This window comes from Frateuria sp. (genome assembly GCF_035944355.1).
Taxonomy (GTDB): Bacteria; Pseudomonadota; Gammaproteobacteria; order Xanthomonadales; family Rhodanobacteraceae; genus Frateuria_A.
The window spans coordinates 283200-339510 of the sequence record NZ_DASZBH010000004.1 but is presented as its reverse complement, the minus strand read 5'-3'; the positions used below and the strand labels follow the sequence as shown (position 1 = coordinate 339510).

Annotated in this window: 51 protein-coding genes and 1 riboswitch (2 of these 52 only partly in view); of the genes, 14 read left to right on the top strand and 37 right to left on the bottom strand. The window is 69.8% G+C overall.

Annotation, left to right across the window (positions count from 1 at the left end):
• From dnaE to VGU03_RS02615, 7 genes are all read left to right on the top strand, one after another.
• On the top strand, positions 1 to 739 hold the end of the coding sequence (gene dnaE, locus VGU03_RS02645) for a DNA polymerase III subunit alpha (RefSeq protein WP_327478384.1). 2804 nt of this gene lie to the left of the window's left edge; the window shows 739 of its 3543 coding nt (coding positions 2805–3543); its start codon lies beyond the left edge, outside the window; it ends in the stop codon at positions 737 to 739.
• 158 nt (positions 740 to 897) lie between these two features.
• Positions 898 to 1854, top strand: a complete 957-nt coding sequence (locus VGU03_RS02640) for an acetyl-CoA carboxylase carboxyltransferase subunit alpha (protein WP_327478383.1) — start codon at positions 898 to 900, stop codon at positions 1852 to 1854.
• A 7-nt stretch (positions 1855 to 1861) separates the two neighbouring features.
• Entirely contained in the window at positions 1862 to 2248 is a 387-nt protein-coding gene (locus tag VGU03_RS02635; protein WP_327478382.1) for a VOC family protein, read from the top strand.
• 96 nt (positions 2249 to 2344) lie between these two features.
• Positions 2345 to 3097, top strand: a complete 753-nt coding sequence (locus tag VGU03_RS02630) for an NYN domain-containing protein (protein ID WP_327478381.1) — start codon at positions 2345 to 2347, stop codon at positions 3095 to 3097.
• Positions 3090 to 4436, top strand: coding sequence for a tRNA lysidine(34) synthetase TilS (gene tilS, locus VGU03_RS02625; RefSeq protein WP_327478380.1), 1347 nt, complete (start codon positions 3090 to 3092; stop codon positions 4434 to 4436). Before VGU03_RS02630 ends, tilS begins: the two co-directional genes overlap by 8 nt.
• Positions 4437 to 4532: 96 nt before the next feature.
• Complete coding sequence (locus tag VGU03_RS02620) at positions 4533 to 4790, top strand: exodeoxyribonuclease VII small subunit (RefSeq protein ID WP_327478379.1); 258 nt, start codon at positions 4533 to 4535, stop codon at positions 4788 to 4790.
• Positions 4750 to 5685 carry a farnesyl diphosphate synthase gene (locus tag VGU03_RS02615; protein ID WP_327478378.1) on the top strand — a complete coding sequence of 312 codons (936 nt, stop codon included), beginning with the start codon at positions 4750 to 4752 and terminating at the stop codon, positions 5683 to 5685. The genes VGU03_RS02620 and VGU03_RS02615 overlap by 41 nt, the downstream gene beginning before the upstream one ends.
• A 57-nt stretch (positions 5686 to 5742) precedes the next feature.
• On the opposite strand, the gene VGU03_RS02610 is transcribed toward VGU03_RS02615, so the two are convergent.
• A complete protein-coding gene (locus tag VGU03_RS02610; protein ID WP_414655924.1) occupies positions 5743 to 6183 on the bottom strand; it encodes a DUF4870 domain-containing protein in 441 nt (146 codons plus the stop codon).
• A 91-nt stretch (positions 6184 to 6274) separates the two neighbouring features.
• Positions 6275 to 7627, bottom strand: a complete 1353-nt coding sequence (gene pmbA, locus VGU03_RS02605) for a metalloprotease PmbA (protein WP_327478377.1) — start codon at positions 7625 to 7627, stop codon at positions 6275 to 6277.
• 80 nt (positions 7628 to 7707) lie between these two features.
• Here pmbA and VGU03_RS02600 point away from each other — a divergent pair, with 80 nt between their 5' ends.
• On the top strand, positions 7708 to 7950 hold the full coding sequence (locus tag VGU03_RS02600) for a DUF1653 domain-containing protein (RefSeq protein ID WP_327478376.1): 243 nt from the start codon (positions 7708 to 7710) through the stop codon (positions 7948 to 7950).
• The gene (gene yjgA, locus VGU03_RS02595) at positions 7947 to 8507 is read left to right on the top strand and encodes a ribosome biogenesis factor YjgA (RefSeq protein ID WP_327478375.1); all 561 of its coding nucleotides are present in this window, start codon (positions 7947 to 7949) and stop codon (positions 8505 to 8507) included. Before VGU03_RS02600 ends, yjgA begins: the two co-directional genes overlap by 4 nt.
• Positions 8508 to 8534: 27 nt before the next feature.
• Here the strand turns inward: yjgA and VGU03_RS02590 are convergent, their stop codons facing one another.
• The 23 genes from VGU03_RS02590 to VGU03_RS02480 form a co-directional block, all read right to left on the bottom strand.
• A complete protein-coding gene (locus tag VGU03_RS02590; protein WP_327478374.1) occupies positions 8535 to 9800 on the bottom strand; it encodes a threonine/serine ThrE exporter family protein in 1266 nt (421 codons plus the stop codon).
• Positions 9797 to 10243: an NfeD family protein gene (locus VGU03_RS02585; RefSeq protein WP_327478373.1), complete on the bottom strand. Its 447-nt coding sequence runs from the start codon at positions 10241 to 10243 to the stop codon at positions 9797 to 9799. The genes VGU03_RS02590 and VGU03_RS02585 overlap by 4 nt, the downstream gene beginning before the upstream one ends.
• Positions 10244 to 10454: 211 nt before the next feature.
• Entirely contained in the window at positions 10455 to 11399 is a 945-nt protein-coding gene (locus VGU03_RS02580) for an SPFH domain-containing protein (RefSeq protein WP_327478372.1), read from the bottom strand.
• 63 nt (positions 11400 to 11462) lie between these two features.
• On the bottom strand, positions 11463 to 12842 hold the full coding sequence (locus VGU03_RS02575) for a sensor histidine kinase (RefSeq protein ID WP_327478371.1): 1380 nt from the start codon (positions 12840 to 12842) through the stop codon (positions 11463 to 11465).
• A gap of 28 nt (positions 12843 to 12870) precedes the next feature.
• Positions 12871 to 13197: a hypothetical protein gene (locus VGU03_RS02570; protein WP_327478370.1), complete on the bottom strand. Its 327-nt coding sequence runs from the start codon at positions 13195 to 13197 to the stop codon at positions 12871 to 12873.
• Between the two features lie 128 nt (positions 13198 to 13325).
• On the bottom strand, positions 13326 to 14663 hold the full coding sequence (locus VGU03_RS02565; RefSeq protein ID WP_327478369.1) for a sigma-54 dependent transcriptional regulator: 1338 nt from the start codon (positions 14661 to 14663) through the stop codon (positions 13326 to 13328).
• 250 nt (positions 14664 to 14913) lie between these two features.
• Complete coding sequence (locus VGU03_RS02560) at positions 14914 to 16713, bottom strand: DUF885 domain-containing protein (RefSeq protein WP_327478368.1); 1800 nt, start codon at positions 16711 to 16713, stop codon at positions 14914 to 14916.
• An 86-nt stretch (positions 16714 to 16799) separates the two neighbouring features.
• Positions 16800 to 18014 carry an ABC transporter permease gene (locus tag VGU03_RS02555; RefSeq protein ID WP_327478367.1) on the bottom strand — a complete coding sequence of 405 codons (1215 nt, stop codon included), beginning with the start codon at positions 18012 to 18014 and terminating at the stop codon, positions 16800 to 16802.
• 47 nt (positions 18015 to 18061) lie between these two features.
• A complete protein-coding gene (locus VGU03_RS02550) occupies positions 18062 to 19384 on the bottom strand; it encodes an ABC transporter permease (RefSeq protein ID WP_327478365.1) in 1323 nt (440 codons plus the stop codon).
• Between the two features lie 40 nt (positions 19385 to 19424).
• A complete protein-coding gene (locus VGU03_RS02545; RefSeq protein WP_327478363.1) occupies positions 19425 to 20612 on the bottom strand; it encodes an ABC transporter permease in 1188 nt (395 codons plus the stop codon).
• 11 nt (positions 20613 to 20623) lie between these two features.
• A complete protein-coding gene (locus tag VGU03_RS02540; RefSeq protein WP_327478361.1) occupies positions 20624 to 21931 on the bottom strand; it encodes an ABC transporter permease in 1308 nt (435 codons plus the stop codon).
• A gap of 145 nt (positions 21932 to 22076) precedes the next feature.
• Positions 22077 to 23309 (bottom strand): ABC transporter permease, encoded by a 1233-nt coding sequence (locus VGU03_RS02535; RefSeq protein WP_327478359.1) that lies wholly within the window; start codon positions 23307 to 23309, stop codon positions 22077 to 22079.
• Positions 23310 to 23319: 10 nt separating this feature from the next.
• Positions 23320 to 24627, bottom strand: a complete 1308-nt coding sequence (locus VGU03_RS02530; protein WP_327478357.1) for an ABC transporter permease — start codon at positions 24625 to 24627, stop codon at positions 23320 to 23322.
• 53 nt (positions 24628 to 24680) lie between these two features.
• The gene (locus VGU03_RS02525; RefSeq protein ID WP_327478355.1) at positions 24681 to 25931 is read right to left on the bottom strand and encodes an ABC transporter permease; all 1251 of its coding nucleotides are present in this window, start codon (positions 25929 to 25931) and stop codon (positions 24681 to 24683) included.
• 91 nt (positions 25932 to 26022) lie between these two features.
• Positions 26023 to 27339 (bottom strand): ABC transporter permease, encoded by a 1317-nt coding sequence (locus VGU03_RS02520; protein ID WP_327478353.1) that lies wholly within the window; start codon positions 27337 to 27339, stop codon positions 26023 to 26025.
• A gap of 30 nt (positions 27340 to 27369) precedes the next feature.
• A complete protein-coding gene (locus tag VGU03_RS02515) occupies positions 27370 to 28602 on the bottom strand; it encodes an ABC transporter permease (protein ID WP_327478351.1) in 1233 nt (410 codons plus the stop codon).
• Between the two features lie 10 nt (positions 28603 to 28612).
• Positions 28613 to 29926 carry an ABC transporter permease gene (locus VGU03_RS02510; RefSeq protein ID WP_327478349.1) on the bottom strand — a complete coding sequence of 438 codons (1314 nt, stop codon included), beginning with the start codon at positions 29924 to 29926 and terminating at the stop codon, positions 28613 to 28615.
• Between the two features lie 189 nt (positions 29927 to 30115).
• The gene (locus VGU03_RS02505; protein ID WP_327478347.1) at positions 30116 to 31351 is read right to left on the bottom strand and encodes an ABC transporter permease; all 1236 of its coding nucleotides are present in this window, start codon (positions 31349 to 31351) and stop codon (positions 30116 to 30118) included.
• Positions 31352 to 31361: 10 nt separating this feature from the next.
• The gene (locus VGU03_RS02500; protein ID WP_327478345.1) at positions 31362 to 32669 is read right to left on the bottom strand and encodes an ABC transporter permease; all 1308 of its coding nucleotides are present in this window, start codon (positions 32667 to 32669) and stop codon (positions 31362 to 31364) included.
• A 185-nt stretch (positions 32670 to 32854) separates the two neighbouring features.
• On the bottom strand, positions 32855 to 33568 hold the full coding sequence (locus VGU03_RS02495; protein ID WP_327475897.1) for an ABC transporter ATP-binding protein: 714 nt from the start codon (positions 33566 to 33568) through the stop codon (positions 32855 to 32857).
• A gap of 158 nt (positions 33569 to 33726) precedes the next feature.
• The gene (locus tag VGU03_RS02490; protein ID WP_327478344.1) at positions 33727 to 34998 is read right to left on the bottom strand and encodes an efflux RND transporter periplasmic adaptor subunit; all 1272 of its coding nucleotides are present in this window, start codon (positions 34996 to 34998) and stop codon (positions 33727 to 33729) included.
• A 256-nt stretch (positions 34999 to 35254) separates the two neighbouring features.
• A complete protein-coding gene (locus VGU03_RS02485; RefSeq protein ID WP_327478343.1) occupies positions 35255 to 37780 on the bottom strand; it encodes a TonB-dependent receptor in 2526 nt (841 codons plus the stop codon).
• A gap of 36 nt (positions 37781 to 37816) precedes the next feature.
• Positions 37817 to 39859, bottom strand: coding sequence for a tetratricopeptide repeat-containing sulfotransferase family protein (locus tag VGU03_RS02480; protein ID WP_327478342.1), 2043 nt, complete (start codon positions 39857 to 39859; stop codon positions 37817 to 37819).
• A gap of 266 nt (positions 39860 to 40125) precedes the next feature.
• Here VGU03_RS02480 and VGU03_RS02475 point away from each other — a divergent pair, with 266 nt between their 5' ends.
• From VGU03_RS02475 to VGU03_RS02460, 4 genes are all read left to right on the top strand, one after another.
• Positions 40126 to 41196 carry an aromatic ring-hydroxylating dioxygenase subunit alpha gene (locus VGU03_RS02475; RefSeq protein ID WP_327478341.1) on the top strand — a complete coding sequence of 357 codons (1071 nt, stop codon included), beginning with the start codon at positions 40126 to 40128 and terminating at the stop codon, positions 41194 to 41196.
• Positions 41193 to 42557 (top strand): APC family permease, encoded by a 1365-nt coding sequence (locus VGU03_RS02470; RefSeq protein WP_327478339.1) that lies wholly within the window; start codon positions 41193 to 41195, stop codon positions 42555 to 42557. The genes VGU03_RS02475 and VGU03_RS02470 overlap by 4 nt, the downstream gene beginning before the upstream one ends.
• Positions 42554 to 44638: an FAD-dependent oxidoreductase gene (locus VGU03_RS02465; protein WP_327478337.1), complete on the top strand. Its 2085-nt coding sequence runs from the start codon at positions 42554 to 42556 to the stop codon at positions 44636 to 44638. The genes VGU03_RS02470 and VGU03_RS02465 overlap by 4 nt, the downstream gene beginning before the upstream one ends.
• A gap of 262 nt (positions 44639 to 44900) precedes the next feature.
• Positions 44901 to 46397, top strand: a complete 1497-nt coding sequence (locus tag VGU03_RS02460) for an alpha-L-fucosidase (protein ID WP_327478335.1) — start codon at positions 44901 to 44903, stop codon at positions 46395 to 46397.
• A 7-nt stretch (positions 46398 to 46404) separates the two neighbouring features.
• Here the strand turns inward: VGU03_RS02460 and VGU03_RS02455 are convergent, their stop codons facing one another.
• The 4 genes from VGU03_RS02455 to thiL all read right to left on the bottom strand — a co-directional run bounded on the left by VGU03_RS02455 (position 46405) and on the right by thiL (position 49329).
• Complete coding sequence (locus tag VGU03_RS02455) at positions 46405 to 46638, bottom strand: hypothetical protein (RefSeq protein WP_327478333.1); 234 nt, start codon at positions 46636 to 46638, stop codon at positions 46405 to 46407.
• Positions 46639 to 46729: 91 nt separating this feature from the next.
• The gene (locus VGU03_RS02450; protein WP_327478331.1) at positions 46730 to 47704 is read right to left on the bottom strand and encodes an aldo/keto reductase; all 975 of its coding nucleotides are present in this window, start codon (positions 47702 to 47704) and stop codon (positions 46730 to 46732) included.
• A gap of 78 nt (positions 47705 to 47782) precedes the next feature.
• The gene (locus VGU03_RS02445; protein ID WP_327478329.1) at positions 47783 to 48286 is read right to left on the bottom strand and encodes a phosphatidylglycerophosphatase A; all 504 of its coding nucleotides are present in this window, start codon (positions 48284 to 48286) and stop codon (positions 47783 to 47785) included.
• An 83-nt stretch (positions 48287 to 48369) separates the two neighbouring features.
• Complete coding sequence (gene thiL / locus VGU03_RS02440; RefSeq protein ID WP_327478327.1) at positions 48370 to 49329, bottom strand: thiamine-phosphate kinase; 960 nt, start codon at positions 49327 to 49329, stop codon at positions 48370 to 48372.
• Between the two features lie 133 nt (positions 49330 to 49462).
• Between thiL and VGU03_RS02435 the strand changes: the two genes are divergently transcribed.
• Complete coding sequence (locus tag VGU03_RS02435; RefSeq protein WP_327478326.1) at positions 49463 to 49954, top strand: nuclear transport factor 2 family protein; 492 nt, start codon at positions 49463 to 49465, stop codon at positions 49952 to 49954.
• Between the two features lie 51 nt (positions 49955 to 50005).
• Here VGU03_RS02435 and nusB read toward each other — a convergent pair whose 3' ends face one another.
• The 8 genes from nusB to VGU03_RS02395 all read right to left on the bottom strand — a co-directional run.
• Positions 50006 to 50455 carry a transcription antitermination factor NusB gene (gene nusB, locus VGU03_RS02430; RefSeq protein WP_327478324.1) on the bottom strand — a complete coding sequence of 150 codons (450 nt, stop codon included), beginning with the start codon at positions 50453 to 50455 and terminating at the stop codon, positions 50006 to 50008.
• Complete coding sequence (gene ribE / locus VGU03_RS02425; protein WP_327478322.1) at positions 50455 to 50916, bottom strand: 6,7-dimethyl-8-ribityllumazine synthase; 462 nt, start codon at positions 50914 to 50916, stop codon at positions 50455 to 50457. The genes nusB and ribE overlap by 1 nt, the downstream gene beginning before the upstream one ends.
• Positions 50917 to 50996: 80 nt before the next feature.
• Complete coding sequence (gene ldcA / locus VGU03_RS02420) at positions 50997 to 51929, bottom strand: muramoyltetrapeptide carboxypeptidase (protein WP_327478321.1); 933 nt, start codon at positions 51927 to 51929, stop codon at positions 50997 to 50999.
• Between the two features lie 157 nt (positions 51930 to 52086).
• The gene (gene ribBA / locus VGU03_RS02415) at positions 52087 to 53178 is read right to left on the bottom strand and encodes a bifunctional 3,4-dihydroxy-2-butanone-4-phosphate synthase/GTP cyclohydrolase II (protein WP_327478320.1); all 1092 of its coding nucleotides are present in this window, start codon (positions 53176 to 53178) and stop codon (positions 52087 to 52089) included.
• Positions 53179 to 53319: 141 nt separating this feature from the next.
• A complete protein-coding gene (locus VGU03_RS02410; RefSeq protein ID WP_327478319.1) occupies positions 53320 to 53961 on the bottom strand; it encodes a riboflavin synthase in 642 nt (213 codons plus the stop codon).
• 129 nt (positions 53962 to 54090) lie between these two features.
• A riboswitch (FMN riboswitch) is annotated at positions 54091 to 54259 on the bottom strand.
• An 84-nt stretch (positions 54260 to 54343) separates the two neighbouring features.
• Entirely contained in the window at positions 54344 to 55447 is a 1104-nt protein-coding gene (gene ribD, locus VGU03_RS02405) for a bifunctional diaminohydroxyphosphoribosylaminopyrimidine deaminase/5-amino-6-(5-phosphoribosylamino)uracil reductase RibD (RefSeq protein WP_327478318.1), read from the bottom strand.
• A 264-nt stretch (positions 55448 to 55711) separates the two neighbouring features.
• A complete protein-coding gene (nrdR, locus tag VGU03_RS02400; RefSeq protein WP_327478317.1) occupies positions 55712 to 56239 on the bottom strand; it encodes a transcriptional regulator NrdR in 528 nt (175 codons plus the stop codon).
• Positions 56239 to 56311, bottom strand: the end of a protein-coding gene (locus VGU03_RS02395; protein WP_327478316.1) for a four helix bundle protein. The gene runs 350 nt beyond the window's last position; 73 of the gene's 423 nt are visible here — the last part of the coding sequence; its start codon lies off the right edge, out of view; its stop codon occupies positions 56239 to 56241. Before VGU03_RS02395 ends, nrdR begins: the two co-directional genes overlap by 1 nt.

Here is a 56311-nt window from a genome sequence, read left to right as displayed (position 1 = left end):
GGTGGTGCAGATCGAGCTGCCCACCGCGCCGGAATGGCCGCTGGAGCAGAAGCTGCAGGGCGAGCGCGACACGCTGGGCCATTACCTTTCCGGCCATCCCACCGATCCCTGGCGCGAGGAGCTCGCGCAGCTGTCCACCTGCCCGCTGGGCGAGATCGCCGAGCGCTACCAGCCGCCGCGTCCGCGCAGGAGCGATGGCGAGGAGAACCGTTTCCGCCGCGGTCCCGACACGCCCTGGACCGTCGCCGGCATGGTCACCGCCGTGCGCAAGCGCGGCGACAGCGACGCCTTCGTGCGGCTGGAGGACGGCACCGGCACCATCGAGGTGAGCTTCTTCGGCGAGATCTACCAGCAGGTGGCGCCGCTGCTCACCCGCGACGAGATGCTGATCGTCGAGGGCGGCCTGCGCATCGACGATTTCTCCGGCGGCGGCTTCCAGCTGCGCGCGCGCGGCGCGATGACCCTGGCCGACGCCTGCCGCCGCCATGCACGCGCGCTCAGGGTCAAGTTGAACGGCATCGGCCCCGGCTTCGAACAGGAACTCAAGCAGACCCTGGCCGGCTATCGCGGCGGCCGCGCCACCGTGCTCCTGCACGGCTACCACAATCGCACCGCCCAGGCCGACCTGGAACTGGGCGAGGACTGGCGGGTCAACGCCATTCCCGACCTGCTGCGCGCGCTGCGCGGGCTGTCATGGGTGGAGGCGGCCAAGCTGCGGATCGTCAAGTCCGACGCCTGAGCTTGTTTCCGACGGGCCTTGATGAGAGCTCGTCCCTGTTTGGGCAAAAACGGTGGCCCGGGGCACACGGGACCGATCCGCCGCCCATACGCCCGCGTTCCCGCCTTTCCACCCGCCCCGGCTATACTGCCCCGCTCCGCGTCACGAACCGCCCGCGAATGAACCCCAACTTCCTCGATTTCGAACAGCCGATCGCCGAACTGGAAGCGAAGGTCGAAGAACTGCGGCACGCCAGCCACGGCCAGGCTTTCAACATCGACGACGAAGTCGCGCGCCTGCGCGAGAAGCTCAAGGTCAAGACCGCGGAGATTTTCCGCAACCTCAATTCCTGGCAGGTCACCCAGCTCTCGCGCCATCCGGCGCGGCCCTACACGCTGGACTACATCGGCGTGATCTGCGAGGAGTTCCAGGAGCTCGCCGGTGATCGCGCCTATGCGGACGACGCCGCCATCGTCGGCGGCCTGGGCCGCATCAACGGCCGGCCGGTCATGATCATCGGCCACCAGAAGGGCCGCGACACCAAGACCAAGGTGCGCCGCAACTTCGGCATGCCGCGCCCGGAGGGCTACCGCAAGGCGTTGCGCCTGATGAAGATGGCCGAGCGCTTCGGCCTGCCACTGCTCACCTTCATCGACACCCCCGGCGCCTACCCGGGCGTGGGGGCCGAGGAGCGCGGCCAGAGCGAGGCGATCGCGCGCAACCTGCTGGAAATGGCCGACCTCAAGACCCCGATCATCTGCACGGTGATCGGCGAGGGCGGCTCCGGCGGCGCGCTCGCCATCGGCGTGGGCGACCGCGTCAACATGCTGCAGTACTCCACTTATTCGGTGATCTCGCCCGAAGGCTGCGCCTCGATCCTGTGGAAGAGCCAGGACAAGGCGCGCGACGCCGCCGAGGCGCTGGGTATGACCGCCCCGCGCCTGCTCGAGCTCGGCCTGGTCGACAAGGTCATCCGCGAGCCGCTGGGCGGCGCCCACCGCAACCCGCGCTCGATGGCGATCCGCCTCAAGGCCGTGTTGCTGAACCAGCTGGACCAGCTGGAATCCGTCCCCGAACGCGACCTGCTCGAGCAGCGCTACAAGCGCCTGCGCAGCTACGGCGCCTACCAGGGATAACACCTGCATGAGCGGCGTGCGCGGCCTCGCCCATGCGAACCTGCGCGCACCGGCGGCAATGATCGAGCGCCTGCGCCGCTTCTACATCGACGTCATCGGCCTGCGCGAAGGCCCGCGCCCGGCGTTCCGCTCCGGCTCCCGCGGCTACTGGCTCTACGCCGGCGACGCCGACGTGCTGCACCTGACCGTCGCCGGCCCGGGCGACGCGCTGCCTGCACCGACCGGCCACTTCAACCACCTGGCCTTCGCCTGCACCGACCTCGTGGCCATCCGCGACCGCCTGGACGCGGCGGGCCTGCCCTACGAGATCGACGAGGTGGACGCGCTGGGCCAGGTGCAGCTCTTCCTCACCGATCCCTGCGGCCTGGACGTCGAACTCAACTTCCAGCGCTAGCAGGCGCGCGAGTCGCACCGCTCCGCCCTTGCGCTCCGACTGCCGTGCCGGGAGCGCCGCGCTAAGATCAGACCACCTGTCCACAAGGGCCGCGCCATGGCCGACCACGCCAAGCTCGCCGTGCTGATCGACGCCGACAATGCCCAGCCCACGCTGGCCGAAGGGCTGCTGGCGGAGGTCGCCCGCTACGGCACCGCCCACGTCAAGCGCGCCTACGGCGACTGGACGGACAACCATCTGCGCGGCTGGAAGGACCAGTTGCTCGATTTCTCGATCCAGCCGATCCAGCAGTTCGGCTACACCAAAGGCAAGAACGCCACCGACTCGGCGATGATCATCGACGCGATGGACCTGCTCTATACCGGTCGCTTCGACGGCTTCTGCATCGTCTCCAGTGACAGCGACTTCACCACGCTGGCCCGGCGCATCCGCGAGTCGGGACTGACCGTCTACGGTTTCGGCGAGCGCAAGACGCCCGGGCCTTTCGTCGCCGCCTGCGACCGCTTCATCTACACCGACGTGCTGGGCAAGCCCGACGCCGGCGAGGAGAAGCCTGCCGAACCGACACAGCGCAAGGGTGCGCAGGAACTGCGCCAGGACGCGCGGCTGGTCAATCTGCTGCGCAACGCCATCGAGGACGCCGCCGACGACACCGGCTGGGCAGGCCTCGGCGCGGTCGGCAGCATCGTCAGCAAGCGCGCGCCGGAGTTCGACTCGCGCAACTGGGGCTACGCCAAGCTGAGCGGGCTGATCGGCGCGATCGGCCTGTTCCAGGCCGAGGAGCGCCAGGTCGGCAACGGCAAGCACATCTACGTGCGCAACAAGAAGAAACCGGCCAGCCGTGAGTAGGCCGCTCACGCTGCCCGACGCGTTGCTCCACGCCCTCGACAGCCACGCCGGCGGAGCGCTGTGCGTGGCTTTCAGCGGCGGCCCCGACTCCACCGCGCTGCTGCACGCGCTGGCGACGCTGCCGCAGGCGCGCGCACGCGGCCTGCGCGCGCTGCACGTGGACCACGGGCTGCACGCGGACAGTGTCCGCTGGGCCACGCAGGCGCGGGCGTTCTGCGCCTCGCTGGGGATCGCCTGCGAGGTGCTGCGAGTCGACGTACCGCGGGCATCCGGCGAAGGCCTCGAAGCCGCCGCGCGGCACGCCCGCTACGCCGCCTTCGCGCAAGCGATCAGACCCGGCGAATGGTTGCTGTTGGGCCATCACCGCGACGACCAGGCCGAGACCGTGCTGCTCAAGCTGCTGCGCGGCGCGGGACCGCGTGGCCTTGGTGGCATGCGGCCGGTCCGCCCGCTCGGTGCCGGGCAGCTCTGGCGACCGCTGCTCGGCCTGCCGCGCGAGCTGCTGAGCGCCTACGTGCAAGAGCATCGGCTGGCCTGCATCGACGATCCGTCCAACCGCGACACCAGGCTGGCCCGCAACCATCTGCGGCACGAGATACTGCCGCGCCTGCAACGCTATTTTCCGCAGGCGGTCGACTCGATCCTGCACAGCGCGAGGTTCTGCCGTGCCGCGGACGAGGCCCTGCGTGCCGATTGGCTCGACGCCTTCCCGGCAGTGCACGATGAGGCGACCGGCAGCCTCGACGCCGCGGCGTGGATGGCGCTCGCCCCCGCCCTGCGCGAACCCCTGCTCGACCATTGGCTGCACGCGCGTGGGCTGGTTGCGCCCACCGCCGCGCAACGCCGGCAGATCGAGCGCCAATGCCACGCCCGCGCGGGGCAGCAGCCGTGCGTGCGCTGGCCAGGCGTCGAGCTGCACATCTGGAAGGGGCGGCTGTGGGCAGACGCCCCACGGCCATCGTTCGATCCGCAGTGGGAGGCTTGCTGGCACGGCGAGGCGCTGGTCTTGCCGGGAGGCGGCCAGCTCATGCTCGATCCGGCCGGCCGCCTGCCCTCGCCGCTCGTCGTGCGCCTGCGCCGGGGCGGCGAGCGGATCAGGCCCGCCGGCGACCGGCATACCCGGGAATTGCGCGACCTGTTCCAGCAAGCCGCGTTGCCGCCGTGGCGACGCGAAACCTGCCCCTTGCTCTACGCGGGGGAAACGCTGATCGCCGTCGCCGATCTGTGGCAGACGACGCAGGCCGCCACGCTCTTCGAAACCCTGCGCGCACGTCCCCGCTGGGTGCCGGGCAACCGGGGCGACGCGGCAGCGGCGCAGAGGTCCGGCGCCGCAGGTTGAAGCAGGCGCTCTGACCTCGTCCTTGCGTCGCGCCGAAGGGCCGAGGACGGCGCAAAACATTGATTCCCGGACCCCGCTGCGCTAGCGTTGCCGCCCATGGCCAAACCCGCTTCTGCCCCCGCGGAAACCCCGTCCGTCGCCGACTTCGAGCATTCGCTGGACGAACTCGAGCAACTGGTGGCGCGCATGGAAGGCGGCGAATTGAGCCTGGACGAATCGCTGGCCTCCTTCGAGCGCGGCATCGGCCTCTACCGCCATTGCCAGCAGGCCCTGGACCAGGCCGAGCTGCGCGTGCGCCTGCTGCTCGATCCCGATGCGCCCGACGACGCCGAACCCTTCGAATCCGAATCCTGACGCGCCGCCCGAACTCGGCCCCCGGCTGCTCGCGCTGACGGCGCGCGCCGATGCCGCGCTCGCGCGCGTGCTGCCCTCCGAGCAACAGCCGCCGCTGGAACTGCACCGCGCCATGCGCTACGCCGTGCTCGGCGGCGGCAAGCGCCTGCGCCCGCTGCTGGTCTACGCCGCCGGTCATGCACTCGGCGCGGACGGCGCCGAGCTGGACGCCTCCGCCTGCGCGGTCGAGCTGATCCATGCCTACTCGCTGGTGCACGACGACCTGCCGGCGATGGACGACGACGCGCTGCGGCGCGGCCGCCCGACCTGCCACGTGGTGTATGGCGAGGCCATGGCGATCCTCGCCGGCGATGCCTTGCAGGCGCTCGCCTTCGAGATCCTCGCGCACGATCCGCACGGCGGCGCCGACGCCAGGCGCATGCTCGAGATGCTGCGCGTGCTCGGCCGCGCCTGCGGCGCCGAGGGCATGGCCGGCGGGCAGGCGCTGGACCTGGCCGCGGTGGGGCGTGGGCTCACGCTGGCCGAGCTGGAGCACATGCATGCCTGCAAGACCGGAGCACTGATCCGTACTGCGGTGCGGCTGGGCGCGCTCGCCGCGGGCGCGGATGCGGCGGCGCTGGACGCGCTGGACCGCTATGCCGCCGCGGTGGGCCTGGCTTTCCAGGTACGCGACGACATCCTCGACGTGGAAGGCGAGTCGGCGGTGATCGGCAAGACCGCCGGCAAGGACGCGGCGGCGGACAAGCCCACCTTCCCCTCGATCATCGGCATGGCCGCCTCGCGCGCGCGCCTCGCCGAGTTGACAGGCACCGCCCTGCAGGCGATCCGCGGATTCGGTGCGCCCGGCGAGCTGCTGGAAGAACTGGCGCTCTACGCCGCTAACCGGACCCACTGAGCGGCGGACACGCCGGGGGGAACGAGAAGGCGGGCCCGCAGGCCCGCCAGTCGCTCGTCAATGGATGAAGCGCAAGGTGAACGGATAGCGGTAGCGCTCGCCCTCGTTCGCCTTGATCGCCGCGATGATCACGAAGACCAGCCAGGCCACGCCCAGCAGTATCAGCAGCGGGATGCCGATCAGCACGAAGACCAGAATCCAGCACACCACGGCCGCGATGGCCACGGTGATGTTGAAATTGAGAGCTTCCTTGGCCTGGTCGTCGACGAAAGGCATCGTGTCTTTCTTGACGAGCCAGATCACCAGCGGCCCGATCAGACAGCCCAGGCCGAAGAAATGGCTGGTGACCAGTCCGCCCAGCAGCGCCGACAGGTGCGCGAACAGCGCCCACTGGCGCTCCTCGCGGCTGGGCATGCCGACGGCATCCAGCGGTTCGGGCGGCGGTACCGGCTCATGCGGCGGTGGGGGCGGGACGACGGAATCGGGCGGAACGCTCATGCGTGTCTCCTCTTACCTTCGATGACCCCGGCCATCGCGCCGGTGCGGCGATGCTAGCAAAGCCGTACCGCGATGCCATAGGCAGTTCGGGCTACTGGCCGGCGACGGTCATCCGGTCGAGCAGGATCGAGCCGGTGAGGATCTGCGCCCGCCGATCCACGTCGTTGCCCACCGCCACGATGCCCGCGAACATGTCGCGCAGGTTGGCCGCGATGGTGATCTCTTCCACCGGATAGGCGATCTGCCCGCGCTCGACCCAGAAGCCCGCGGCACCGCGCGAATAGTCGCCGGTGAGGGTGTTCACGCCCTGCCCCATCACCTCGGTGACCACCAGCCCGGTATCCATGCGCCTGAGCAGCCCGGCGAAGTCGTCCGGCCCGGACTCGACCAGCAGGTTGTGGATGCCGCCCGCGTTGCCGGTGGATTCCAGCCCCAGCTTGCGCGCCGAATAGCTGCCCAGGATGTAGCGCGCCAGCACGCCGTGCTCGATCAGCGCGCTGTCGGCGGTGGCCACGCCCTCGGCGTCGAACGCGCCCGAACCCATGCCGCGCGGCAGCAGCGGACGCTCGAGGATGTTCATCCATTCGGGCATGACGCGCTTGCCGGCGTGGTCGACCAGGAAGCTCGCGCGGCGATAGAGCGAGCCGCCGCTCACCGCGCTCACCAGGTGGCCGATCAGGCCGCGGGCGAGCTCCGGCACGAACAGCACCGGGCACTGGCGCGTGCCCAGGCTGCGCGAGTCCAGGCGCGCGAGCGTGCGCTCGGCGGCCTTGTCGCCCAGCGCCTGCGCGCTCATGAAGTCGCCCGCTGCGCGCACGCTGTCGTACCAGTAGTCGCGCTGCATGCGGTCGCCTTCGCCGGCGATCAGCGACAGCGACAGCGCATGTCGCGTGGCCCGCTCGCGCCCGACGAAGCCGTGCGAGTTGGCGTACACCGACAGCGTCTGGCCCGCCTGCACCGCGGCGCCGTCGGAATTGGTGATGCCTGCGTGCGCGCGGCCGGCGGCTTCGATCTGCCTGCCCAGCTCGATCGCCTCGGCCGTGTCGATGTCCCATGGGTGCCACAGGTCCAGGTCGGGGAACCGGGTGGCCATGCGCCCTGCGTCGGCCAGGCCCGCCGCCGGATCGGCCTCGGTGTAGCGGGCGATGGCGCAGGCCTGCTCCAGCGTGGCCTGCACGGAGGCCGGATTGAGATCGGCGGTGCTGGCCGTGCCCTTGTGCTGGCCGAAGTAGACGGTCAACCCGAAGCCGCGGTCGCGCGTGTGCTCGACCGTCTCCACCTCGCCCAGCCGCACGTTCACGTTGAGTCCGGCATCGATGCTCGCGGCGACCTCCGCCGCGCTGGCGCCTGCGGCGCGCGCGCGGCGGATCACGTCCTCGGCCAGCTCGGCCAGGCGGTCGAGTTCCTGCTGGCTGGCATCGGCGGACAAGGCGGCTGCACTCACGGGGCGTTCCTTCAGGCGGGTAGAATGGCGGGCGACTTCCGGACATGGGGTCGCCTTCGCGCAATCAAAGGGAGCGCGCCGTGACACCCGTCGCCGGCATCTACCGACACTACAAGGGCCAGCGTTACGAGGTGGTCGGCGTGGCCCGCCACAGCGAGACGCTGGAGGAACTCATCGTCTACCGCGCCCTCTACGGCGAGCGCGGGTTGTGGGTGCGCCCCGCGGCCATGTTCGCCGAAACCGTTCTCGTCGGTGGCGTACCCGTGCCCCGCTTCGCGCTGGAATCCCCCGCGCCGGCCCCTGAAACCCTGGAATACCCGTGAGCCCCAGCCGCAGCCGCAACCAGACCGAACTCGACGAGCAGGACTACGGCCCCAGCCGCACCCAGCAGCGCCGGGAGGCGCTCGCCGTGCTGGCGCTCGCCACGCAACTGGTCGAGCTGCCGCCCAGCCGGCTGGCCAAGCTCGAACTGCCCGAGGACGTGGCCGAGGAAATCGCCAACCTGCGACGGATCAGCTCGCACATCGCGCGCAAGCGCCAGCTGGCCTTCCTGGCCAAGAAGATGCGCCGCTACGACGAGGCGGTGTTCGACAGCGTGCGCGCGGAACTGGGCGAAAACCGCGAACGCCAGCGGCAGGAGACCGCGGCCATGCATCGCCTGGAGGCGCTGCGCGAGCGTCTGCTGGAAGACGACGAGGCTGCCGCCGAACTGATCGCCGAGCACCCCTCCATCGATCGCCAGCACCTGCGCTCGCTGGTCCGCCAGGCGCGCAGCGAGCGTGCGGCGAACAAACCCCCGCGCGCGTACCGCGAGATCTTCCAGTTGCTCAAGGAGCTGCAGCAGGACGAGGGCACGGGCGAAGAAGAAGCCGGCGGCTGAGGCGAGCCTTCTCCCGCCGCTCCCGGCTCAGAGCGACCGGCGCGGCGACACCAGCAGGTCGCCGAACAGCAGCCCCGCCACCAGCGAGATCAGCAACGTGATGAGCAGGATGAAGCTGTCCATGCCCAAGGTGGTGTCGCGCTCGAACAGGTAAGACACGCTGCGGAAGCCCACGCTGCCGGGCACCAGCAGGATGATCCCGGGCTCGCGCACCACCGCGCCGGGCCGGTGCATGTAGCGCGCATAAAGGTTGGCCAGCGCGCCCAGCAACAAGCCGCCGAGGAACACGCCGAACGGCGCGCCGGGGATCGCGCCCGACAGCAGGCCGCCCCAGCGCGTGGCCAGGTAGCCGACGAAGACCGCGCCGACCACCACCAGCCAGTCCCGTCGCGCGGCGCGGAACAGGATGGCGAAGCCCAGCGCGCCGATCAGCAGCGACGGCCAGTCGGTCCACGACGGCAGCACCGGCAGGGTGCGCGCACTGGGGTGGACGCCCAGCGCCGCGCAAACCTGGCTGGCCGCCACGGTGCCGAAGGTGAGCTTGAGCAGCGTGGCGATGGCGCCGCCCATGCGCGCCATGCCCGAGACCAGGTGCTGGCTGGAGATCTCGCGCACCGCGGTGGTCAGCGACATGCCCGGCACCAGCACGATCAGTGCCGCCAGCACCACCGACTTGACCGCCAGCGGCACCACGAAGGCGCTGACCACGATCGCGCTGGCGGTCGCCACCAGCGCGCTGATCGCGTCGCTGGCCACCGCCAGCCGCGGCCGCGTGGCCGACAGCACGGTGATCAGCCCGATCACCAGGCCGATCGCGCCGGCCACCACCAGGTCGACCCAGGAGCTGTGCAGGAACAGCGCCGCGATGCTGGCGGCGGAAAGGCCGTAGCTGCCCACCACCGCCGCCTGCGCGCGCCGCGTATCGGGCCGGCCCAGCTCGCGCAGCAGGCGGAAGCCCTCGCGCAGGTCCAGCTCGCCGGCGATCGCGCGGTCGGCGATCGCGTCGGCCTCGCACAGCCGCGTCAGGTTGACGTCGCCGGGCGACAGCCGCATCACCTGTGTGACCTGGGCCAGGCCCTCCTCGCCACGGCTCACCTCGGCGAAGGAGATGATGATCGCGGTGGGGCTGGACCACACGTCCGCGGCCAGGCCCAGCCGCAGCGCCGAACCCGCGATGGCCGTCTCCAGGCGCTGCGCCGAGGTGCCGTACTGGTGCAACCGGCGCGCCAGTTCGACCAGGAAGGCGATCCGCGTGTCCAGCGCCGCCTGCGCCGCGCCCGTCGGTGCGTTCATGCGGCCGGCCGCACCTTGAGCATGTTGCCGTCCACGCCGACCACTTCCACGTTGGCGCCCAGCGGCAGGTCCGGCCCGTTCACCAGCCACTCGCCGTCGCCCACGCGCGCCCGGCCGCGGCCATTGACGATAGGCTCGATCAGCACGTAGCGCTGGCCGACCAGTTGCTCGGCACGGCGATTGAGCCGTTCGCCGGCCGCGTCCCCGCGGCGCAGCCGCGGGCGCAGCATGTAGGCGTAGAGCGCGCAGGCGAGCAGGGCGAACACGGTGAAGGCCACCGCCTGCGCCAGCAGCGATGTGCCCGGCAGCAGCCAGACGAGCACGCCGGTGGCGCCCGCGCCGATGCCGATCCAGAGCAGGAAGTAGCCCGGCAGGGCCACCTCCAGCGCGATCAGCAGCAGGGCCAGGAGCCACCAGAGGTGATGTGCGGAAAGGAAGGACATGCAGAACTCCGTGCGATGGCCGATGGTGTCGCGGCTCGGGGTATGGGGCAAGCGTGGGCGGGCCTGACTGAGCTTGCGGCACCGGCCTTCCCCTCTCCGCAACTCCTCTCCGAGCACGCTCGGGGGAGAGAGAGCTACAACCTGCCGCAACCTGCGCCCTCTTGCCGGGGGAGAGGGCTGGGAGAAGGGGGAGGCCTTTCGCCCCGGCGCCTCAGCGCGGCGGCGGCACCGCCTTCGGCGCCCCCTGCTGCGACAGCGATTCCTTCGCCAGCTCCGCGATGCCCGCCAGCGAGCCGATGATGCCGGTCGCCTCCATCGGCAGCAGCAGCATCTTCTGGTTGGGCGAGTGCGCGATCTCCTTGAGCGCCTCGACGTACTTGTTGGCGACGAAGTAGTTGAGCGCGTTGAGGTTGCCGTTGGCGATCGCGTCGGAAACCATCTTGGTCGCCTCGGCCTCGGCCTCGGCCAGGCGGATACGCGCCTCGGCCTCGCGGAAGGCGGCCTCCTTCTTGCCCTCGGCGGCCAGGATCGTGCTCTGCTTTTCGCCGTCGGCCTTGAGGATCGCGGCCTGCTTGAAGCCCTCGGCCTCCAGGATGTTGGCGCGCTTCTCGCGCTCGGCCTTCATCTGCCGCGCCATCGAGTCGATCAGGTCGCGCGGCGGCGCGATGTCCTTGATCTCGATGCGGTTGACCTTGACGCCCCACGGGTGGGTGGCCTCGTCGACCACGCGCAGCAGCTGCGCATTGATCGCATCGCGCTTGCTCAGGGATTCGTCCAGGTCCATCGAGCCCAGCACGGTGCGGATGTTGGTCATCACCAGCGCCAGCGAGGCCTGCTCCAGGTTGGCCACCTCGTAGGCCGCCTTGGCCGCGTCCAGCACCTGGTAGAACACCACGCCGTCCACGCGCACCACGGCGTTGTCCTTGGTGATGACGTCCTGCGAAGGCACCTCCAGCACCTGCTCCATCATGTTCATCTTGGCGCCGATCCCCTGGTAGATCGGGATCAGGAAATGCAGGCCGGGGTTCAGCGTGCGCGTGTAGCGGCCGAAAGTCTCCACCGTCCACTCGTAGCCCTGCGGCACGATGCGCACCAGCTTGGCGATCACGATCACCACCAGCACGACCAGCACCGCGGCTATCAGCAGATTGCCCATGACCCCCTCCTTTGGTTGAAGGTCGAGTATAGGCGAGCCGACTGGGCAGGCTATGACAAGCCGCTAGGCCGAGGCGCGCACCGGCAACAGCAGGCTCACGCGCAGGCCGCCGCCCTCGCGGTTGGCCAGCGTGATGCGCCCGCCGTGCGCCTCGGTGATCTCGCGCGCCAGCGCCAGGCCCAGCCCGGTGCCCGAGCGCTTGGTCGAGTAGAACGGCAACAGCGCCTGCGCCAGCACGGTCTCGCTCATGCCCGGGCCGCGGTCGGCCACCTCGATGCGCCAGTCGTGGCCGACCTGCGCGAGCGCCAGCGTCACGCCGTCCTCGGCGCCGCCGGCTTCGTGCGCGTTCTTGATCAGGTTGATCAGCACCTGCTCGATCTGCGCCGCGTCGAACCAGCCCGGTTCGGTCGGCACCTGGCCGACCAGCTGGTAGCGGCAGTGCAAGGCGAGGCTGTCCAGGAACGTCTGCCAGTCGATCGGCTGCGGTTGCGGCGTGGGGAGCTTGGCGAAGCTGGCGTAGCCGGCGATGAAGCCGTGCAGGTGGCGGGCGCGCTCGCCGATCGTGGCGAACACCCCGGGCAGCCGCGCCAGGTCGTTGCGCCGCGCCAGCTCCGCGCCCGAGTGCGCGAGCGAGGAAATCGGCGCCAGCGAATTGTTGAGCTCGTGGCTGATCACGCGGATCACCCGCTTCCAGGTCGCCACTTCCTGCCGTGAAAGCTCGCGCGTCATGCGCCGGAACGAATACAGCTTGTGCGGCCGCCCCTGCAGGCGGAACAGCCGCTGGGAGAGATGGAAGGTCTCCTCGGCGCCGTCCATCGGCACGGTGAGCAGCGCGTCCTCGCCGCTCTCCACGGCATGGCGCAGTGCCTCGGGAACCTTGACCAGCAGCTCGCCGAAATCCAGCCCGTTGAGGCTGCGACCTTCATTGAACAGGTGCCGCGCGGCGATGTTGGCGTAGGCGACGCGGCCTTGCGCATTGGCCAGCACCAGCGCCACCGGCGTGTGCTGCACCACCGTGTCCAGCAACAGCTCGCGCTGCACCAGGTGCTGGCGCTGCTCGCGCAGGGTCTGGCCCAGCGTGTTGTGCATGCGGATCAGGTCGCCCAGCTCGTCGCGCCGGTCGGCCGAAATGGAAAAGCTGAAGTCGCCGTCGCGGAAACTGGCCACCGCGCCTTCGAGCGCGCGCAGCAGGCGGCGGATCGGCGACATCACCTGGGATCCCAGCCAGAGCAACAGCGGCAGCAAGACCACCATGCTCGCCAGCAGGGCGCCGGATATGCCCGGCAGGGTCGGCAGATGGGTGCCGAAACGCGGATCGTGGCGCAGCCAGGAGAGCAGCTGCGGCAACGGCCACTGGCTGATGCCGGCATAGACCAGCGCCCCGCTGAAGCTCGCCAGCATCAGCAGCCCGGTCAGGCGGGTCTGCAGTGACCTCAGCTGCATGCGGGGCTCCGGCTGGGGACTGCCCGGATCAGTGGCACGCGGGGTCCATCGGCGTCTGCGGGCAGCTCACCGCGGGACGGCCGTTGCCGTCCACCGAACCCGTGCCGCCGACCGCGGCCCGGCCCGAACGCTCCTGTGCGGTGTTGCCCGGCAGTTCCATGGGATTGCGTCGTTCCTTGAACTTGAAGTGGGAGCTGGGCTCGCGCTGCGCGGCCGGGGCCACGCCGCCCGAACGGTAGCTTGCCGTGGACGCCGGTGCCGGGGTGCTCCAGCTGTCGCTCGCCTGCGGGACGCTCTGGGCCTGTACCGCCCCCGCGGCAAGCAGGATGGCGAACATGAAGGCGGGAGTGCGCATGGTCGGGGTTCCTTGGGTGAGGATGCCGATGATCCCGCGGCCCTCCGATGGCGGCAACCGCAGGAAGGGCGTGGGTTCGCGTGCGGGGGGGCCCCACCGAACTGAAGGCGGGGAAGGGTCAGACTCTGTCAACTGGTCGCCAGGCCGTAGCGCTCCATGCGCCGGTACAGCGCCTGGCGCGAGAGGCCCAGCGACTGCGCGGCGCGGCTCACCACGCCGTCGGCGCGCTGCAGCGCGCTCTCCACCGCCTCGCGGCTGGGCTCGTCCAGGTTGCGGGCGACCGCAGGCGTGTGCTGCGGCAGGTTGAGCAACTGTGGCGTGACCACGCCGTCGGTGGCCAGCAGCGCGGCGCGCTCGATCGCATTCTTGAGCTCGCGCACATTGCCCGGCCAGGGGTAGCTCACCAGCGCCTCGCGCGCCGCGTCGCCGAGTTCCGCGCGGCCGTCGAGGAAATGCTCGGCCAGCGGCACGATGTCGTCGGTGCGCTCGGCCAGCGGCGGCAGGTTCACCTCGATCACGTTGAGGCGGTAGTAGAGGTCCTCGCGGAAGGTGCCGGCCCGCACCATCGCCTTGAGGTCGGCGTTGGTCGCCGAGAGCACGCGCACCCTGACCTGCCGCGTGCGGCCCGAACCCAGCCGCTCGAACTGGCCGGTCTCCAGCACGCGCAGCAGCTTGACCTGGCCGGGCAACGGGAGGTTGCCGATCTCGTCCAGGAACAGCGTGCCGCCGTCGGCCAACTCGAAGCGTCCCTCGCGCGCCTTGTTGGCCCCGGTGTAGGCGCCGGCGTCGGCGCCGAACAGCTCCGCCTCGATCAGCTCGCCCGGCAATGCGCCGCAGTTGACCGCCACGAATGGCCCGCTGCGCACAGGCGAGTTCGCGTGCACGATACAGGCGATGCGCTCCTTGCCCGCGCCGTTGGGTCCGGTGATCAGCACCGGCACGTGCGAGCGCGCCACCTGGCAGGCGAGCTCCAGCGTCTGCGCCATCGCGTCGGAGGCGAACACCAGACCGTCCAGCTCGTAGGTCTGGCGCAGCACCTCGCGGCGGCGGCGGCGCTCGCGGCGGGTGCGGTTGACCTCGCGGGTGGATTCGGAGAGCTCCAGCAGGTTCTCCACCGTGGCCAGCAGCTTGGTGTCGTCCCAGGGCTTGGCCACGTAGTCGGCGGCGCCGGCCTTGACCAGCTCCACCGCGGTTTCCAGGTGGGTCCAGGCGGTCAGCAGGATCACCGGCAGGTCGGTGTGCCGCTGGCGGATGGCGCGGAACAGCGCCACGCCCTCCTCGCCCGAGGTGGTGTCGGCGGTGAAGTTCATGTCCTGGATCACCACGTCGACCAGCTCGCGGTCGAGCATGGCCAGCCCCTCCTGGGGCGTGAGCGCGGTCAGCGGGCGGATGTCGTGCAGCGAGAGCAGCAGCGACAGCGCCTCGCCCACGGCCGGGTTGTCGTCGATGATGAGGACGGTTCGCATCTTTTTCCTGCACATGCCGGCATGGATGCATCTCCACGCCAAAAGGTTGCTTTTTGCTCCCTCTCCCCGGCCCCTGCCTGGGGAGAGGGGGAAGGGGAAGGCTCCTGGCTCTTGCAAGCATGCCTCAATGAAAAGGCAAAGGCCTCCCCCTCTCCCAACCCTCTCCCCCGGCCGGGCCGGGGGAGAGGGCTCAACCTGGCGGGGCTGGGGGAGAGGGCTCGACCTGGCAGCCAGCCAGGGCTTCGTGGCCTCAGGCCTTGGCCTTCTGCGCCGCGATCCAGCCGTCCACGCGCTGCTCGAGCACATCCAGCGGCAGCGCGCCGCCGCCCAGCACCTCGTCGTGGAAGGCGCGGATATCGAACTTCGCGCCCAGCGCCTGCTTGGCCCGCGCCCGCAGCTCCAGGATCTTCAGCTGGCCCATCTTGTAGGCCAGCGCCTGGCTGGGCCAGGTGACGTAGCGGTCCGTCTCGGCCTGGATGCTGGGCTCGTCCTCGCTGGAATGGGCGTGGAAGAAATCCACCATCTGCGCCCGCGTCCAGTGCTTGTAGTGCACGCCGGTATCCAGCACCAGGCGATCGGCGCGCAGCAGTTCGTCGGACAGATGGCCGTAGTAGGACAGCGGGTCCTGGTAGAAGCCGACCTCCTTGCCCAGCTGTTCGGCGTACAGCGCCCAGCCTTCGACATAGGCGGTGTAGCCGGCCTGCTGGCGGAACGGCGGCAGCGCGGGCAGCGTCTGCGCGATGGAGATCTGCATGTGATGCCCGGGGATGCCCTCGTGGTAGGCGGTCGATTCGATCGACAGCACGCTGCGGTGGGCGTAGTCGCTGGTGTTGACGAAGATCTGCCCCGGCCGCGAGCCGTCCGGCGTGCCCTGGTGGTATTCGGCGCCGGGCGCCTCCTTTTCGCGGAACGGCTCGACCGGCATCACCACCACGTCGGTCTTGGGCAGCAGGCCGAACAGCTTGGGCAGCTGCGGTTTCATCTGCGCGAGGTAGCCGCGGTAGCGTTCGAGGATGTCCTCGCGCGACTTCGCGTGCACTTTGGGATTGGTCTGGAGCGCCGCGCGAAAGCTGGCCAGGTCCTGGTAACCCTGCGCCTTGGCGATGGCGGTCATCTCGCCCTCGATGCGCTCGACCTCGGCCAGGCCGATCGCGTGGATCTGCGCCGGGCTCTTGTCGGTCGTCGTGGTCTGGCGCACCAGGAAGCGGTAGATCGCATCGCCGTGCGGCAATTGCCACACGCCCGGCTGGCTGCGCCCGTGCGGCGCGTAGTCCTTCGCCACGAAGTCGCCCAGCCTGGCGTAGGCCGGGCGCACCTGGCCATCGATCGCCGCCAGGATCGCCTGCTTAAGCCGCGCCTGGTCGGCCGCGGACACGCTCTTGGGAAAGTGCTTCAGCGGCTCGGCGAACACGCTGTCCATGCCGGCCGGCCGCTGGATGCTGGCGATCTGCTGCACCACCTTCTCCAGCAGGTACTTCGGCGGCATCATGCCGTCGCGCAAGCCCTGGCGCGCCACCTCGACGGTCTGGTCGAACAGCTTGGGCACCGCTTTCAGGCGCGCCAGGTAATCCTCGTATTCCTTGGTGTTGTCGAACGGGATGGAGCTGACGAAGCCGGCCAGCTGCAGATGGATGCCGCTCATCTGCTCCAGCGGCATCTCGTTGAGCTTGAAGTCCAGGCTGGTGAGGCTGTCCTTGAGCTGGCGCACCATCAGCTGCTGGTTGAGCGCGTCCTCGTCGGGCAAGCCGCGGGTGTCGATCGCCTCGAAGCGGCGCAGGAAGTCCTGGGCCACCTTGCGCTCGGCCGCGGTGTGCGCCAGCGACATGTCGCTCCAGCGGTCGTTGTAGCGCAGGTCGCCCAGCACGGTGGCGAATTCGGGCGAGTTCTCCAGGGTGTGCTGCCACTGCTCGGCCAGCAGCGCATCGAGCGCCTTGACGCGCGCGGCCACGTCCGCCGGCGCGACTTGCGTGGAAGCCGTGTCGCGTGCGCTGGCGGCCAGCGGCAGGGCCACCAGCAGGGCCGTACACAACATCAAGGGTCGCAGCTTCATCGTCCGTCCTTTCGTCTTGGAAAGCAGATTGTGGTCGCGGTGGGCCAGCGCGCTCGCGTGCCGGAATGCATGCAGGTGCGACGGACTCACACCGACCGCGTGGCGACCACCGGCGGCACCGCCGCCGCGCGCAGCGCCGGCGCCAGCACCGCCAGCTGCCCGAGCGCCCACAGCACCAGCGCGCCGATCGGCAGGTACAGCAGCGGCAGGCGCGGCAGCTCGTACCGGGTCATCAGCAACACATTGGCCCCGAATGCGAGCACCATGCCCAAGCCGATGCCGAAGCTGACGATCAGGAAGTTCTCGGTCTGGAAATAGCCCAGAATGTCGCCGCGGGTGGCGCCCAGCGCGCGGCGCACGCCGATCTGCTTGCGCCGCTGCGCGACCCAGAAGCTGGTCAGGCCCACGATGCCCAGCGCGGTCACCAGCAGCAGCGCCACGATCACGCCCACCAGCATGCCGGCCATGGCGCGGTCGTCGCGGAAGTAGCGGTCGCGCAGCTGCGGCAGGGTCTGGCTGCCCAGGCTGTCGACCACCACTTCCGGGGCGATCTTGGCGATGCGCTCGCGGGCCTCGCGCAGCACGCGGTCGAGCTGGTCCGGCGCGGCGCGCAGCAGGTAGACACCGGCGAGATTCTCGCCGGGCAGCGCCGGCACGAACACCGACCACTCGCGCGTGTCCGGGCCGCCCTCGCCGCCCGCCGGCCGCGCCAGGTGGTCGACCACGCCCATCACGCGGTACGGCCGGTCGGCGCACCAGATCACCTGGCCCAGCGGGTCGGCGCCCGGCCACAGGTGCGCGGCCAGCGCGCGGCTCACCAGCACCGGCGCGCTCCTGGGCAGGAAGTCGATCACCGCAGTCATGTCGGTCGCCTGCGGCCCCCGGCCGGACACCACGCGCAGGCCCAGCGCCTCGAAGCTGCCTGGTCCGCCTACGTAGAAGTGGACCACGCCAGCCGACTTCTGCGCGTCCCGGCTCAGCTTGATGCCGGCGGTGCCGGCATGCTGGCCGAACGGCACCGCGTTGATCACGCTGACCGACTGCATGCCGGAAATCGTGCGCAGCCCGTCGAGCACGCGCGCGTTGAGATCCGTGGCCTGGGCCGCGTCGTAGCCGGTGAGCGTCAGCTCCGCCAGCGAACTCTCGTCGACGCCGCTCTGCAAGCCGGTCTGCTGCACCCGGTTGGCGATCAGGAAGCAGGCGTTGCAGAGCACCGCGCAGGCGAGCGCGATCTCCATGACGATCAGCAGCGTGGCCAGGCGATGGCGGCGCAACGCGGCGAGGACGGGTCGTATCTGCATGGTCGGGTTGGCTCCTTGGGAGTGCAGCTGCGGTCGCGGGCAGCGCATCAAAGCGTCTTCAATTGCAGCCCAGGCGTGACGCGGCTCGCACGAAGCGCAGGCACCAGGCCGGCAAGCAGGCTGGCCAGCACCGCCAGCACGAAGGTGGCCAGGAACATCCCGCCGTCCAGGTGCGCCAGGTCCGCGTATTCGACCGGTTGTCGCCGCACCAGCCACAGGCCCAGCAAGGTCAGCAGCCAGCCACCGAAGCCGCCGAGCAGGCCGATCATCCCGGCCTCCACCAGGCACTGCGCAAACACCGCGCCACGGCTCGCGCCGAGCGCGCGGCGCACGCCGATCTCGCCGCTGCGGCGCAGGAACTTGGCCAGCAGCAGGCCCACCGTGTTGCACAGGCAGATCAGCAGGAAGGCGAAGGCCAGCGCGACCTGCAGCCGCACGTCGCTGGGCACGACGTGGTTGAAATCCAGCCACTGCATGAGGTCCATCATCCGCGTGTTGTCCGCATGCACGAAGCGGCCGAGCGCCTTTTGCTGGACCGCGTAGTCGGCGACGAAGCGCCGGTAAGCGGCGACCTTCGCCGCATCGTTCAACTGCACCCACAGCGCCACCCACACGCATGGCGCGGTCTGCAGGTGCTTCATCGCCTGCGGATCGCCCCAGCAGGTGAACACGCCGAAGTCGTTGCCGGCGACGTCCTGAGCCGAGGTGAACGGCATGAAGACATCTTCCGGCTTGGCATAGAAGGAGGAAGTCTTGCCGTCCGAGAAGCGCCCGCCCGCCACGTCGTAGAACTGCGGCGACGGACGCCATGACGCCAGCACGCCGACGATGCGCACGTCCGCATCCTTCAGCCGCAGGGTGCGCCCCACGCTGTTGGCGCCGCCGAACAGCCGGTTGTTGAGATCGGAGGAGATCACCGCCACGCGCGAGCGCTGCGCATCGTCGGCCGGCGTCCAGGCGCTGCCGTAGCGCAGCGGCACGGCGAACATGGGAAAGAAGTCGCTGGTGGTGGTGAGCACCCGCGCCATCTGCGGCGGCAGGTTCACCCCCGGCGCGCGCAGCTTCAGCTCGGCGCTGGCGATCAGCGCCTGGCGATCGGCGCGGTGCGCGCCCCACAGGTCCATCGCGGAGCGGTAGTCCATCACGTCGCGCGGCTGGCTGTCAGGCCGGGAGTCGTCGGTCGGGTCCACCTGCGGATAGAACAGCGTGGCGCTGCGCCCCGGCATCGGGTCGCCGGAAAGCAGATGCATCACCGTCAGCGTGGTCATGCTGGCGCCGATGCCCACGGCGATGGCCAACACCATCAGCGCGGTCAGCGCCTTGTTGCGCTTGAGGCTGCGCAGGGCGAGGTCGAGGTAGTAGCTGAACATTCCCGGTTCCTTCAAGGCGAAATGGGCGCTGCGTCGAAACTCATACCGATCGGGTCGCCACCACCGGCGGCACCGCCGCGGCACGCAGCGCCGGGCCGAGCATCCACAGCGCGACCGCGCTGGCCGGCAGGTAATACCAGGGCATGCGCGCGATCTCGTAGCGCTGCATCAGGTACAGGTTGATGCCGAAGGCCAGCACCATGCCCAGCACCACGCCGGCGGTGCCGAGCAGGAAGTTCTCGGTCTGGAAGTACTGCATGATGTGGCCGCGGGTGGCGCCCACGGCGCGGCGGATGCCGATCTGCCTCCGGCGCTGCCCCACCCAGAAGCTGGTGAGGCCCACGATGCCGAATGCGGTCACCGCCAGCATCACCACGCAGACCAGCACCAGCATCCACGCCATGCTTCGGGTATTGGCGAAGTAGTCGCCACGCATGCCGGCATAGGTCACGCCTTGCACTACCGCGCCGGGCTCCAGCTTGCCCAGCGCCTGTGTCGCCTCGCGCAGGACGCGCGCGCGGTCCCGGGGTGCGCTGCGCAGCACGTAGTCGCCCATCACCGCGTCAGGATGCAACGGGAAGAACACGCTGGAATGGCGGCCGCCCGGCCCGCTGAACCTCGGATCCTGCGCCAGCACGTCGGCGACCACGCCGACCACCGTCCAGCTCCTGTCGTTGGTGTACAGGTTCCTGCCCAGCGCGCTCTGTCCCGGCCACAGGCGCCGCGCATCGCTTTGCGTGATCAGCACGACGTGACCGGTGGAATTGAAGTCCCTGGTACCGCTGTCCGCATACTCGTCGGCGTTGAAGAAGCGTCCTGCCAGCAGGCGCAGCCCCAGCGCCTGCTCGCCGCCGCTGCCGAGGAAGTAGATCGAAGTGTTAACCGTGGTCTTGCCGTCCGGCGCCGTGGTGAAGTCCGACAGCGCGGGGTTCTGGTCCAGCGGCATGCTGGTCGCGGCGGCCGCCGCCGTCACCCCCGCAATGCCGCGCAGGGCCGCGAGGTCGCGCGGGATGTCGCTGGCGGCGAGCCTGGGATCGGTGCCGTTCACGGTGACCACCGAGATGCCCTGCTCGTCGATCGCGTTCGGCCAACGGATGTCGGCGATGCGCTGGCCGATCATGAACACCGCGTTGCACAGCACCGCGCAGGCGAGCGCGATCTCCAGCACGATCAGCGTGGCCGGGATGCGGTGCCTGCGCAGGCTGGCGAGTATCGGACGGATTTCCATGGTCGCTCCCCTCAAACGGCTTTCAGTTGCGGAGCCGGCGCCACCGCGCAGGCGCGCCACGCGGGCAGCAGGCCCGCGACCAGGCTGGCCGCCAGCGCCACCACGAAGGTGAAAAGGAACATCGCCAGGTCCAGATGCGCGAGGCTGGCGTATTGCGCCGGCTGGTGGCGGATGCCCCACAGCCCCAGCTCGGCGAAGACCAGGCCCAGCACGCCGCCGGCCACGCCCACGATGGCGGCCTCGACCATGAACTGGGCAAAGATCGCGCCGCGGCCGGCGCCCAGCGCGCGGCGCACGCCGATCTCGCGCGAACGGCGCAGGCATTTCGCGAGCAGCAGGCCCACCGTGTTCACCACGCAGATCAGCAGGAAGCCGAACGCCAGCCCTGCCTGCAGGCGCGCATCGTCCGGCACCACGTGCTCGCCGCGCAGCCACGCCATCAGGCCTGACAAGGCCGTGCGCGACTTCTGGAAGCGCCCCAGCGCCACCTGCTGCCGTGCGTAGGCGGCCAGGAACCGCCGGTAGGCCGAGACCGCGGACGCATCGGGCAGCTCCAGCCACACGCCCAGCCAGATCGCCGGAGAAGTCTCCAGATGTTCCATGCTGGAACCGGAGCCGTAGGACATCATCATGCTCGGCCCGATGCCGTCGGCGCGCGCAGCCTGAAACGGCATGAACACGCCCTCGCCCTTGCCGTAATTGCGGCTGCCCAGATGCAGCGCGTAGAAGCGCGGCTGCGGCGCCCAGGACTTGAGCACGCCGATGATGCGGAAGTCGCGGTCCTCGACGCGGATCATGCGGCCCACGCTGTTTGCGCCGCCATACAGCTTGTCGTTGAGGAAGTCGGAGATCACTGCGACCTGCGCACGGCGTTCGTCGTCGGCCGCGCTCCAGCCAGCGCCGTACTGGAACGGCGCGTCGAACATCGGGAAGAAGTCCGCCGTCGTCATCACGCCGTCCGCATAGAACGGCTTGCCCTCCGTCGTCCTCGGCATCACCTTGACCTGCGCCAGCGCCACCGCCGTCTGTCGCTGCGCCTTGCCCGCACGCAGCAGGTTCATCGCATCGACGTAGCTCATCAGCCACGGCAGCTTCGTACCGCTGCGCGAGAAGGGCCGGTTCTCCGGATAGGGATCCACCTGCGGGTAGAACAGCCGCGCGCTCTTCTGCGGCAGCGGATCGCCGGACAGCAGCCGCAACACGGTCAGCGTGGTGATCGTGGCGCCGATGCCCAGCGCGAGCGCCAGCACCATCAGCGCCGTGAGCACTTTGTTGCGCTTCAGGCTGTGCAGGGCCAGATCGAGGTAGTAACCGAACATTGCACCTCTCCGGTGATTGGACTCCCCTCTCCCGCTGCGGGAGAGGGGTTGGGGGAGAGGCTTGGGCCGGCACGCAAACGCTGCACTCACCCGCACCCTCTCCCGCCTTGTCGGTCCCCTCTCCCGCAAGCGGGAGGGGGGAGCCTCATACGCTTCTTGTCGCCACCACCGGCGGCACCGCCGCGGCGCGCAGCGCCGGGCCGAGCACGGCGAGCTGGCCGATGATCCACAGCGTCAGCGCGCCGACCGGGAAGTAGATGCCCGGCAATCGCGGCAATTCGTAATGCAGCATCAGGAACAGGTTGATGCCGTAGGCCAGCACCATGCCCAGCACGATGCCGAGGCCCGCCAACAGGAAGTTCTCGGTCTGGAAGTAGCGCAGGATGTCGCTGCGGGTGGCGCCCAACGCGCGGCGCACGCCGATGGTGCGGCGGCGCTGCCCCACCCAAAAGCTGGCCAGACCCACGATGCCCAGCGCGGTCACCGTGAGCAGCGCCACGATCACGCCGGCAAGGATGCCGGCCATGGCACGGTCGTTGGCGAAGAACTTCTCGCGCAGCTCGTCGTAGCTGCGCTGCTGAGTCACCACCCGTTCCGGATCGGCCTTCTTCAGCGCAGCCACGGCGGCCTTGAGCACGGCCTCGCGGTCCTGCGGGCGGGTGCGGATGACGTAGCTCTGGTCCTTGCCTGCGCCCATGAACAGCGGCAGGACCACCGAGTAATGCGCGGTGATGTCGTTGTAGGCGTTGGCGCGCACCAGGTCGGCCAGCACGCCGACCACCCGCACGCCCACCTGGTCGGTGAGGTAGATCGTCTTGCCCAGCGGATTCTGCCCCGGCCACAGGCGGTCGGCCAGCGCCTGCGTGATCACCGTGACTGCGGGTATGCCCTTGGTGTTGCCGGTGGCCAGCGCCTTGACCACGATGTCCGCGTTGGTGGTCTCGTCCGGCTGCAGGTTGCGTCCTGCCACCAGTCGCGCGCCCATGGCCTGCGGAATGTCCTCGCCGAAATAGGTGCCGGCGCTGAGCGTAGGCTCACGCTGCGCGGGATCCAGCTTGATGCTGGCGTTCGACGAGGAACCTCCCAGCGGCAACTGGTTGGTCAACGCCACCGCCTGCACGCCCGGCACCTGGCGCAGCACGGCGAGGTCCTCACGGGCGCGGGCGAAGATGTCGGGCGTGGGCGCGATCTCGGCCAGCTGGATCTGCACCAGCGCATGCTCGTCGACGCCGGTGGTCATGTGCATGTGCTGCAGGCGGTGGCCGATCATGAACACCGCGTTGCACACGATGGCGCAGGTCAGCGCGATCTCCAGGATCAGCAGCCACGCTGTGATCTTGTGGCGTCGCAACGTGGAAAGTATCGGTCGCAGTTCCATGGTCGTGCCCTCAGTTGCTTTTCAGCTGCAGGGCGGGCGCAACCTGGCAGGCGCGCCAGGCCGGCAGCATGCCGGCGAGCAGGCTCGCGACCAGCGCCAGCAGGAAGGTGGTCAGCAGCATCGCAGGATCGAGATGCGCCAGCGCCGCATGGTCGGAAGGCTGATGCCGCACCACCCACAGGCCAAACAAGGCCAGCAGCAGGCCACCCACGCCACCCGCCAGGCCCACCACGCCCGACTCGATCAGCAACTGCGCGAACAAGGCGCGCCGCGAGGCGCCCAGCGCGCGACGCACGCTCAGCTCGCCGGCGCGGCGCAGGAACTTCGCCAGCATCAGGCCCACGGTGTTGACCAGGCACACCAGCAGGAAGCCGAAGGCCAGCCCGGCCTGCAGGCGCACGTCGTCGGGCACCACCTGCCAGTAGGCGAGCCACTGCATCACGTTGCGCAGGCGCACGTTCGGCGCCTTCACGAAACGGCCCAGCGCCTTCTGCTGTTCGGAGTACCGGATCAGGAACTGCTTGTAGTCCGCGGCCTTGGCCGGCGTATCCAGTTGCACCCAGAACTGCATCCACACGCAACTGGCCGACGGGTAGATGCTGCCCACGCCACCGGTGCCGTTGCCCCAGCAGTCGGAGGAGCCGTTGTGTGCCACGTGCAGGTCCAACGCCGTCTGCAGCGGCATGAACACCTGCTCGGCGTAACCGTAGGAACCGGTATTGAGGTCGTAGAAGTGCGGGCTGGGCGCCCAGTCGCCGAGTACGCCCACGATGCGGAACAGGCTGCCGGCTATGCGCAGGGTGCGCCCCACGCTGTCGGCGCCGCCGAACAGCCGCTCGTTCAGCTCGCTGGCGATCACCACGTCGCGCGCCTTCGCCTCGTCGTCGGCCGCGTCCCAGCCGCGGCCGTAACGGAACGGCACGCCGAACATCGCGAAGAAATCCGCCGTGGTGTAGCGCGCCTCCACGTAGAACGGTTCGATTGCCGCGGAATCCGGCTGGATCGGCACCGAGCCGCCGGTCATCAACGCCTGACGATCCGCCTTTCTCGCACGCAGCAGGTTGAAACCGTCGATCTCGGTGAGCTGCATGGGCGGCTCCCTGCCCGGCATGAGGCCACTGTTGTCGCGCGGATCGACCTGCGGGTAATACAGCGTGCCGCTGCGCCCAGGCAGCGGATCGCCGGACAGCACATGCAGCACGGTGAGCGTGGTCATCGACGCACCGATGCCCAGCGCGATGGCGAACACCATCAACGCAGTGAGTGCCTTGTTGCGCCTGAAGCTGCGCAAGGCCAGGTCGATGTAGTAGCCGAACATTCCTGTGCTCCTTGCCTCGGGTCCCTCTCCCATCGGCAGAGGGGTTTGAAAGGTCACACCGACCGCGTCGCCACCACCGGCGGCACGTTGGACGCGCGTCGCGCCGGCGCGAACACCGCCGCCTGCCCCAGCAACAGCACGGCCGCCACGCCGGTGATCACGTACAGCACCGGCAGGCGGTCCATCTCGTAGTGGTGCATCAGCCACAGGTTGAGCCCCACCGCCAGCAGTACGCCGATGACCGCGCCGATGCCGGCGATCAGCAGGTTCTCCGCCTGGAAGTAATGCAGGATGTCGACCTTGCGCGCGCCCAGCGCGCGGCGCACGCCGATCTGGCGGTGGCGCTGGCCGACCCAGAAGCTGGTCAGGCCGACGATGCCCGCGGCGGTGACGCCGATCAGGATCAGGCAGACCACGCCCATCAGCACGGCCATGCCCACGTCGGCGCGGTAGGCCTCGGCGCGGATGTCGGCGAAGGACTTGACGCTGTCGTCGTCGAGCACGCGCAGCGGATTGACGCGGTAGAGCACGGGCGTGACCGCCTTCATCACCGCCTGCAGCCGCCCGGGCTTGGTGCGGATCGCATAGCGCGAGAAATTGGCGTTCAGCCGGATCGGCTCCAGCGTCGAGTTCCACACGAAGCCGTTGGTCCAGCTGCCGGTGCCGGGCACCTGCAGGCGCTCGACCACGCCGATGATGGTGGTCGGCGTGCTGGAGCCGTCCAGGTACATCACCTTGCCCACCGCGCCCTGCGGGAACAGCTTGTCGGCCAGCGCCTTGGTCACGATCACCATCGGCGGCTCGCCCTGGTCGCGGAAGCCGTGGTGCTGCACGTCCGCGGCAGTGAACGCGCGCCCCGCCACCAGCTTCAGGCCCAGCGTGCCGAGCATGCTCTCGTCGCCGAAGTAGTAGGTGCTGCGCGCGTTGCCGCCACGCAGGTCGGTGCCGGGCTTGAGCGCGGCCGAGCCGTTCCAGGAGGAGTTGAGCAGCGGCAGCGAATTGATCGGCGTCACCGAGACCACGTCGGGCATGGCGCGCAGCGCGGCGAGGTCGGCCTGCAGCATGCTGTCGAGCTTGTCGTTGTCGCCGGGTTGGTCGCCGCCGGGCGCGCCTACCCACTGCTGGGTGACCAGCATGAGGTTGGCCTCTTGCAGCCCGGTGGGGCGGTTCACCCGCTGCACGCGCTGGCCGATGATGAAGATGGCATTGCAGACGATCGCCAGGGTCAGCGCGATCTGCAGGGAGATCAGCACCACGCCAGCCTTGTGCTTGCGCAATGCCGCGATCATGGGATGCAGGGTCATGGCTTGGTTCCTTGCGAAATCCGATGGATGAGCCGCCTTTTTCCGAGCAGTGCGGCCATGGCTGGCCGCCTTCTCGCGCAGGGACGGCGCACTAGTTGCTCTTCAGCTGCCAGGCGGGCTGCACCCGCGAGGCCCGGAACGTGGGATAGAGCCCGGCCAGCAGCGTGGCGAGGGTGGCCACCAGCAGGGTCAGCAGCAGCAGCGGCACGTCCAGCCGGGCCAGCGCCGCGATGTCCTTGGGCAGCACCCAGCTCACGCTGGCCACGCCCACGCCGGTGAGCAGCAGCCCCAGCAGGCCGCCGGCCAGGCCGATGATCCCGGCCTCGGTCAGGAACTGCGCGTAGATGGCCGCGCGCTGCGCACCCAGCGCGCGGCGCACGCCGATCTCGCTGCTGCGGCGCAGGAACTTCGCCAGCAGCAGGCCGGCGGTATTGACCAGGCACACGATCAGCAGGCCCAGCGCGACCAGCAGCGACACCTTGGTGTCGCTGGGAACCACCTTCTCGGCGTCGAGCCACTCGGGCAGGCTGCGCAGGCGGTTGTTCGGCGCCCAGCCGAAGCGGCCGGCCTGTTGCTGGTCGCGCGCGTAGCCGTCGAGGTACTCCTTGTAGGCGCTCACCGCGGCCGCGTCGTCCAGCTGCGCCATGTAGGCGATCCACACGCAGCTGGAGCGCTGCAGCCCGACGAAGCCCGACTGGGCCGGTATCTCGCTGCAATTGGTGTTGCCGTCGTTGGGCATGCCCACGTCGATGGCGCGCTCGAACGGCAGGAACACGTCCTCGTCGCTGCTGTTGAAGCCGCCGGTGTTGACCACGTCGTAGAAGCGCGGCTGCGGGTTCCAGTCGTCCAGCACGCCCACCACGCGGTAGTCCTTGCCTTCGATGCTGACCGAGCGGCCGACGCTGTCGGCGCCGCCGAACAACTTCTCGTTGAGCTTGCGGCTGATCACCACCACCGCCGCGCGCTGGCTGTCGGCACCGGCGTCCCAGGCGCTGCCGTAGCGGAAAGGCGCGTCCACCATCGGGAAGAATTCGCTGAAGACCGCGTGGCCGCTCACGTTGATGGGGTGTTTGCCGGCGCCGGTTGGCACCACCGAAGGCGAGACTCGGTACATGGCCGACTGCAGCTTGGCGCGGTGCGCGCGCTGCAGCGCCAGGGCGTCGGTGTAGTCCATCGCGTCCGGCGGCTCGCCGTTGTCGTTGCGGCCCTTCGGGCCCCACATGTCGATCTGCGGCACGAACAGCTTGGACGACTTCCAGGGGATGGGGTCGCCCGACACGGCGCGGAACACCGAGTAGGTGGTCATCGACGCGGCCACGCCGAAGCCGATCGCCAGCACCATGAGCATGGTCAGGCCGCGGCTCCGCTTGAGGCTGCGCAACGCCAGTTCGAGGTAGTAAGTGAACATCGCAGTTCTCTCCAGGGATTGCGCAGGGGGCTACACCGATCGCGTCGCTTCCACCGGGGGCACGCGCGAGGCCTTCATCGCGGGAGCGAGCACGGCGCCCTGCCCCAGCAGGAGCAGCAGCACCACGCCGCCGGCCAGGTAGAGCGGCGACAGCGGCTGCGCGCCCAGGCGCAGCACCAGCCACAGGTTCATCGACAGCGCCAGCACGATGCCCAGCAGCACGCCGCCGCAGGTGATCAGCAGGTTCTCGGTGAGGAAGTAGCCGAGGATGTCGCGCCGCCGCGCGCCCAGCGCGCGGCGCACGCCGATCTGCTTGCGCCGCTGGCCGACCCAGAAGCTGGTCAGGCCGACGATGCCCGCGGCGGTGATCACCAGCAGCACGGCACTGATGATGCCCATCAGGATGGCCATGCCGCGGTCGCTGTCGTAGGCCCGCGCGCGGATCTGCGCGAAGCTGCCGCCGTCGGCCGGATCGATGATGCGCTGGCCGTCCAGCGCGAACAGCGCCTTGGGCGCCTCGCGCATCGCCGCTTCGAGCCGACCCGGCCGGGCGCGCACGATGTAGTAGACGCCGGAAGGCCAGTTCAGGCGCATCGGCCAGATCATCGACTGGTAGGCATAGGCGGACTGCCAGTCCTCCACCGCCTGCGTCTGCAGGCGATCGACGATGCCGATGATGATGCTGGGAGTGGCACTCATCGAGTAAAGCGGCTTGCCCAGCGCCGAACCGTCGGGGTAGAGGCGGTCGGCCAGCGCGCGGGTGACGATCACCTGCGAGGGATGCAGCTCCTCGCGCAGCCCGAGCGTGCCGATCTCGTCGGCGCGGAAGTTGCGCCCCGCCACCAGCTTCACGCCCAGCGTATGCAGCAGGTGCTCGTCGCCCAGGTACACCGCGGCGTCGGAGGTCGGCCGCACCTGGTCCGGGGTGAGGCCGACGAAGTTGTCCCAACCGCCGCCACGCAGCGGATAGGAATTGCTCGGCGCGGCATCCAGCACGTCCGGCAGCTGCCGCAGCGCGTCCAGGTCGGTGCGCACCTGCGCGTCGATCTCCTGCTTGGACTTCTGTTCGCCGGCCCACTGGTTGTAGATCACGAACAGGTCGGCCTCGTCGATGCCGGTGCGTGCCGACAGGTGCTGCAGGCGCTGGTGGATGATGAACAGCGCGTTGCAGACGATCGCCAGGGTCAGCGCGATCTGCAGCACGATCAGCACGGTGCCGGCCTTGTGGCGACGCAGGGCGGTCAGGACGGGTTTGATCTGCATGGTCGCCGCCTCAGTGTGACTTCAGCTGCCAGGCCGGCTGCACCTGTGCGGCGCGCCAGGCCGGGTAGAACGCCGCGATCAGCGTGGCCAGTACGGCCAGCGCCAGGCACAGCCCCACCAGCGACAGGTCCAGTCGCGCCAGGCGCGCGATCTGCGGACGGAACAGCACGCCCACCCCCGAGATGCCCACCGCGGTCAGCACCAGGCCCAGCAGCCCGCCCGCCGCGCCTACCGAGGCCGCTTCGATCAGGTATTGCGCGTAGATCTGCCGGCGCGGCGCGCCCAGCGCGCGGCGCACGCCGATCTCGCCGGCCCGGCGCATGAATTTGGCCAGCAGCAGGCCGACCGTGTTGACCAGGCAGATGACGAAGAAGCCCAGCGCCACGACCAGCGCGATGCGGCTTTCCGGCGGCACCATCTGCCGGTAGTCCAGCCACTGCATCACGTCGCGCAGGCGCACGTTGGGCGCCCAAGCGTAGCGTCCGGCGCGCTGCTGGTCGGCCGAATAGCTCTCCAGGAAGCGGCGATAGCGGGCAACCGCGGCCGCATCGTCCAGTTCCACCCAGGGCGTGATCCAGACGCAGTTGCTCTGCAGCCAGCCGTCGTAGCCGTTGAACGAGGGATTGCCGCGGCAGCTGTTGTTGCCCGCGGTGTCGAGCTTGAGGTCCAGCGCGCGGCTGAACGGGATATAGAAATCGGTCGGATCGCGAAAGCCGCTGGTGCTGCCGCTGGCGGCGAAGAAGCGCGGCTTGGGGTTCCAGTGCCGGGTCACCCCGACCACGCGATAGGCGTGGCCACCCAGCACGACCTCGCGGCCCACGCTGTCGGCGCCGCCGAACAGGCGCTGGTTGAACTCCTCGCTGATCACCACCTGGGCCGCGTGCCCGTCATCGGCGTTCGCGGCCCAGCCGCTGCCGTACAGGAAGGGCACCTCGAACATGGGGAAGAAGTCCGCGGTCACCGCATAGCCGTCGGCGCCCTCGGGCAAGCTGTGCCCCTGGTCCGGCTGCGCCGACAGCCACACCGAATACAGCAGGGTCTGGCGCTTGGCCTGATGGGCACGCTGGAGCGCCAGCGCATCGACGTAGTTCAGTGCGTAGGGCGGCTCGCCATCGATATTCTGCTGCGGCCCCCAGCTGTCGATCTGCGGCGTGAACAGCACGCTGGACTTGTCGGGGATGGGATTGCCCGACACCGCGCGAAACACCGAGTACGTGATCATCGCGGCGGCCACGCCGAAGCCGATCGCGATGACCATCAAGGCGGTCAGCACGGGGTTGCGGCGCAGGCTGCGCATGCCGAGTTGGAGGTAGTAACCGAACATCAAGACTCCGTAGTCAGCTCCCTCTCCCCCCTCCTTGATAAAGGCAGGGGGAGAGGGTCGGGGTGAGGGATCGGGCGGAGCGCGTTTCCCACGCTTGCCTGCAAATCACACCCGGCTTCGATGGAGTGTCGGGCGAGCCCCGCCCCTCACCCCAACCCCTCTCCCCAAAAGGGGAGAAGGGTTCACCAATTACACCGAGCGCGTCGCCTCGACCGGCGGCACGCGCGAGGCCTTCATCGCCGGCGCCAGCACCGCGCCCTGCCCCAGCAGCAACAGCACGACCACGCCGGCCGCCACGTAGAGCAGCGACAGCCGCTCCATCTCGAAATGGCTGACCAGCCATAGGTTCATGCCGATCGCCAGCGCCGCGCCGACGACCACGCCGCCGGTGCCGATCAGCAGGTTCTCGGTGAGGAAGTAGGAGAGGATGTCGTGCCGGGTGGCGCCCAGCGCGCGGCGCACGCCGATCTGTTTGCGGCGCTGGCCGACCCAGAAGCTGGTCAGGCCGACGATGCCCGCGGCGGTGATCGCCAGCAGCACGGCGCATACCACGCCCATCAGGATCGCCATGCCGCGGTCGCTCTTGTAGGCCTGCTCGCGCACCTGCGCGAAGGTGCGCACGCCGCGCTCCTCCGGGATCACGCGCATGCGATTGGTCTTGAACAGCAGCGCCGGCACCGCGTGCACCATGCGGTCGAGCTGGCCCGGCTGCGTGCGCACCAGGTAGCTGCCGAAGCTGCCGGTCAGCAGGCGCGGAATGAGGATCGCGTTCTCGGAAAAGTTGCCGGCCCAGGTGCCGGTCCAGGGCACCTGCAGGCGCTCGACGATGCCGATGATGGTGCTCGGGGTGGTGTTGCCGGAGTGGTAGAGCGGCTTGCCCAGCGCGCTGCCGTCCGGGTAGAGCTTGTCGGCCAGGGCCTTGCTCACCATCACCACCGGCGTGCTGGTGAATTCCTTGGGGTCGACCCAGTCGATCTCGTCGGGCCGGAAGTTGCGCCCGCCGACCAGCTTCAGGCCCATCGTGGACAGCGCATGATCGTCGCTGAAGTAGAGCGTGGTGTGCGCCATCTCCTTCTTGGTCTCCGGCGTGTTGTTCACGCTGGTCGACCAGCCGCCGCCGCGCAGCGGGTAGGAATTGGCCATGGTCGCGTCCACCACGCCCGGCATTCGGCGCAGCGCCTCGAGGTCGGTGCGGCCCAGCGACGGCGTCGCCTTATCGTCGGCGCCGACCCAGCGGTTGGCCAGCGTGAGCAGGTTGGCCTCGGTCATGCCGGTCGGGCGCGACAGGTGTTCGGTGCGCTGGCGGATGATGAACAGCGCGTTGCACACGATCGCCAGGGTCAGCGCGATCTGCAGCGCGATCAGCACAGTGCCGGCCTTGTGCCGCTTGAGCGCGGCGAGAATGGGCTTGATCTGCAGCATCATCGTCGCCTCCTCAGTTGGACTTCAGTTGCCAGGCCGGTTGCACCTGGGCGGCGCGCCAGGTTGGGTAGAACGCCGCCAGCAGCGTGGCCAGGACCGCGACGATCAGCGTGAGGAGCACCAGCTTCCCGTCCAGCGTGGCCAGGCGTGCGATCTGTTCGTCGAACACCCAGCCCACACAGAGCATCCCCAGACCGGTCAGCAGCAGGCCCAACACGCCGCCGGTCAGTCCGACGGTGCCCGCCTCGACCAGGAACTGCATGTAGACCTCGCGCCGCGAAGCGCCCAGCGCGCGGCGTACGCCGATCTCCGGCGAGCGGCGCAGGAACTTGGCCAGCAGCAGGCCGACCGTGTTCACCAGGCAGATCAGCAGGAAGCCCAGCGACACCAGCAGCGAGATCTTCGACTCCGGCGGCACCACCTTGTTGAAGTCCAGCCAGTCGGTCACGTCGCGCACGCGCACGTTGGGCGCCCACTTGAAGCGGCCGGCGCGCTGCTGCTCGGCCGCGTAGCCGGTGAGCCAGCGCCGGTACGCGTCGGCGTCGGCCGTGGTCGGCAACTCCGCCCAGTACTCGATCCAGACGCACTCGGAGTGCAGCCAGTTGTCCCAGCCGGTGCCGGGCGTGTCGTCGCAGTTGTTGTTGCCGGCGGTGCCGATCTTCAGGTCGATCGCGCGGGTGAACGGGATGAACAGGCCGATCGGGTCGCCGAAGCCGCCGGTGTTGACCGGGTCGAAGAACAGCGGCTGCGGGTTCCATTCGCCGGTCACGCCGGTGATGCGGTAGTCGCGCCCGTCCAGGTTGATCGTCTTGCCTACGCTGTCCTGGCCGTTGAACAGCTTGTCGTTGAGCTTCTTGCCGATCACCACGACCGCGGCGCGCGCGTCGTCCTGCGCCTGGGTCCATGGGCCGCCGTAGATGAAGGGCACGTCGAACATGGCGAAGGCGTCGCTGTACCAGGCGTAGCTGTTCTCCTGGATCGGCAAGCGGCTGGCGTCGGCCGGGATCACCGAGGGCGCGATCGGATACAGCGCGGTCTGGCGCTTGGCCTTGTGCGCCTGCATGAAGGCCACGGCATCGGTATAGGTGAGCGCCGGGGGCGGCTCGCCATGATCCATGTCCTCCGGCTTCCAGTTGGCGATCTGCACCGCGTACAGCTGGCCGGACTTCTGCGGGATCGGGTTGTTGGAGGTGGCGCGGAACACCGAGTAGGTGATCATCGAGGCGGCCACGCCGAAACCGATCGCCATGATCATCAGCGCGGTCAGCAGCGGGTTGCGGCGGAGGCTGCGCAGGCCGAGTTGGAAGTAGTAGGCGAACATGTCGGGGGTTCCGGAAATGGAGGGCGACTGCGCAAGGCGAAGCTCCCTCTCCCCCGGCGCATGCCGGGGGAGAGGGCTGGAGAGAGGGGGAGGCTTTGCTCGGGCTTTCCACGGCAACAAGCAAAAAACCAAAGGCCTCCCCCTCTCCACCGGCGGGGCCGAGGGAGAGGGCTCAAGCAAGCATGTCAGGCGTCCGCGACGCGCGCGTTGTGCGCGTGGAAACGCGGCTCCTCGGAAAGGTCCACCACCTGGCCGTCGATGATGTGCACGTTGCGCTGGGCGCGCGCGGCCAGTTCCGGATCGTGGGTCACCATGACGATGGTGGCGCCCTCGCGGTGGATCTCTTCCAGCAGCTCCATCACGCCGCGGGCCATCTGGGTGTCCAGGTTGCCGGTCGGTTCGTCCGCCAGCAGCAGGCGGGGCGAACCGGCGAGCGCGCGGGCGATCGCCACGCGCTGCTGCTGGCCGCCGGAGAGCTCGGCCGGGTAATGCTTGGCGCGCGAGGCCAGCCCCACGCGCTCGAGCGCGTCCATGATGCGCTGCTTGCGCTCGGCGCCCTTCATGCCGCGGTAGCGCAGCGGCACCTCGACGTTGTCGTACACGTTGAGGTCGGGGATCAGGTTGAACGCCTGGAAGATGAAGCCGATCTTCTCGTTGCGGATCTTCGAGCGCGCGTTGTCGTTCAACTGGCTCACCTCGATGCCGTCGAGGTGGTAGTGCCCGCCCGTGAAGGTTTCCAGCAGGCCCGCGATGGTGAGGAAGGTGGTCTTGCCCGAGCCCGACGGACCGGTGACGGCGACGAACTCGCCTTCCTTCACGTCGATGTTGAAGTCGCGCAGGGCGTAGGTCTCCACCACTTCGGTGCGGTAGACCTTGGACAGGTGGGTCATCTTGAGCATGGTGCTTCCTCGGTGGTGGTGGGTTTCTGGGGCGGGAACGGGGAACGGGGAACGGGGAACGGGTGGATCACGTAGTTTTGGGAGCGGCGCCTCATGGTCAGGGCGCAGAGTGGCTTCCTCCCCTCGTGCAACACGTTCCCCGTTCCCCGTTCCCCGCCTCAATCACTGATCGCTACCTTCGCCGCATCCTTGAAGTTGTCGGTGCCGGAAATCACGATCTTGTCGCCTTCCTTCAGGCCGTCCAGGATCTCGACCTTGTCGATGCTGCTGGCGCCGACGCGGATGGGCCTCTTCTCGGCGATGCCGCCGCGCACCACGTAGGCGTAGTTGCCGCCGGACTCGTCGACGAAGGAGCCGCGCTGCACGGTGAGCACGTTGTCGCGCTTGTCGAGCAGAATGCGCACGGACAGGCGCTGGTTCTGGCGCAGCTGCTTGGGCGTCGCGCCGTCGAAGCGCAGCCGCGCGGCCACCTCGCCGTTGACCACCTCGGGCGAGATCGCGCTGACCAGGCCCTTCCAGGTGTTGCCGTTGCCGGTGATCTCGCCGGCCATGCCGATGCCGAGGTCACGCGCGAAGCTCTCCGGCACCTTCATCTCCACTTCCAGCGCGGACAGGTCGATCACGCTGAGCAGCTGCGCGTCCTTGGCCACGGTGGCGCGCTCGGCGATGAACAGCTGGCCGACCTGGCCGTCCACGGGCGACTTCACGTTGAGGTCGTCGACCTGGCGCTTGAGATCCTGGACCAGCAGCTCCTGGCGCTCGTGCGCGAGCTTCTTGGACTTGATGTCGAAGTTCAGGCTGTCGTTGTCCATCCCCAGGTCCGCCTTGGCGTGCAGGGTGGTCAGCTTGGCCTTCTGCAGGGTGTCCTTGGCGCGGTCCACGTCCATGCTGGGCACGGCGCCCAGCTTGAACGCCTTTTCGTTGCGCGCCAGGTCGCGCTCGGCGGCCTGCTGGTCGATCAGCGCGTTGTCGTAGGCCTTCTGCAGTTCGCCGCGCTTCTTGCGCGCGTCGATCTGGGCGCGCTGGTAGTCCACTTCCATGGCGTCGGCGTTGGATTCCTCCTGCGCCAGCTTGTTGGTGAGCTCGGGGCTGTCGATGGCGGCGAGCACCTGGCCCTTCTTCACCGTGTCGCCGGCGTGCACCTTGAGCGTGACCGCGCCGCCGGAGGTGGCGTAGAGCGTGGGGCTCACCGCCGCCACCACCTTGCCCTCGGCCGCGATGTCGCGCACGAACGGCCCGCGCTGGACGGTGGCGAAGGACAGCCGCGAGGCGCTCACCGAAGCATCGGCGGAAAACAGCCGCATCACGCCGGGCAGCGCCAGGGCGCCGGCGACCAGCACGGCCACGCCGACGCCGGCTATCAGCAGCCGGCGCTTGCGGTTGGGTTTGACTTCGACCAGTCGGTCTTGGGCGGAAGTGTCGCGGATCATCGATGCCGTTCCTGACCGCGTACAGCGCGGTTACACGGCAGTCGTAGCAATCGGCGTGCCACGTAAGGACGCCCACCACAAACGCATCCGTTTCAACTACTTGGGCCACGCGTCCGGACTTGACTGAGGTGTCCGCGGACACCGCACGGACAACCGGACGAACACACGCCCGCCGGCGCGGACGCCACGTCGAAAACGCAAAGGCCCCGGTTCGCACCGGGGCCTTCGTGGTCTTGCAGGCGTCGGGCGAGCCCGGCTAGAACTCCTGCTTGAAGCGGATGCCGAACGTGCGCGGCACGCTGAAGCCGGTGTACACCTGCCCGTCCGGATACAGCGCCGACGCACCGTGCGCGGCGCACACCGCCGGGGAGCACTCGGTGAACTTGTACAGCGCCGCCCGCTTGTCGAACACGTTGTCGACGTAGACGTCCAGCGACCAGCTGCCCCTCTGCACGCCGGCGGAAAGGTCGACCGAGTTGTACGCAGGCAGGTCGCCGAGCAGGCTGCCCTCGAGCTGGCGCAGGTCGGTGGTGCGCCGGCCCACGTGCACCAGCGCGCCCTGCACGAAGGCGTCGTTGCCGCCGAGGCTGAAGTTGTAGCGCGCCACCAGGTTGCCCTTGAAGCGGGGCGTGATCGGCAACCGCGTGCCCTTGGGCGCCAGCGGCCCGTTCACCACCTTGCCGGTGGACTGGTTGATCGAGCCGGGCGGGCAGTTGGTGACCGCGTTGCCGCTGGCGTCGGTGAAGCCGCAGTAGTTCGCGGTCAGCTTGGCGTCGTAGAACGCCACGCCGGTGCTGATGTTGAGGTCGTAGGTGGCCTGCCAGACCAGTTGCGACTCCAGGCCGTCGATGCGCGCGGAGTTGGCGTTCTTGATCTGGGTGAGGCCGTTGGCGCCCAGGATGTTGAACTGGAAGTCGTTCCAGTTCTCGCGGAACACCGCGCCGTTGAACGACAGCCGGTTGTCGAACCAGGAAGTCTTCCAGCCCAGCTCCAGGTTGGTCAGGAAGTCCGCCTGGTAGGGCGGCAGCAGGCCGGCGCGGTTGACGCCGCCGGGGCGGTAGCCCTCGGAGCGGGTGGCGTAGATCATCTTGCTGGGCGAGAGGTTCCAGGTGAGGTTGACCTTGCCGAGCGAGCCGCTCTGCCGCACGCGCTTGTCGAAGTCCAGGCAGGGCGCGTCGATGAACGGCTGGCCCGAGATGCAGCCGGCCTCGCCGTAGCTGGAGTTCGGCGAGAAGCCCTTGCTGAAGCCGTAGAAGCCGTACAGCTGGTTGGCGGTGCGGAAGTAGCGGCCGCCGACGGTGGCGGTTAGCGTCTCGGGAATGATGTCGTAGGACAGCTCGCCGAACACGGCCTTGTCGTAGTCGTAGCGCATCTGCCGGGTCAGCCAGATCGTGTTGGGCCAGCCGGCGACCGACAGGCTGGTGGCCAGATTGTTGATCTGGTAGTCCTGCATGATGTCGTGCTTCTGCTTCTGCCAGAACGCGCCGGCGACCAGCCGCAGGCGGTCCTCGCTGGGCGAGACGATGCGCAGCTCGTGGCTGTTGATGGTGTAGTGGTCGCGGTCGCTGATGAACTCGGACGGGTTGATCAGCTTGCCGCTGTTGTCGTGGATATAGGCGCCGTAGGAAAGCAGGGTGTCGTACCAGAACGAGTAATCGTTGTAGTCGGTCGCCTCCTCCTGGTTGCGCTTCAGGTGCGCGTAGGCGTAGGTCACGTCGAAGTTGCCGATCTTGCCCTGGACGGTCAGCGCGCCCTGCCACCAGCGGTCGTTCACCCGTTCGGGATAGAAGTGGGTCACGGCCAGGTCGCCGACGACCGGATCGCTGGCGAAGGTGCCGTGCGAGATCGTCTGCTGCCCCATCACGGTCGGGCTGATAGACCAGTCGTCGTCCAGGTCGACCTTCAGCGCGGCGCGGGCGCCGCTGGTATTGGCGTCGTTGTAGTGCTTGCGGGCATGCCCGAAGCACTCCAGCTGCGGTCCTGGCGTGCAGCCGTCGGCATTGCTGACGGTGATGCCGGACACCGGGAACGTGCGCGACCCGGGCTTGTTGTCGATGTAGCCGGCGTCATGCTCGTGCCAGCCGACCAGGCGCACGGCCGCGGCCTTGCTCAGCGGAATGTTGAGCATGCCCTCGGTGGTGTAGCCGATGCCGCCGTGCGCCACCTCGTTGAGCCCCAAGGTGTAGTTGGCCGCGAAGCCGCCCGGATCAGGCTTGTTGGTGATGATGCGCAGCGCGCCCGCCTCGGCGCTGGCGCCGTACAGCGTGCCCTGCGGCCCGGCCAGCACCTCGATGCGGGCGATGTCGTACATGTGGATGTCGAGCGGGCCCTGGATCGTGGTGACCGGCTGGTCGTCCAGGTACACGCCCACGCTCGGCTGCGATCCGGAGTGGTTGGTGTTGCCGCCGCTGGCCACGCCGCGCATGTAGATGGTGGCGAAGCCCGGGCCGGTGGCGATGCCGCCGCCGCCTTGCTGGAAGGTGACGCTGGGCAGGTACTTCACGTAGTCGTTGAAGTTCTGCACATGCAGCGCCTCGAGCTGGTCGTTCTCCAGCACGCCGATGCTGATCGGCACCTTCTGCAGGTTCTCGGTGCGCTTCTGCGCGGTGACGTTCACCACGCCCAGCGTGGTGGGCTTCTGCTTCGTCGCCGGCGCCGCAGTGGAGGTCCCGGCCGGTTCCGTGTCCTGCGCCAGGACTGGCGCGGCAATGGCCAGGCAGATCGCCGCCGCCAGCGGCAGCCTGGCCAGGCTCGCTCGTGGTATCCCGCTGATACGCTTCAACCCATTCGTACGCATACACCCTCCCCAGGCAAGTCACTACAAACGATCGGTATCGAGCCGCTGCTCCCCTTCAGGCACGTCCGGATAGCTCGCCAGCACCGGCCCCAACGCCGACGCCAGCGGCTCCAGCCACGCCGCGTAATGCCGCCAGTGATCCATCCCCTCGCGGTAGATCGGCTGGCGTACCTGTTCCGAACTGGCCGTTCGCACCGGCCGCGGATTGTCGAAAAAGCGCAGGCAGCCCGGTTCGAACGGCAGGCCGCAGTAGTCGAGCAACCGGCGCACCTCGCCCTCGGTGTCTTCGACCATGCGCTCGTACATCACGCGGTGGATGCGCCCGGGCAGCACGTCGTCGAAATGCGCCATCAGCGCCACGTAGTCGCGGTAGTAGCGCCCGATGTCCGTCAGGTCGTAGCTGAAGCCCTGCCCGCGCGCGAAGTGCTGCTTGAAGGCCGAGAAGCCGCAGGCCATCGGATGCCGGCGCGCATCGATGATCTTGGCGTTCGGCAGGATCAGCTGGATCAGGCCCAGGTGCATGAAGTTGTTCGGCATCTTGTCGATGAACAGCGGTGCCGAGGTCTTGCGCTGGATGCGGGTGTGCGCCAGATAGCGTTCGCCGAGCGCGCGCAGCGCCTCGGCCCCTTGCGCCGCCAGCGCGCCGTGGTAGGGCATCGCCTCGCCGGCGTCGCCCTGCTGGCGCAGCAGGCGGGTGATCGAGGTGATCTCGGGCAGTTCCATCGTGCCCTCGACCTGGCTGTGGCTGGACAGGATCTGCTCGAGCAGGGTGGAACCGGCGCGCGGCAGGCCGACCACGAAGATCGGGTCGGGCGCCGGGCTGCCTGCGCCGGCGCGCGCGGCGAAGAACTCGCGCGTGTAGTGCTCGCGGATGTAGCGCACCCGCGCGCTGGTGTCGTCGGCGCTGTAGTTCAGCTGCGCGCGGCGGATCGCATTGCCGCGCGCGTAGTGGTGGAACGACGGCTCGTACTCGCCCGTGTCTTCCAGCGCCTTGCCGATGGCGAACTCCAGGTGCAGGCGGTCGTCCTCGGCCAGGTCCGCGCGCGCCAGCTGTCCGCGCATCGCGGCCAGTTCGCCGGCCTCGAAACGGAAGGTCTTGAGGTTGGCCAGACTCCACCAGACCTCGCCGAACGAGGGCTCGAGCTCCAGGCTGCGGCGATAGGCGGCGACGGCGCGCCCGGTATGGCCGGCGGTCTTCAGCGCGTGGCCCTGGCTCACCCACAGTTTGGGGTTGTCCGGGTGCTGCGCGAGCAGCGCGTCGTAGATGCCGATCGCCTGAGCGTAGTCGCCCGTGCGGCACAACACCGCCGCCTTGAGAACGCGGCTGCCGGCGTCCTCCGGGTCGGCCGCCAGCAGGCGCTCGATCTCGGCCAGCGCCTGCTCCGACCGGTTGCTGCGATGCAGGACCAGCGCGTAGTTGCGGCGCGCCTCGCGAAAGCCGGGCGCCAGCTCCAGACAGCGCTCGAGCAGGTGCAGGGCGTCCTCGTTGCGGTCCAGCCGGGCGGCGAGTTCGGCGAACATGCGGATGGCCGCCACGTCGGTGGGCGCCTGCCGCAACTGCGCGCGCAGCAGCGCCTCGGCCTCGGGAATGCGGTTGCCGGCCAGCGCCACGGCGGCGGCCATCAGTTGCGGATCGTGGGCGGCATGGCGCACGTGGCTGACATAGGCCGCATCGGCGGCCTCGTGTTCACCCGCCGCCGTGAGGCCATCGGCGAGCACGCGCCAGGCCTGCGGAAAGTTCGGATCGAGCGCCACTGCGCGGCGCAGCGCAGCGATGGCTTCCTGCCCGCGGCCGCAGTGGTCCAACGCTTGCCCCAGATCGAACTGGACTTCCGCCGAGTCCGGCCATGCGCGCGCCAGCGGCACGAGGATGGCCAGCGCAGCGGACGGATCGCCCTGCCGCGAACGCGCGGCCGCCAGCAACTGCAGGGCAGAGGGATGGTCGGGGGCGACCTGCAGGATCTCCCCGAGCTGCTCGGCCGCCAGGCCCGGATCGCGCTCCAGCAGCCGCCTGGCATGGGCCAGCGCCTGCTCCAGCGTGCCGGTGGCGGCAGCCTCGGTCATGCGCCGGCTGGCCACGACGGAGCGGCGCGCGGGTCGGTTCCCGGACGACACGGCAGGCGCGCGGCGCGTGGCATGGGTGGCGGCAGCTCCTTGGTGGCTCGCGGCAATCTAGCATCCCCATCCGGCCCGCAGGTAGTGGCTGCGGCCCCGCCGCGACAGTGGACATGCGCGCCGCGATCGGACATACACTGCCGGGAACGCGCAGCGCATGGATGCCATCGAAGACGACGGCCCGCCGCGCCCATGCCATCGGGGAACCATCCGCCATGACCGCCGACATCCGGGTCGAGGAACTCAACCGCGCACGCGCCCTGCCCGCGCGCTACTACGCCGGCGAGGCGATGCTGGCGATGGAACGGCGCGCGGTGTTCGCGCGCAGCTGGCAGCTGGTGGCCCACCAGGAGCAACTGGCCGGGCCGGGCGACCATGCCGTCGGCGAGATCGCCGGCGTGCCCATCCTGCTGGTCCGCGGAGGGGACGGCGTGCTGCGCGCCTTCCCCAACGTGTGCCGGCACCGCGCCGGGCCGCTGGCGCTGTGCGACGGCAAGGGCGCGCGCGCCCTGCACTGCAAGTACCACGGCTGGACCTACACGCTGGAAGGCCAGCTACGCAGCGCGCCGGAGATGCAGGACGCCTGCGATTTCAAGGTGGAGGACGTCCGCCTGCCGCCGCTGCGCGTGCACGAGTGGCAGGGCCTGGTGTTCGTGGCGCTGGACCCGCACACGCCGGCGTTCGATGAAGTCTACGGCGGCATCGTCGAGCGCATCGCGCCGATCGACCTGTCGGCAATGCGCTACCTGCGGCGCGACAGCTACGACATCGCCTGCAACTGGAAGGTCTACATCGACAACTTCCTGGAGGGGTACCACCTGCCGCACGTGCATCCGGGCCTGTCGCGGGTGCTCGACTATCGCGCCTACGACACCGAACTGTTCGCCTGGCATTCGCTGCAGTCCTCGCCGCTGCGCAACAGCGGCGACATCTACGGCGACGGCCGGGCGTTCTACTACTTCGTCTACCCCAACGTGATGCTCAACATCATGCCCGGCCGCCTGCAGACCAACCGCATCCTGCCGCTGGGGCCGGACCGCTGCCGCGTGGAGTTCGACTACTACTACGCGCAGGACGAGGGCGCGCAGGCGCGCATCGCCGCCGACCAGGCGTTCAGCGACGAAGTGCAGCACGAGGACATCGCGATCTGCGAGGCGGTGCAGAAGGGCCTGGCTTCCGGCCACTACGTACCCGGCCGGCTGTGCCCCAAGCGCGAGGGCGGCGTCTGGCATTTCCAGAACCTGCTGCGCGCGGCCTATGCGGGGCCGGCCGGGGAATCCGCGTGACCGTGCCCCGCGCCGAGCAGCAACTCCCACCGGCCGGCGCGCCCGCCGGCACCCGCATCGGCTTCTGGACCTGCACCGCGCTGGTGGTGGGCAACGTCATCGGCATGGGCATCTTCGTGCTGCCCTCGTCGCTGGCGCCGTTCGGCTTCAACGCGCTGATCGGCTGGGTGATCGTGCTGGCCGGCTGCCTGGCGCTGGCGCGGGTGTTCTCGCACCTGGCCCACGCGCTGCCTGCCGCGGGAGGTCCCTACGGCTACATCCGCCAGACGCTGGGCGAGCCGTCGGCCTACCTCGCGCTGTGGGCTTATTGGGTGTCGATGTGGCTCACCAACGCCGCGCTCGCCACCGGCGTGGTCGGCTACCTGGTGGTGGTGTTCCCGCCGTTGGGCGCGCTGTCGCCGGCGCCGTTCGCGCTGGGCCTGCTGGGGGCGGTCGTGGCGATCAACCTGTTCGGCGTGCGCACCGGCGGCGGCGTGCAGATCGTCACCACCGCGCTCAAGCTGCTGCCGATGCTGGCGATCGCGCTGCTCGGCGGCTGGCTGCTGCTCACCGCGCCGGCGAGCTACACCGCGCATCCGCCGACCACGCCGCTCAGCCTGGGCGGGGTCACGGCGTCCGCGACCATCGCGCTGTTCGCGATGCTGGGCATCGAATCGGCCAGTCTGCCGGCGGCACGGGTGGACGATCCCGCGCGCACGATTCCGCGCGCGACCATGACCGGCACCGTGCTGGCCGCGACCGTCTACATCATCGTCTCGGCGGTGCCGTTGCTGCTGATCCGGCAGCACGAGCTGGCCGAGGCGAACGCGCCGTTCGCGCTGCTGATGGACCGCTACGCGGTCGCCGGCGCGGGGCGCTGGCTGGCGCTGTTCGTGGTGGTCAGCGGGCTGGGCGCGTTGAACGGCTGGACCCTGCTGGCCGGCGAGCTGACCCGCACGATGGCCGAGCGCGGCGTGCTGCCGGCGGCGCTGGCGCGCAACAACCGCCACGGCGCGCCGACGGTGGCGCTGCTGGTCACCGGCGCACTCGCCGCGGCGATGATCGCGATGAGCTACAGCAAGTCGCTGGTGGCCGCGTTCACCTTCATCACCCGCGTGGTGACCGCCGCCAACCTGCCGCTGTACCTGTGCTGTTCGCTCGCGCTGCTGGTGCTGTGGCGGCGACGCAGCACGGGCTGCACCTCGCGGCGGGTGCTGCTGGCCGCCAGCGCCAGCCTGCTGTTCGTAGTGCTGGCCTTCGTCGGCATCGGCCGCGAACCGTTCGTGTACGCGCTGGGGTTGATCGCGGCGGGCCTGCCGCTGTACGCAGTGATGCGCCTGCGACGCCGCGCCGATCCATCTGCCGAAGTGCTGCCGCCATGAGGGACCCGCGCTACGACCTCCTGTTCGAACCGCTGAAGATCGGTCCGGTCACGGCGAAGAACCGCTTCTTCCAGGTGCCGCACTGCAACGGCATGGGCCACGCCATGCCGCTGGCGCACGCGGCGATGCGCGAGATGAAGGCCGAGGGCGGCTGGGCGGTGGTCTCCACCGAGGAATGCGAGATCCACCCCAGCGGCGACCTGACGCCCTACGTCGAGGCGCGGCTGTGGGACGACCGCGACATTCCCGCGCTGGCGCTGATGTGCGACAAGGTGCACGCGCACGGCGCGCTGGCCGCGCTGGAGCTGACCCACAACGGCCCCACCGCGTCCAACCTGTATTCGCGCGAAGTGCTGATCGCGCCCTCGGCGCAGCCGACCAAGTACGGCTACCCGCACCAGGCGCGCGAGATGACGCTGCACGACATCCGCGAATACCGGCGCTGGCACCGCGAGGCGGCGATCCGCGGCAAGCGCGCCGGCATGGACATCATCTACGTCTACGCCGCGCACGATCTGTCGCTGCCGATGCATTTCCTGCAGCGGCGGCGCAACCGGCGCAGCGACCAATACGGCGGCTCGCTGGAGAACCGCGTGCGCCTGCTGCGCGAGGTGCTGGAAGACACCAGGGACGCGGTGGGCGACCGCTGCGCGGTGGCGCTGCGCTTCGCCACCGAGGAGCTGCTCGGCCCCGGCGGCGTGGAGCTGGCCGAGGCGCAGGACATCGTGGGCATGCTGGCCGAGCTGCCGGACCTGTGGGACGTCAACCTGGCCGCCTGGTACAACGACTCGGTGCCTTCGCGCTTCGCGCCCGAAGGCGCGCAGGAGCCCTTCATCGACTTCGTCAAGAAGACCACCACCAAGCCGGTGGTGGGCGTGGGCCGCTTCACCTCGCCGGACACCATGGTGTCGCAGCTCAAGCGCGGTGTGCTGGACATGATCGGCTGCGCGCGCCCGTCGATCGCCGACCCGTTCCTGCCGCGCAAGATCGAGCAAGGCCGCGTCGACGACATCCGCGAATGCATCGGCTGCAACATCTGCGTTTCAGGCGACATGACCATCTCGCCGATCCGCTGCACGCAGAACCCGACCATGGGCGAGGAATGGCGCAAGGACTGGCACCCCGAGCGCATCGCGCCGGTACGCACGCCGGCGCGCGTACTGGTGGTCGGCGCCGGCCCCGCCGGGCTGGAGGCCGCGCGCGCGCTGGGCCAGCGCGGCTGCGAGGTGAGCCTGGCCGAGGCGCGCCGCGAGCTGGGCGGCCGCGTCACCCGCGAATCGCGCCTGCCGGGCCTGGCCGAATGGGCGCGCGTGCGCGACTGGCGCGTGGGCCAGATCCGCAAGCTGGCGAACGTGGCCGTCTACCTCGACTCCGAGCTGAGCGCGCAGGACGTGCTCGACTTCGGCGCCGAGCACGTGGTGCTGGCCACCGGCTGCCACTGGCGCCGCGACGGCTACGGGCGCAGCAACGGCTTCGACATCCCCGGCTTCGCCGGCAACCCGCGCGTGTTCACGCCGGACGACCTGATGGATGGCCGCTTCCCGGAAGGCCGCGTGGTGGTGTTCGACGACGACGGCTTCTACTACGGCAGCGTGGCGGCCGAACTGCTGCGCCTGCGCGGCTGCGAGGTGGTCCACCTGACCCCGGACGATGGCATCGCGCCGTGGAGCCTGCACACGCTGGACTACCGCTACATCCGCAAGCGGATGGCCGAGCTGGGCATCGAGCCGCTGGTGTCGTGCGACATCGTCGGCTACGAAGGCCGCACGCTGATCGTCGAGGACGTATGGACCCACCGGCGCCGCGAACTGGCCTGCGACGCCGTGCTCACCGTCACCGCCCGCCTGCCCGACGATGCGCTGTACCGCCAGCTCGAGCAGCGCGAGGCGGAGTGGGAAGGCGCCGGCATCCGCAGCGTGCGCTGCATCGGCGACGCCGAGGCGCCGGGGCTGATCGCGCACGCGGTGTACGCCGGCCACCGCTATGCGCGCGAGTTGCAGGAACAGCCCGTCGGCGAAGTTGCGTTCAAGCGGCACTTCCACACCGAAGACGCCGACGACCTGCTTCGCCTGCGCGGGTAGTCGCAACCGGGCTGTTGCGCTCCAGGTGACGGCAACAGCTTGGCCTTAGGTTGCCTGGACCACCTGCCCGATCCGCTGCGCCAACGCCGACTCCAGCCACGGCAGCAGGCGCAGCGCGCCCAGGTTCTGGTCCAGCTGCTCGCGCTTGCTGGCGCCGCTGGCGCGCTGTCGTGTCGCTCCAGGCGGCTTTTTGGACGCAAGCTTCCTGGATTGGTATTCATACCTGACACAACGTCACGGCTCACCCGAAGAGGCTTGTCCCATGGATCGTCGCCGTTTCCTGCTCGCCGGCTCGACCGCCGCCTCGCTGGGTGCGCTCGGCCTGACCCGCCTCGCCCGTGCCGATACTTCGTCCACGCCTGCCGCCGCCGGCCCGCGACCGCGACCGCGCCCCACGCCGCAGCAACTGCGCTGGCAGCGCGAGGAGCTGGCGATGTTCGTGCACCTCACCGTGAATACCTTCACCGGCCAGGAATGGGGCGACGGCACCGAGTCGCCGTCGGTCTTCAACCCGCGCAAGCTGGATGCGCGGCAGTGGGCGCGCGCGGCGAAGCAGGCGGGCTTCCGCAGCATGATCCTCACCGCCAAGCATCACGACGGCTTCTGTCTATGGCCATCCGCCTTCACCGAGCACTCGGTCAGGAACAGTCCATGGAAAAACGGCCACGGCGACGTGGTGCGCGAATTCACCGACGCCTGCCGCGCCGAGGGCCTGGGCGCCGGTCTCTACCTCTCGCCGTGGGACCGCAACAACAAGAGCTACGGCAAAGGCGAGGCCTACAACGACTATTACATCGCCCAGCTCACCGAGCTGCTCACGCACTACGGCAAGATCGTGGAAGTGTGGTTCGACGGCGCCAACGGCGAAGGCCCTGATGGCCGCAAGCAGACTTACGACTGGCAGCGCATCCACGCCACCGTGCGCAAGCTGCAGCCCGACGCGGTCATCTTCTCCGACGCCGGTCCCGACGTGCGTTGGGTCGGTGACGAGAAAGGCGTGGCCAGCAGCACCTGCTGGTCTGCCGTCGACCCGGCCAGCACGCCCTACCCCGGCTATGACCGCCCCTGGGTGGGTGATGTGCTGGGCCGCGGCGATCCGCACGGCAGCGTGTGGCGTCCCGCGGAGTCGGACGTGTCGATCCGCCCCGGCTGGTTCTGGCACCCCGAGCAGAACGGCCAGGTACGTACGCCGGACGAGCTGCTGGAGCTGTACTTCAGCTCGGTGGGCCGCAACAGCAAGCTGCTGCTCAACGTGCCGCCGAACCGCGACGGCCAGTTCGATCCCGAGGACGTCGCCTCGCTGAAGGGCTTCGCGGCGAAGCGCACGGCGCTGTTCGCCACCAACCTGCTGCAGGGCGCCCGCGTGCGCGCCAGCAGCAGCAACGCGCCGCATCTCCCGGCCAGGGCGCTCGACGCCGATCCGGACACCTACTGGAGCGCCGCACCCACTGCCCGCGACGGCTGGCTGGAATTCGAGCTGCCCCGCGAGGTCGAGTTCGACACGCTGGAACTCGGCGAGGCGATCGCCCAGGGCCAGAACATCGCCAACTACCGCGTGGAACACTGGGACGAGGGCGCATGGCGACCGCTCGGCTGGGGCACCACCATCGGCCACAAGAAGCTTGCGCGCTTCGACCCGGTACGCACGAGCAAGCTGCGGCTGACGCTGGAATTCGGCTACGGCACGCCGAAGCTGGCCTACGTTGCGGCCTACCGCGGCCCGGACCGGCGCTACGGTCCGGGGCACAACGAAAAATGACCGCGCCTCAGGCGCCTGCGCCCGCGTAGGCCGCCAGCGCCTCGAACAGGTAGTCGTAGACCGGCCGCACGCGACGGTTCGCGCGCTGGTCCTCGTGCATCACCTGCCCGGTGTCCAGATCCAGCCCGAACGCCTCGGGCGACACCGGCACCCATTGGCGCTCGCGGCGGGCGGGCGCGCGCTGGCATGGCCGATCGCTCACGCGGTCCACGCCAGCGACCGCTATGCGCGCGAGCTGCATGAACGGCCACCGGCGAGGTGGCGTTCGAGCGCCACTGCGCATCGCAGACGGCGACGACCTGATTCGCCGCCGTGGCATCCGGCCGCCCGCTTCAGCCGGCCTCGACCACCTGTCCGATCCGCTGCGCCACCGCCGCATCCAGCCGCGGCAGCAGGTCCAGCGCGTCCAGGTTCTGCTCCAGCTGCTCGCGCTTGCTGGCGCCCAGCATCACCGTAGAAACGTTCGGATTGAGCAGGCACCAGGCGATCGCCAGCTGCGCCAGGCCGACGCCCAGCTCGGCGGCGATCGGCTGCAGCGCGCGCACCTTGCCGAGGCGTTCGTCGCCGTGGCCCAGCACGCCCTCGCGCAGCCATTCATAACCGGGCTGGGCCAGCCGCGAATCGGCCGGCACGCCCTCGTTGTACTTGCCGGTCAGCAGGCCGGACGCCAGCGGCGACCAGATCGTGGTGCCCATGCCGTAGGCCTCGTACAGCGGCGCGTACTCCACCTCCACCCGCTCGCGGTGCAGCAGGTTGTACTGCGGCTGCTCCATCGCCGGGGCGTACAAATGGTTTTCGCGGGCGATCCGATGCGCCTCGTGGATCGCCTCGGCCGGCCATTCGCTGGTGCCCCAGTAGAGCACTTTGCCCTGGCGGATCAGCGTGTCCATCGCCGCCACGGTTTCCTCGATCGGCGTGTCCGGGTCGGGCCGGTGGCAGAAGTAGAGGTCCAGGTGGTCGACCTGGAGCCGCTCCAGCGCCTGGTGGCAGGCCTCGATGACGTGCTTGCGCGAAAGTCCCCGCTGGGTGGGCTTGGGATCCTGCACGGCGCCGAAGAACACCTTGCTCGACACGCAATAACTGTCGCGCGGGAAGCGCAGGTCGGCCAGCACGTCGCCCATCACCCGCTCGGCCTCGCCCTGGTTGTAGGTCTCGGCGTTGTCGAAGAAGTTGACGCCCCGGTCGTAGGCCAGCGCCAGCAGCTCGCGCGCCTGCGAGCGTCCCACCTGCCGGCCGAAGGTCACCCATGCGCCGAAGGACAGCGCGGACAGTTGCAGGCCGGTGCGGCCTAGGCGGCGGTAAAGCATGGGATTCTCCTTGAGGGACCGGGCGACGAATCCTCCAAGGATACGCAGCCCGCTTCAAGGCGCGGCGAAATCCGGGCGCTACAGCCAGCTCGCCGCCAGCGCGAGCGCCACGGCGGCATAGACCCCCGCCACCACGTCGTCGACCATCACGCCCAGGCCGCCCTTGAGATGGCCGTCCAGCCAGCCGATCGGCCAGGGCTTCCACACGTCGAACAGGCGGAACAGGCCGAAGCCGAGGGCGACCGCCCACCAGGGTGCGGGCGCCCATAGCAGCGGCAGCAACGCGAGCCATTGGCCGACGAATTCGTCCCAGACCAGGCTGCGGTGGTCGTCCACGGCCAGCGCGCGGCCCGCCACGTCGCAAGCCCACACGCCCAGGGCGAAGGCCAGCGCCAGCGCGAGCGCGTAGAGCGGCAGCGGCAGCTGGCGCAGCAGCAGCCACGGCAGGATCGCCGCCAGCGAGCCGAAGCTGCCCTGGGCGACCGGCGCGAGCCCCGAGCCCAGCCCGCAGGCGATCCAGCCGGCCGGGGTGGCGAGCAGTTGCCGGCGCTGCGCCGCGGTGAGTTTCTTCCTGTCGACCATCGTTGTCCGTGTGAAGGTGCCGGCGCGCCGCGCGTGGAGGCCGCACACGCTAGCGCGAGCGGCCATGCTTGCCCAGTGTGGCCTCAGCCGGGGAAGTGGTCCCAACCCCGCCGGTGCGGCACCGGCCCGATGCCGGCCAGGCTCACGCCCTGCTCCTCGACCACGCGGCCGATGCGCGTGGCGCGGCAGCCGTGGTCGGCCAGGGCCGCCTGCACCGCGGCGATGCGCGCGGGCGGCACGGTAAAGCACAACTCGTAGTCGTCGCCGCCGGACAGCGCGAACTCGCGCGCGTCGGCCTCGCCGAACACCGCGCACAGCGCCGCGGACAAGGGCAGCGCGCCGCAGTCGACCTCCACGCCCACGCCGCTGGCCGCGCACAGGTGGCCGAGGTCGGCGAGCAGGCCGTCGGAAACGTCGATGCAGGCATGCGCCAGCCCGCGCAGCGCCAGGCCCGCGCGCACGCGCGGGACGGGGCGATCCAGCCGGGCGCGCAAGCTGCGGTGGGCGTCGTCCGCCGGATCGAACGGCCGCTCCCCTTGCACCAGCCGCAGCCCTCCGGCGGCGTCGCCGAGCGTGCCGGTGACGAACACGGCATCGCCCACGCACGCGCCGGCACGGGTCAACGCCTGCCCCTGCGGCACGAAGCCATGCACGGCGACGCTGAGGCAGAACGGGCCGCGCGTGGTGTCGCCGCCGACCAGCGCCACGCCGTGTTCCCGCGCCAGCTGCGCGAAGCCCTCGGCCAGGCCATCCACGCGCGCCGGGTCGGCGTGCGGCAAGGTCAACGCAAGCAGCGCCCACGCCGGCGCGGCGCCCATCGCCGCCAGGTCCGAGAGATTCACCGCCAGCGCCTTCCAGCCGATGTCCGCCGGCGCGGTGCCGACCGGAAAATGCACGCCCTCGACCAGGGTGTCGATCGCCACCGCCAGTTCCTGCCCGGGCGGCACGACCAGCAAGGCCGCGTCGTCGCCGATGCCCAGCCGAACGTCCTCGCGCGCCTGCGCGGTGCGTTCGCGGATGCGGTCGATCAGGCGGAATTCCATGGCGCGCCTCGCAAGGAAGCATGCAAGCAGAGCATCCGTGCCCCCCCGAAGGCAAGCCGCGTGCATGCCGAACGGCACGCCGCACCCCAGCCGGGCGCTGGCAAAATCGGCGCCAATCCACCGGGAGAAGCCCATGTGCCACGTCCTGTCATGCCCCATCCGCACCTTCCCTGCCTTGCACCGGCTGTGCCTGTCCTTGCTGGCGGGCGCTGCGCTGGCCATCGGCGCCGCGCCGGCCACGGCGGCGGACATGGCCGGCGATGCCGCCGTGCTCGCGCCCGTGCATGGCTTCTTCGACGGCATGGCCCGCTACGACCAGGCAGCCATGCGCGCCCAGGTCCTGCCGGAAGGCACCGCCACGCTGATGCGCCACGGCAAGCCCGTGCAGCTCACGCTCGGCGCGTTCGTCGACCACGTAAAGCCCGGCAAGGAGCGCATCGAGGAGCGCATCGGCAAGCCGCAGGTGCTCATCGACCACGAGCTAGCCGTGGTGTGGGCGCCCTACACCTTCCTGCTGGACGGCAAGCCGCACCATTGCGGCACCGACGTGTTCAACCTGGTGCAGGTCGATGGGCAATGGCGCATCGCCACCATCGCGGACAACAGCCGCGACTGCGGCGCGTAGCGATAACCCACCCTGGTGACCTCCCCTGCTGCGCGGGGGAAGCAACGGGGTTCAGCGCGCGCCCTTCTCGGCCGCGCGCACCTGCGCGGCGAGCTTGTCCAGCACGCCGTTGACGTAGCTGTGGCCGTGCTCGGCGCCGAAGCGCTTGGTGACCTCGATCGCCTCGTTGAGGATCACGCGATAGGGCACGTCCAGGCGGTACTTGAGCTCATAGGCGGCCAGGCGCAGCGCGGCGCGCTCGATCGGATCGATCTGCGCCACTTCACGGTCGACGTAGGGCTTGAGCGCGGTGTCCAGTTCGTCGACGTGCTGCTCCACGCCGTGCAGCAGGTCCTCGAAGTACTCCAGGTCCGCCACCTCCATGTCCTGCTCGTGGCGGAACTGGTCGATCACGGCCTTCATGTGGCTGCCGGAGATCTGCCAGGCGTACAGCGCCTGCAGCGCACGGCGGCGGGCGCGCGAGCGGGCGGCCAGGTCGATGCCTTGCGGTGCCGGGCTCATCACAGCTTCCCGTACAGGTTGGCCATCTCCAGCGCGGCCAGCGCGGCGTCGGCGCCCTTGTTGCCGGCCTTGGTGCCTGCCCGCTCGATCGCCTGCTCGATGCTGTCGGTGGTGAGCACGCCGAAGGCCACCGGCACGCCGGAACCGTAGGCTGCCTGCGCCAGGCCCTTGGCGCACTCGCCGGCGACGTAGTCGAAATGCGGGGTGGCGCCGCGGATCACCGCGCCCAGCGCGATCACCGCCGCGTAGCTGCCGGAGTTGGCGAGCTTGTGCGCGGCCAGCGCGATTTCCCAGGCGCCGGGTACGCGGACCAGGTCGATCGCCTCGTCCCTGACGCCGTGGCGCACCAGCGCGTCGCGTGCGCCGGCCACCAGCGGCTCGACGACGAAGCCGTTGAAGCGGCCGGCGACGATGGCGAAGCGGCCCGTGGGCGTGGCGAAGTCGCCTTCGATGATGTTCATGGACGATCCTTGGGATGAGCGGGAGCCCTTCGCGGGCCGGGTATTTTACGGATTTGCGCCGCGGGCTGCCGACGCGGCCCCTAGGCGCGCGGCGGCGCGGAAAGGTGCGGGTAGCCGGTGCACGCCAGGCGCGCCTCGCCGCCGCCCACCCGCAACCGCGCCTGCGCGCCGAACGGCAGCGTGAGCTGGCGCGCGGCGTGGCCGTGCGGCAGGCCGTGGATCAGCGGGATGCCGGCGACCTGCGCCAGCTGCGCGAACGCCGCCTCGAGGTCGTAGCCGTTGTCGCGCGGCCCCGGGCGGCACTCGTGGAAATCGCCCAGCACCAGCGCCCGCTGCCGGCCGAGCACGCCGGACAGGTGCAATTGGTAGAACAGCCGCTCGATGCGGAACGGCGGCTCGCCCAGGTCCTCGACGAACAGGATGCCGCCCTCGATGCGCGGGAAATACGGCGTGCCCAGCAGGCTGCACAGCACCGCCAGGTTGCCGCCCCACAGCGTGCCCTGCACGTCCACCTCCGCCTGGCCCGCGCCGGACCAGGCGGCTTCGCAGGCATCGGCGGCGAGGGTCTTCCAGAAGTGCTCCCAGGTGAACAGCGGCGCGGGCTCGGCGCCGAGGTCCGCCAGCAGCGGACCGGCGAAGCTGCGCACGCCGCTTCGCGCGTAGAGCGCGAGCTGCAGCGCGGTGAAATCGCTGTGGCCGACCAGCGCGAGACCGGAGCCGGCCAGACGTTCGCCCAGGGCGCCGTAGTCGAGCTGGCCGAGGATGCGCGCGGCGCCGTAGCCGCCGCGGGTGACCAGGGCGATGTCCGGCAAGGCGTCGAGCGTGGCGAGCGCGTTGATGTCGCCGGCGCGCTCGTCATCGCTGCCGGCGAAGCGCGACTGCGCGCGCTCCAGCACCTCCAGCCCCTCGACGGTGCAACCGGCTTCGCGCAGGCGCGCCACGCCACGCGCCATGACGGCGGGATCGTGGGCGTAGCCGGAGGGGGCGATCAGGCGGATGCGGGCGTGGGGCATGGGCGTGGAGGCGGTGGGATGCGGGTGATCCTAAGGCATGCGGGGCTTCGGGCGGCCCTTCGACTTCGGCGCTTCGGGCCTACGCTCAGGGCGAACGGTCCAGAGAAGCCGCTCGCCTTGAGCGTGGGCCACAGGCCGGAGCCGAAGGGCCGCAGGCTCACACGTGCTCGACCACTTCCAGGTCGAAGCCGGCCAGGCCGACCAGCTTGCGCGGCGTGCCCAGCACGCGCAGCTTGTGCACGCCAAGGTCGGTGAGGATCTGCGCGCCCAGGCCGAGCTGGCGCCATTCCTGCTGCTGCGCGTCCTCGGGCGCGAGCGTCGCCGGCTGGCGCTTGAGCCGCGCCAGCAACGCCTCGGGGGTGTCCTCGCCCGAGAGCACCAGCAGCACACCGCGGCCTTCGTCGGCGATGCGGCGAAGCGCGCCGGTGACGGTCAGGCCCAGGTCGTCGCGGGTCAGGTGCAGCACGTCCGACAGTGTGTTGCGCACGTGCACGCGGGTGAGCACCGGCGCGCCGTCGTCGACCTTGCCGCGGATGAGCGCGTAGTGCAGGCCCTGGCGGATGGCATCGCGCCAGGCGACCAGGCGGAATGGGCCGAACTCGGTCTGCACGTCCTCCTCGTGCACGCGCTCGATGGTCTTCTCCGTTTCCAGGCGATAGCGGATCAGGTCGGCGATGGTGCCGATCTTCAGGCCGTGCCTGGCGGCGAAGACTTCCAGTTCCGGGCGGCGCGCCATCGAGCCGTCCTCGTGCAGGATCTCGATCAGCACGGCGGCGGGCTCCAGCCCCGCCAGCGCGGCCAGGTCGCAGCCGGCCTCGGTGTGGCCGGCGCGGGTGAGCACGCCGCCGGGCTGCGCGGTGAGCGGGAACACGTGGCCGGGCTGGGAGAGATCCTGCGGCTTCGCGTCGGACTTGACCGCCACCTGGATCGTGCGCGCGCGGTCGTGCGCCGAGATGCCGGTGGTGACGCCCTCGGCCGCCTCGATCGAGACGGTGAAGTTGGTGTGGTAGGGCGAAGTGTTGTCGCTGACCATGGGCTTCAGGCCCAGCTGGCGGGTGCGCTGCTCGGTGAGGGTCAGGCACAGCAGGCCGCGCGCCTCGCGCACCATGAAGTTGACGTCCTCCGGCCGCACCATCTGCGCGGCCATCACGATGTCGCCCTCGTTCTCGCGGTCTTCGTCGTCGAGGATCACGACCATGCGGCCGGCACGGAGGTCTTCGAGGATCTCGGGGATGGTGTTGAAGGGCATGGAAGGATTCCGGTGGTTCGCTGCTTGCCTGGCGTCTTTCCTGCGAAAGCGGGAATGACGCCGAGGCGGATGGCGCGGATGGTTGGGTGTGAGCGGGTCGACGGGCCGACGAGCAGTCGGGCATCGCACGGCCCGCTTCGGTCAGGCGAAGCCGTGCTGCTTGAGGAAGGCCTCGTCCAGCCGCGGCGCCTGGCCGCTGCCGATCAGCCGCTCGACGTAGCGCGCGATCACGTCCACTTCGATGTTCACCGCGTCCCCGGCGCGTTTGGCGTGGAAGGCCGTGTGTTCGACCGTGTGCGGGATCAGGTTCACGCCGAAGCGCGCGCCGGCCACCTCGTTGACGGTGAGGCTGGTGCCGTCGATGCAGATCGAGCCCTTGGCGGCGATGTAGCGGGCGAGGTTCGCCGGCACCTCGAAGGTCCAGCGCTGCGAGCGCGCGTCGGGCGTCACCGAGACCACCTTGCCCACGCCGTCGACGTGGCCGGACACCAGGTGCCCGCCCAGGCGGTCGGCCAGGCGCAGGGCCTTCTCCAGGTTGACCGGATCGCCGGCCTTGAGCTGCCCCAGCGTGGTCAGCGAGAGCGTCTCGTTGGAGACGTCGGCGGCGAAGCCGTGTGCCTCCAGGCCGATCGCGGTCAGGCACACGCCCGACACGGCGATGGAGTCGCCCAGCTGCACGTCGGCCACGTCGAGGCCGGCGGTATCGACGTGCAGGCGCACGTCACCGCCACGGGGTTCGAGCCGCGCGATGCGGCCCACCGTCTGAATGATGCCGGTGAACATCAGCGCGCCTCCCGGCGGAGAGCCGCGCACATGTGGAAATCAACGTTGGTCATGAAACGTTCTCCGCGGGAAAGCGAGCGAGAACGCCCCAAGGCATGAGGCCGACGCGCGGCACGGGGCCACGCATCCGACCGTCTTCTTTCATCCGGACTGTGAGGATGCCGTTTCGCATCCAACCGTCGGCTCCGGCTTCGGACCGGATCTGCTGACCTTCCGCGGGAAGCGGAAGCGCTCGCGGGCTCGTTCCTTGAAGGAACCTACCGCCGGTGGGGAATTTCGCCCCGCCCTGAAGACGTCGTGTGCCGGCAAGCCGGCCGGCGAAGTCTAGCACCGCCCCGGCGCCCCCAGGCGGGAACGCTGCGTTCCGCGGCACGCCCCCGTGCTACGGAATCGGCCGAAGCCGCAGGCGCATGTCCTCGCCGACGACCCGCCGGTCCACCGTCTGCAGGCGCCAGCGCTCGGCCATACGGGCCAGCGGCGGCAGGGCCAGCAGCGGGCGGGCGGTGTCGCCCAGCAGCACGGGGGCGACATAGAGCAGCAGCTCGTCGGCCAGCCCTGCGGCCAGCAACGCGCCACACAGCGTGGGGCCGGCTTCGACGTGCACTTCGTTGACCTCGCGGCGCGCCAGTTCGGCCAGCGCGGCATGCAGATCCAGGCGCCCCTCCTGTCCGGGCAACGCTAGGCGATCCACGTTCGACAGATGGGCCGGCACGGTCGCGCCGGCCGCGTGAATCAGCACGGTGGGCGCCTGCGCATCGAGCACCTGGCTGCCGGCCGGCGTGCGGAGCCGGCCGTCGAGGATCACGCGCAACGGCGGCACCGGGGCGCCCGCCGCCGCGTCGAAAGCGTCCATGCGCACGGTGAGGCGCGGGTCGTCGGCCAGCACGGTGCCGCTGCCCGTAAGGATGGCGGAACTGCGCGCGCGCCAGCGCTGGACATCGGCGCGCGCCGCCTCGCCGGTGATCCACTGCGATTCGCCATCGGCCAGGGCGGTACGGCCATCGAGGCTCATGGCCAGCTTGAGCCGCACGAAAGGCCGCCCGCGCTCGATGCGGCTGAAGAAGCCGACGTTCAACTCGCGCGCCTGTTCGCGCATCAGGCCGGCTTCGACCGCGATGCCGGCCGCGCGCAGCTTCTCGATGCCCTTGCCGGCCACCTGCGCAAACGGATCCTCGGTGGCGATCACCACCCGCGCCACGCCGGCAGCAACCAGCGCATCGGCGCACGGCGGCGTACGGCCGAAATGCGCGCAGGGCTCCAGCGTCACGTAGGCGGTGGCGCCGCGCGCGGCCTCGCCGGCCTCGCGCAGGGCGAAGACCTCCGCATGCGGCCCACCCGCGCGCCGGTGCCAGCCGGCGCCCACCACCTGCTCGCCGTGCGCGACCACGCAGCCCACGCGGGGGTTCGGCTGGGTAGTGAAGAGCCCGCGCTCGGCCAGGCGCAGCGCGTGCGCCATGTGGAGATGGTCGAGGGCGGTGAAGGTCATGCGGGTCAGGCTCCCTTCTACGGAAACGCGTCGAGTCTCGGCAAACGAACCTGGCTCGGCAAGCTTCGGACGTCATTCCGCGAACGCAGGAATCCATCCGGCTCCGCAAGCCAAGGCCAAAGTGGGTTCCCGCGTTCGCTGGAACGACGCTCGATGGAGGCCGTCGAAGCGTTCAGGAGGCTACCGGCAGCTCTGAACTTTCGTGCGCCTGGGCGAGATTCGCCTCTTGCTCCACCTCTCCCTGTCGACGGAGGGAGAGGGCGCTCAGCTCTTGCGGCCGCGGCGTGACTCGCCACCTTCGCCACCGAGCAGCGACAGCTGCAGCTTGTCCAGTTCGGGCAGGTCGCGCTCCAGCTTCTCGATCTCCTCGCGGAACGCCTGCACGTCCTCGAACTTGCGGTAGACCGAGGCGAAGCGCACATAGGCCACCTGGTCGAGCTTCTTCAGCTCGCGCATCACCAGTTCGCCGACCTGGCGCGAGGGCACCTCGCGCTCGCCGCTGCGGCGCAGGTCGTTGACGATCTCGCGCACCGCGTTGTCGACGTCCTGGCTGGCCACCGGCCGCTTCTGCAGCGCGCGCTCGAAGCTGGTGCGCAGCTTGCGTTCGTCGAACGCCTCGCGCCGCTCGCCGCTCTTGACGATCGCCGGCAGCTTCAGTTCCGCCGTTTCGAACGTGTTGAAGCGCTCGCCGCACTGCGGGCACTCGCGACGACGGCGCACGGTAGCGCCGTCCTCGGTCAGCCGCGAGTCGATCACGCGGGTGTCTTCGTGCTGGCAGAAGGGGCAGTGCATCAGCGGGCGGGGAACGGGGAACGGGGAACGGGGAACGTGGGGGTCGGCGCGAGCTTTTTCGATAGGGCGCTT

Excerpts from the sequence above, each read along its gene's own strand:
- VGU03_RS02640 (WP_327478383.1), top strand. The coding sequence starts at position 898 with ATGAACCCCAACTTCCTCGATTTCGAACAGCCGATCGCCGAACTGGAA.
- VGU03_RS02635 (WP_327478382.1), top strand. The coding sequence starts at position 1,862 with ATGAGCGGCGTGCGCGGCCTCGCCCATGCGAACCTGCGCGCACCGGCG.
- VGU03_RS02630 (WP_327478381.1), top strand. The coding sequence starts at position 2,345 with ATGGCCGACCACGCCAAGCTCGCCGTGCTGATCGACGCCGACAATGCC.
- VGU03_RS02620 (WP_327478379.1), top strand. The coding sequence starts at position 4,533 with ATGGCCAAACCCGCTTCTGCCCCCGCGGAAACCCCGTCCGTCGCCGAC.
- VGU03_RS02615 (WP_327478378.1), top strand. The coding sequence starts at position 4,750 with ATGCGCCCGACGACGCCGAACCCTTCGAATCCGAATCCTGACGCGCCG.
- VGU03_RS02610 (WP_414655924.1), bottom strand. The coding sequence starts at position 6,183 with ATGAGCGTTCCGCCCGATTCCGTCGTCCCGCCCCCACCGCCGCATGAG.
- VGU03_RS02590 (WP_327478374.1), bottom strand. The coding sequence starts at position 9,800 with ATGAACGCACCGACGGGCGCGGCGCAGGCGGCGCTGGACACGCGGATC.
- VGU03_RS02585 (WP_327478373.1), bottom strand. The coding sequence starts at position 10,243 with ATGTCCTTCCTTTCCGCACATCACCTCTGGTGGCTCCTGGCCCTGCTG.
- VGU03_RS02580 (WP_327478372.1), bottom strand. The coding sequence starts at position 11,399 with ATGGGCAATCTGCTGATAGCCGCGGTGCTGGTCGTGCTGGTGGTGATC.
- VGU03_RS02575 (WP_327478371.1), bottom strand. The coding sequence starts at position 12,842 with ATGCAGCTGAGGTCACTGCAGACCCGCCTGACCGGGCTGCTGATGCTG.
- VGU03_RS02570 (WP_327478370.1), bottom strand. The coding sequence starts at position 13,197 with ATGCGCACTCCCGCCTTCATGTTCGCCATCCTGCTTGCCGCGGGGGCG.
- VGU03_RS02565 (WP_327478369.1), bottom strand. The coding sequence starts at position 14,663 with ATGCGAACCGTCCTCATCATCGACGACAACCCGGCCGTGGGCGAGGCG.
- VGU03_RS02560 (WP_327478368.1), bottom strand. The coding sequence starts at position 16,713 with ATGAAGCTGCGACCCTTGATGTTGTGTACGGCCCTGCTGGTGGCCCTG.
- VGU03_RS02555 (WP_327478367.1), bottom strand. The coding sequence starts at position 18,014 with ATGCAGATACGACCCGTCCTCGCCGCGTTGCGCCGCCATCGCCTGGCC.
- VGU03_RS02550 (WP_327478365.1), bottom strand. The coding sequence starts at position 19,384 with ATGTTCAGCTACTACCTCGACCTCGCCCTGCGCAGCCTCAAGCGCAAC.
- VGU03_RS02545 (WP_327478363.1), bottom strand. The coding sequence starts at position 20,612 with ATGGAAATCCGTCCGATACTCGCCAGCCTGCGCAGGCACCGCATCCCG.
- VGU03_RS02540 (WP_327478361.1), bottom strand. The coding sequence starts at position 21,931 with ATGTTCGGTTACTACCTCGATCTGGCCCTGCACAGCCTGAAGCGCAAC.
- VGU03_RS02535 (WP_327478359.1), bottom strand. The coding sequence starts at position 23,309 with ATGGAACTGCGACCGATACTTTCCACGTTGCGACGCCACAAGATCACA.
- VGU03_RS02530 (WP_327478357.1), bottom strand. The coding sequence starts at position 24,627 with ATGTTCGGCTACTACATCGACCTGGCCTTGCGCAGCTTCAGGCGCAAC.
- VGU03_RS02525 (WP_327478355.1), bottom strand. The coding sequence starts at position 25,931 with ATGACCCTGCATCCCATGATCGCGGCATTGCGCAAGCACAAGGCTGGC.
- VGU03_RS02520 (WP_327478353.1), bottom strand. The coding sequence starts at position 27,339 with ATGTTCACTTACTACCTCGAACTGGCGTTGCGCAGCCTCAAGCGGAGC.
- VGU03_RS02515 (WP_327478351.1), bottom strand. The coding sequence starts at position 28,602 with ATGCAGATCAAACCCGTCCTGACCGCCCTGCGTCGCCACAAGGCCGGC.
- VGU03_RS02510 (WP_327478349.1), bottom strand. The coding sequence starts at position 29,926 with ATGTTCGGTTACTACCTCCAACTCGGCATGCGCAGCCTGCGCCGCAAC.
- VGU03_RS02505 (WP_327478347.1), bottom strand. The coding sequence starts at position 31,351 with ATGATGCTGCAGATCAAGCCCATTCTCGCCGCGCTCAAGCGGCACAAG.
- VGU03_RS02500 (WP_327478345.1), bottom strand. The coding sequence starts at position 32,669 with ATGTTCGCCTACTACTTCCAACTCGGCCTGCGCAGCCTCCGCCGCAAC.
- VGU03_RS02495 (WP_327475897.1), bottom strand. The coding sequence starts at position 33,568 with ATGCTCAAGATGACCCACCTGTCCAAGGTCTACCGCACCGAAGTGGTG.
- VGU03_RS02490 (WP_327478344.1), bottom strand. The coding sequence starts at position 34,998 with ATGATCCGCGACACTTCCGCCCAAGACCGACTGGTCGAAGTCAAACCC.
- VGU03_RS02480 (WP_327478342.1), bottom strand. The coding sequence starts at position 39,859 with ATGACCGAGGCTGCCGCCACCGGCACGCTGGAGCAGGCGCTGGCCCAT.
- VGU03_RS02475 (WP_327478341.1), top strand. The coding sequence starts at position 40,126 with ATGACCGCCGACATCCGGGTCGAGGAACTCAACCGCGCACGCGCCCTG.
- VGU03_RS02465 (WP_327478337.1), top strand. The coding sequence starts at position 42,554 with ATGAGGGACCCGCGCTACGACCTCCTGTTCGAACCGCTGAAGATCGGT.
- VGU03_RS02460 (WP_327478335.1), top strand. The coding sequence starts at position 44,901 with ATGGATCGTCGCCGTTTCCTGCTCGCCGGCTCGACCGCCGCCTCGCTG.
- VGU03_RS02455 (WP_327478333.1), bottom strand. The coding sequence starts at position 46,638 with ATGCAGCTCGCGCGCATAGCGGTCGCTGGCGTGGACCGCGTGAGCGAT.
- VGU03_RS02450 (WP_327478331.1), bottom strand. The coding sequence starts at position 47,704 with ATGCTTTACCGCCGCCTAGGCCGCACCGGCCTGCAACTGTCCGCGCTG.
- VGU03_RS02445 (WP_327478329.1), bottom strand. The coding sequence starts at position 48,286 with ATGGTCGACAGGAAGAAACTCACCGCGGCGCAGCGCCGGCAACTGCTC.
- thiL (WP_327478327.1), bottom strand. The coding sequence starts at position 49,329 with ATGGAATTCCGCCTGATCGACCGCATCCGCGAACGCACCGCGCAGGCG.
- VGU03_RS02435 (WP_327478326.1), top strand. The coding sequence starts at position 49,463 with ATGTGCCACGTCCTGTCATGCCCCATCCGCACCTTCCCTGCCTTGCAC.
- nusB (WP_327478324.1), bottom strand. The coding sequence starts at position 50,455 with ATGAGCCCGGCACCGCAAGGCATCGACCTGGCCGCCCGCTCGCGCGCC.
- ribE (WP_327478322.1), bottom strand. The coding sequence starts at position 50,916 with ATGAACATCATCGAAGGCGACTTCGCCACGCCCACGGGCCGCTTCGCC.
- ldcA (WP_327478321.1), bottom strand. The coding sequence starts at position 51,929 with ATGCCCCACGCCCGCATCCGCCTGATCGCCCCCTCCGGCTACGCCCAC.
- ribBA (WP_327478320.1), bottom strand. The coding sequence starts at position 53,178 with ATGCCCTTCAACACCATCCCCGAGATCCTCGAAGACCTCCGTGCCGGC.
- VGU03_RS02410 (WP_327478319.1), bottom strand. The coding sequence starts at position 53,961 with ATGTTCACCGGCATCATTCAGACGGTGGGCCGCATCGCGCGGCTCGAA.
- ribD (WP_327478318.1), bottom strand. The coding sequence starts at position 55,447 with ATGACCTTCACCGCCCTCGACCATCTCCACATGGCGCACGCGCTGCGC.
- nrdR (WP_327478317.1), bottom strand. The coding sequence starts at position 56,239 with ATGCACTGCCCCTTCTGCCAGCACGAAGACACCCGCGTGATCGACTCG.